The organism is Paenibacillus pseudetheri (genome assembly GCF_924513355.1).
In the GTDB taxonomy this organism is placed as follows: Bacteria; Bacillota; Bacilli; order Paenibacillales; family Paenibacillaceae; genus Paenibacillus_AQ; species Paenibacillus_AQ pseudetheri.
This window is the reverse complement of the sequence record NZ_CAKMAB010000021.1, coordinates 57,672-98,569: the sequence shown is the minus strand read 5'-3', so window position 1 is coordinate 98,569 and position 40,898 is coordinate 57,672. Positions and strand designations below refer to the sequence as shown.

At 39.9% G+C, this 40,898-nt stretch carries 41 protein-coding genes and 2 pseudogenes (1 of these 43 only partly in view); 38 read left to right on the top strand and 5 right to left on the bottom strand.

Annotation, left to right across the window (positions count from 1 at the left end; genetic code table 11):
- Window positions 1-133 precede the first annotated feature (133 nt).
- Window positions 134-628 carry a hypothetical protein gene (locus tag L1028_RS18740; RefSeq protein WP_234537149.1) on the bottom strand — a complete coding sequence of 165 codons (495 nt, stop codon included), beginning with the start codon at window positions 626-628 and terminating at the stop codon, window positions 134-136.
- A 177-nt stretch (window positions 629-805) separates the two neighbouring features.
- Here L1028_RS18740 and L1028_RS18735 point away from each other — a divergent pair, with 177 nt between their 5' ends.
- The 15 genes and pseudogenes from L1028_RS18735 to L1028_RS18665 all read left to right on the top strand — a co-directional run bounded on the left by L1028_RS18735 (window position 806) and on the right by L1028_RS18665 (window position 11,062).
- Window positions 806-1,762, top strand: coding sequence for a phosphotransferase enzyme family protein (locus L1028_RS18735; RefSeq protein ID WP_234537145.1), 957 nt, complete (start codon window positions 806-808; stop codon window positions 1,760-1,762).
- Window positions 1,759-2,520, top strand: coding sequence for a class I SAM-dependent methyltransferase (locus L1028_RS18730; protein WP_234537127.1), 762 nt, complete (start codon window positions 1,759-1,761; stop codon window positions 2,518-2,520). The genes L1028_RS18735 and L1028_RS18730 overlap by 4 nt, the downstream gene beginning before the upstream one ends.
- 11 nt (window positions 2,521-2,531) lie before the next feature.
- Complete coding sequence (locus L1028_RS18725) at window positions 2,532-3,167, top strand: pyridoxamine 5'-phosphate oxidase family protein (protein ID WP_234537124.1); 636 nt, start codon at window positions 2,532-2,534, stop codon at window positions 3,165-3,167.
- Between the two features lie 20 nt (window positions 3,168-3,187).
- Window positions 3,188-4,045, top strand: coding sequence for a S66 family peptidase (locus L1028_RS18720; RefSeq protein WP_234537121.1), 858 nt, complete (start codon window positions 3,188-3,190; stop codon window positions 4,043-4,045).
- 27 nt (window positions 4,046-4,072) lie between these two features.
- Window positions 4,073-4,405 carry a DUF3024 domain-containing protein gene (locus L1028_RS18715; RefSeq protein WP_234537118.1) on the top strand — a complete coding sequence of 111 codons (333 nt, stop codon included), beginning with the start codon at window positions 4,073-4,075 and terminating at the stop codon, window positions 4,403-4,405.
- 25 nt (window positions 4,406-4,430) lie between these two features.
- Window positions 4,431-4,958 carry a ClbS/DfsB family four-helix bundle protein gene (locus L1028_RS18710; protein ID WP_234537117.1) on the top strand — a complete coding sequence of 176 codons (528 nt, stop codon included), beginning with the start codon at window positions 4,431-4,433 and terminating at the stop codon, window positions 4,956-4,958.
- A gap of 141 nt (window positions 4,959-5,099) precedes the next feature.
- Window positions 5,100-5,630 (top strand): TlpA family protein disulfide reductase, encoded by a 531-nt coding sequence (locus L1028_RS18705; RefSeq protein WP_234537114.1) that lies wholly within the window; start codon window positions 5,100-5,102, stop codon window positions 5,628-5,630.
- A gap of 22 nt (window positions 5,631-5,652) precedes the next feature.
- Window positions 5,653-6,369 (top strand): hypothetical protein, encoded by a 717-nt coding sequence (locus L1028_RS18700; RefSeq protein WP_234537111.1) that lies wholly within the window; start codon window positions 5,653-5,655, stop codon window positions 6,367-6,369.
- Window positions 6,370-6,380: 11 nt separating this feature from the next.
- On the top strand, window positions 6,381-6,818 hold the full coding sequence (locus L1028_RS18695; RefSeq protein WP_234537108.1) for a hypothetical protein: 438 nt from the start codon (window positions 6,381-6,383) through the stop codon (window positions 6,816-6,818).
- Between the two features lie 382 nt (window positions 6,819-7,200).
- Entirely contained in the window at window positions 7,201-7,521 is a 321-nt protein-coding gene (locus L1028_RS18690; RefSeq protein WP_234537103.1) for a hypothetical protein, read from the top strand.
- 135 nt (window positions 7,522-7,656) lie between these two features.
- On the top strand, window positions 7,657-8,700 hold the full coding sequence (locus tag L1028_RS18685) for a serine hydrolase domain-containing protein (RefSeq protein ID WP_234537100.1): 1,044 nt from the start codon (window positions 7,657-7,659) through the stop codon (window positions 8,698-8,700).
- Window positions 8,701-8,719: 19 nt separating this feature from the next.
- A complete protein-coding gene (locus L1028_RS18680; protein ID WP_234537097.1) occupies window positions 8,720-9,451 on the top strand; it encodes a DUF5071 domain-containing protein in 732 nt (243 codons plus the stop codon).
- Window positions 9,452-9,494: 43 nt separating this feature from the next.
- Window positions 9,495-10,388, top strand: a pseudogene (locus L1028_RS18675) (PhzF family phenazine biosynthesis protein).
- Window positions 10,379-10,813: an NUDIX hydrolase gene (locus L1028_RS18670; protein WP_234537078.1), complete on the top strand. Its 435-nt coding sequence runs from the start codon at window positions 10,379-10,381 to the stop codon at window positions 10,811-10,813. Before L1028_RS18675 ends, L1028_RS18670 begins: the two are co-directional and overlap by 10 nt.
- Window positions 10,814-10,846: 33 nt before the next feature.
- Window positions 10,847-11,062: a sulfurtransferase TusA family protein gene (locus tag L1028_RS18665; protein ID WP_234537075.1), complete on the top strand. Its 216-nt coding sequence runs from the start codon at window positions 10,847-10,849 to the stop codon at window positions 11,060-11,062.
- A gap of 2 nt (window positions 11,063-11,064) precedes the next feature.
- Here L1028_RS18665 and L1028_RS18660 read toward each other — a convergent pair whose 3' ends face one another.
- On the bottom strand, window positions 11,065-11,949 hold the full coding sequence (locus tag L1028_RS18660; protein WP_234537070.1) for a LysR family transcriptional regulator: 885 nt from the start codon (window positions 11,947-11,949) through the stop codon (window positions 11,065-11,067).
- Between the two features lie 174 nt (window positions 11,950-12,123).
- Between L1028_RS18660 and L1028_RS18655 the strand changes: the two genes are divergently transcribed.
- The 9 genes from L1028_RS18655 (at window position 12,124) to L1028_RS18615 (ending at window position 22,431) form a co-directional block, all read left to right on the top strand.
- The gene (locus L1028_RS18655; protein ID WP_234537068.1) at window positions 12,124-12,813 is read left to right on the top strand and encodes a YeeE/YedE thiosulfate transporter family protein; all 690 of its coding nucleotides are present in this window, start codon (window positions 12,124-12,126) and stop codon (window positions 12,811-12,813) included.
- Between the two features lie 66 nt (window positions 12,814-12,879).
- Window positions 12,880-13,107: a sulfurtransferase TusA family protein gene (locus L1028_RS18650; RefSeq protein WP_234537065.1), complete on the top strand. Its 228-nt coding sequence runs from the start codon at window positions 12,880-12,882 to the stop codon at window positions 13,105-13,107.
- A 34-nt stretch (window positions 13,108-13,141) separates the two neighbouring features.
- Window positions 13,142-13,690, top strand: coding sequence for a YeeE/YedE thiosulfate transporter family protein (locus tag L1028_RS18645; protein ID WP_234537062.1), 549 nt, complete (start codon window positions 13,142-13,144; stop codon window positions 13,688-13,690).
- An 84-nt stretch (window positions 13,691-13,774) separates the two neighbouring features.
- Window positions 13,775-14,995, top strand: a complete 1,221-nt coding sequence (locus tag L1028_RS18640) for an FAD-dependent oxidoreductase (RefSeq protein WP_234537057.1) — start codon at window positions 13,775-13,777, stop codon at window positions 14,993-14,995.
- A 264-nt stretch (window positions 14,996-15,259) separates the two neighbouring features.
- The gene (locus L1028_RS18635) at window positions 15,260-16,228 is read left to right on the top strand and encodes an ABC transporter permease (protein WP_060623997.1); all 969 of its coding nucleotides are present in this window, start codon (window positions 15,260-15,262) and stop codon (window positions 16,226-16,228) included.
- A 29-nt stretch (window positions 16,229-16,257) separates the two neighbouring features.
- Window positions 16,258-17,154 (top strand): carbohydrate ABC transporter permease, encoded by an 897-nt coding sequence (locus L1028_RS18630; RefSeq protein WP_234537053.1) that lies wholly within the window; start codon window positions 16,258-16,260, stop codon window positions 17,152-17,154.
- Between the two features lie 72 nt (window positions 17,155-17,226).
- Window positions 17,227-18,912, top strand: coding sequence for an extracellular solute-binding protein (locus tag L1028_RS18625; RefSeq protein WP_234537049.1), 1,686 nt, complete (start codon window positions 17,227-17,229; stop codon window positions 18,910-18,912).
- Window positions 18,913-19,079: 167 nt separating this feature from the next.
- Window positions 19,080-20,666 carry a response regulator gene (locus L1028_RS18620; protein ID WP_234537032.1) on the top strand — a complete coding sequence of 529 codons (1,587 nt, stop codon included), beginning with the start codon at window positions 19,080-19,082 and terminating at the stop codon, window positions 20,664-20,666.
- A gap of 16 nt (window positions 20,667-20,682) precedes the next feature.
- Window positions 20,683-22,431 (top strand): sensor histidine kinase, encoded by a 1,749-nt coding sequence (locus L1028_RS18615; protein ID WP_234537029.1) that lies wholly within the window; start codon window positions 20,683-20,685, stop codon window positions 22,429-22,431.
- A gap of 84 nt (window positions 22,432-22,515) precedes the next feature.
- Here the strand turns inward: L1028_RS18615 and L1028_RS18610 are convergent, their stop codons facing one another.
- Complete coding sequence (locus tag L1028_RS18610) at window positions 22,516-22,722, bottom strand: DUF1657 domain-containing protein (RefSeq protein ID WP_036678243.1); 207 nt, start codon at window positions 22,720-22,722, stop codon at window positions 22,516-22,518.
- A 207-nt stretch (window positions 22,723-22,929) separates the two neighbouring features.
- On the opposite strand from L1028_RS18610, the gene L1028_RS18605 reads away from it, so the two are divergent.
- From L1028_RS18605 to L1028_RS18555, 11 genes and pseudogenes are all read left to right on the top strand, one after another.
- The gene (locus L1028_RS18605) at window positions 22,930-23,790 is read left to right on the top strand and encodes a DUF421 domain-containing protein (RefSeq protein WP_234537026.1); all 861 of its coding nucleotides are present in this window, start codon (window positions 22,930-22,932) and stop codon (window positions 23,788-23,790) included.
- 160 nt (window positions 23,791-23,950) lie between these two features.
- A pseudogene (locus L1028_RS31720) lies at window positions 23,951-25,392 on the top strand (spore germination protein).
- Window positions 25,389-26,543 carry a Ger(x)C family spore germination protein gene (locus tag L1028_RS18595; RefSeq protein ID WP_234537007.1) on the top strand — a complete coding sequence of 385 codons (1,155 nt, stop codon included), beginning with the start codon at window positions 25,389-25,391 and terminating at the stop codon, window positions 26,541-26,543. Before L1028_RS31720 ends, L1028_RS18595 begins: the two are co-directional and overlap by 4 nt.
- Before the next feature lie 20 nt (window positions 26,544-26,563).
- Window positions 26,564-27,652, top strand: a complete 1,089-nt coding sequence (locus tag L1028_RS18590; RefSeq protein WP_234537004.1) for a GerAB/ArcD/ProY family transporter — start codon at window positions 26,564-26,566, stop codon at window positions 27,650-27,652.
- 139 nt (window positions 27,653-27,791) lie between these two features.
- Complete coding sequence (locus L1028_RS18585) at window positions 27,792-28,769, top strand: AAA family ATPase (RefSeq protein WP_234537001.1); 978 nt, start codon at window positions 27,792-27,794, stop codon at window positions 28,767-28,769.
- 3 nt (window positions 28,770-28,772) lie between these two features.
- Window positions 28,773-29,861 (top strand): DUF58 domain-containing protein, encoded by a 1,089-nt coding sequence (locus L1028_RS18580; RefSeq protein WP_234536998.1) that lies wholly within the window; start codon window positions 28,773-28,775, stop codon window positions 29,859-29,861.
- Window positions 29,858-31,192, top strand: a complete 1,335-nt coding sequence (locus L1028_RS18575) for a hypothetical protein (protein ID WP_234536982.1) — start codon at window positions 29,858-29,860, stop codon at window positions 31,190-31,192. The genes L1028_RS18580 and L1028_RS18575 overlap by 4 nt, the downstream gene beginning before the upstream one ends.
- A 136-nt stretch (window positions 31,193-31,328) precedes the next feature.
- Window positions 31,329-33,914 (top strand): hypothetical protein, encoded by a 2,586-nt coding sequence (locus tag L1028_RS18570; RefSeq protein ID WP_234536980.1) that lies wholly within the window; start codon window positions 31,329-31,331, stop codon window positions 33,912-33,914.
- Between the two features lie 39 nt (window positions 33,915-33,953).
- On the top strand, window positions 33,954-34,673 hold the full coding sequence (locus tag L1028_RS18565) for an ABC transporter ATP-binding protein (RefSeq protein ID WP_234536960.1): 720 nt from the start codon (window positions 33,954-33,956) through the stop codon (window positions 34,671-34,673).
- Complete coding sequence (locus L1028_RS18560; protein ID WP_234536957.1) at window positions 34,663-36,042, top strand: ABC transporter permease; 1,380 nt, start codon at window positions 34,663-34,665, stop codon at window positions 36,040-36,042. The genes L1028_RS18565 and L1028_RS18560 overlap by 11 nt, the downstream gene beginning before the upstream one ends.
- Before the next feature lie 30 nt (window positions 36,043-36,072).
- Window positions 36,073-37,161 carry an efflux RND transporter periplasmic adaptor subunit gene (locus tag L1028_RS18555; protein WP_234536954.1) on the top strand — a complete coding sequence of 363 codons (1,089 nt, stop codon included), beginning with the start codon at window positions 36,073-36,075 and terminating at the stop codon, window positions 37,159-37,161.
- 19 nt (window positions 37,162-37,180) lie between these two features.
- Here L1028_RS18555 and nagZ read toward each other — a convergent pair whose 3' ends face one another.
- Window positions 37,181-38,251, bottom strand: a complete 1,071-nt coding sequence (gene nagZ, locus L1028_RS18550) for a beta-N-acetylhexosaminidase (RefSeq protein ID WP_234536951.1) — start codon at window positions 38,249-38,251, stop codon at window positions 37,181-37,183.
- A 49-nt stretch (window positions 38,252-38,300) separates the two neighbouring features.
- On the opposite strand from nagZ, the gene L1028_RS18545 reads away from it, so the two are divergent.
- Both L1028_RS18545 and L1028_RS18540 read left to right on the top strand, forming a co-directional pair.
- Window positions 38,301-38,510: a hypothetical protein gene (locus L1028_RS18545; protein ID WP_234536948.1), complete on the top strand. Its 210-nt coding sequence runs from the start codon at window positions 38,301-38,303 to the stop codon at window positions 38,508-38,510.
- Window positions 38,511-38,606: 96 nt separating this feature from the next.
- The gene (locus L1028_RS18540) at window positions 38,607-39,110 is read left to right on the top strand and encodes a ferritin (RefSeq protein WP_042127399.1); all 504 of its coding nucleotides are present in this window, start codon (window positions 38,607-38,609) and stop codon (window positions 39,108-39,110) included.
- A gap of 43 nt (window positions 39,111-39,153) precedes the next feature.
- On the opposite strand, the gene L1028_RS18535 is transcribed toward L1028_RS18540, so the two are convergent.
- Complete coding sequence (locus L1028_RS18535; protein ID WP_234536945.1) at window positions 39,154-40,512, bottom strand: outer membrane protein assembly factor BamB; 1,359 nt, start codon at window positions 40,510-40,512, stop codon at window positions 39,154-39,156.
- Between the two features lie 307 nt (window positions 40,513-40,819).
- On the opposite strand from L1028_RS18535, the gene L1028_RS18530 reads away from it, so the two are divergent.
- Window positions 40,820-40,898, top strand: partial view of a cation diffusion facilitator family transporter gene (locus L1028_RS18530; RefSeq protein ID WP_234536941.1) — the beginning only. It continues 791 nt past the right edge of the window; only the first 79 of its 870 coding nucleotides appear in the window; the start codon lies at window positions 40,820-40,822; its stop codon lies off the right edge, out of view.

The window sequence follows — 40,898 nt, the reverse complement described above, 5'->3', positions numbered from 1 at the left end:
GGGCTGAAAAGTCTGCTTTCACGTTATCTGGAACTTTGTTAACCTTTTGGAACCGCCGTATGCGGACCCGCATGTACGGTGGTGTGAGAGGACGGGGGCTTGCCGCCCCCTCCTACTTGATAAAAAAAGATGTTTAGTCATAAATCAATTTCATAAAAGCCTCCGAGTCAAAACGATCTCCTTGCACTAACCATTGACCATCCACATCAAACATAGTCAGTATTCCCTCCAAAGGGACACGTTTACTTTCTTTGTCGTCCTTATCCAACAAAACAAGATCACAAGTATACTTTAACTCAACAATATCTTTCTTTTGTTCGGAAAGGGTGAACTTTAGGTTATCTGGTTTTAAAGAAAGCTTTTGTTTATTAGCGATTTTATAAGGGATAGTTGTGATTCGGCTCCCTATAGCTTTTTCGGTATAGTATTCAGTAAAGTACGGTTTCATTTCTTCATTTCGCGCTAGAATGGATTCCTCAGAAAATAAATCATCAGAAACCTTGATGGTATATTCAACATTTTTGTACTTCTCAGCGGATTCAGTGGCATCATCCACTTCTGAATTACAGCCCATAATTAACGTTAGGGATAATAAAATCATACTCAAGATCAACGGTGATTTACGCATTCGAACACCCCCATGTGTTTGATTCTGAATTATTATACTTATATTACCATACAATGGTTTCGCAGATTAAAGAAGAAAATGATTCAAATCCCTAAATATGGTATGGTGTAAGTATTACTATCAAAAACCTAAAGGGATGGGATACACCTGAATTTTTTTCCTGTTACATATTCACTGTTGGCAACAGACGCATTATTATTACATATTAAAGAACATTATGAGATTCCAGAACCAGTACAGCTGCAGTATTTTCTTAGAGGTATGAACGATACATACATCTTAGAAACGGCATTGGAAAAATACATCTTTCGTGTTTATCGTGCGGATAGACGGAGTAGATCGGATATTGATTTTGAATTAGAATTGTTGAACGATTTGCACGAAAAAGGTGTAAACGTCTCCATTCCTATTCCTCGAAAAGATGGGATCATGATTAATGAATTTTGGGTGCCTGAGGGTGTGAAGTATGGCGTTATGTTTAGTTTTGCTGTAGGAAATGAAAAGCCTATTCATGCGGTAGAAGACAGCTACTTATTTGGTCAGTCAGTTGCACAAATCCACAAAACTACGGACAACTTTAAGTGTGAACATATGAGAGGCAAGCTTGATTTTGAACATTTAATTGAGAAACCACTTCATACGATCAAACTACATATGAACCATCGAGAAGAGGATTATCAATTCCTGTATGACCTTATCATACAGTTAAAAGCGCAGATTGAAGAACATCTGGAAGAGGGGCTCGACTGGGGCATCTGCCATGGCGATTTGCATGGGAATACGAATGTGGCTTTTACGGACGAAGGGGAATTAACTCATTATGATTTCGATATTTGTGGTTACGGATGGAGAGCCTATGATATTGCAGAGTTTAGATTGGCAAGAGAGATTCATAGCGGGCATAATAAAGATGAAGTTGAACAGTTATGGGCAGCATTTTTAAATGGATATAAGAGTTTAAGAGATCTTAGTGACAATGATATTAGTGCTGTTCCTATGTTCGTTGCGCTTAGACAGCTTTGGTTATTTGCTTTATGTTTCAGTGAAGGTGAGCTTATTGGTGCAGCTGACTTTGACAATGGATTTATCGACAGTAAAATGGATTATTTCAGAAATTTAGAGGTGATCAAATGAATGATGAATTGGGCAGTAAAGAAGCCATAAAAAGATGGGATAAATACGCAGAACTAATCTCAACTTCGTACGGCGAAAACGGGGATATCCATCGAGAAATTTTTTTGAATCCAGCTTTATTCAGTCTCATGGGTTCTGTTAAAAATAAGAAGGTGCTAGATGCAGGCTGCGGTGAAGGGTATTTAAGCAGAATGATAGCTAAGGGAGGAGCTTCAGTAACTGGCGTTGATTACTCGCAGAACATGATAACGATAGCCAAGAGTAAATCACCAGAGGAATTAAAGATAAACTTCCATCATGGCAATTGTGAAGATCTCAGCTTTCTCCAGAATGAGAGTTATGATCTCATCGTTTCCAATATGGTGATTCATGATTTATACGATTATGAGATGGCGATTCATGAAATGAATCGGTTGTTAGTCGAAGGTGGGACGTTTATATTCTCAATTCCACATCCTTGCTTTGTAACCCCTGGTAGCGGATGGGTGAAGTCGGATACCGGAGAAAAGCTTTATTGGAAAGTGGATAATTATTTCTACGAGGGCACTTATAATCAGAACTTCCCTATAGATCAAGAGGAAAAGTTTCTGATTTTTCATAGGACGTTATCCAGTTATGTAAATACGATTGTACGGGCTGGTTTTCAAATCGAGGAAATGATTGAGCCGAAGCCCTCTGCTGAAATGATTGAGAAGTATCCGTCGTTTGAAGAGGATTTTCGCTGCAGCGATTTTTTGGTTTTTAAACTGCGAAAGTAGGAGGGAGAAAGATGAATCATAACATTTTCAAAGAAGTTATAAACTCTGAAGAAGAGTTAAGGTCAATGTATGGGTATCCCAGTGAATTGGTAAACAACAAGAGTATAACCTTCATCGATCATCATTGCCGAGATTATATATCCAAATCACCGTTACTCTTTATAGCAACAAGTGATCCAGCTGGCAATTGTGATGTATCTCCGCGTGGGGATGCTGCAGGTTTTGTATATGTGTTAGATGACAAACATTTAGTAATTCCTGAGCGACCTGGTAATCGACGGTTTGATTCTTTGCGCAACATTCTTTTAAATTCAAAAGTGGGTTTGATATTTATTATTCCCGGACTTGAAGAAACCTTAAGAATAAATGGGCATGCAAGGATTATCAAAGATCAAGAAATAATGGTTCATATGGAGGCTCAAGGTAAACTACCGAAATTGGGCATTGCCGTTGAAGTGGAAGAGTGTTATATGCATTGTGCTAAAGCTTTTAAAAGATCACATCTATGGGATGATACCTATTGGCCGTTGAAAACAGAGCTGCCTAAACCTTCGGTTATCATAGCAGAACATGCAAAAAAGCTGGGGCTATCTCAAGAGGATGTATCCAAATCTTTAAAGGATAGCTATGAGAATCGGCTATATTAGAAATGAAAGGATTAACTAAGATGAGCAATGCTTTAAAACTCACGCCAGGGGATAAAGTAGGATTTATCGCTTGTTCTGATGGTGTGAGAGTGGAGAACCTGCCTAAAGTAGAAGAATTAATTAAAATTATGAACTCGTGTGGTCTTGAGATAGTGAAGTCTAACACCTTGTTTAGAAGAGATAGTTATTTCAGTGGGAATCATAAGGAAAGAGCAACGGAGTTGAATCGTCTATTTAAGAATGATGAAATTCGTGCGATTTTTGATATTTCAGGTGGGGATTCCGCGAACCAGATCTTGGAGTATATCAACTACGATCATATTCGATTGCATCCGAAGCCTTTTTTCGGAATGAGTGACTTATCCGTTATTTTGAACGCTTTACATACGCAAAGTAATTCAAAATCCTATCATTATCAGTTGATGAATCTCGTTTCTTCTGATGGGGCGGAGCAGCAATCTGCTTTTTATCGAACATTTTTCGAGGTACACAACGATCTTTACGATTTCGGCTTTCATTGGGTCCGTGGGAACCAGATGAGCGGGATTATAATTGGCGGCAATATTCGATGTTTTATGAAGTTAGCAGGAACAAGTTATTTTCCAGACCCTTCGAACAAGATTTTATTCTTAGAAAGTTTAAGTGGCAGAGCTAACAAAATCGTCTCCTTATTTGCCCAGCTACAGCAAGTTAAGTATTTTGATAAACTCGCTGGAGTGATTCTTGGGTCGTTTACTGAACTGGAGAGCTATAATGAATTTTCAATCGTAGAAGAGTATGTGAAGGAGATCAGCCGGATTCCTATCGTGAAAACAAACGAGATCGGGCATGGTAGTAACAGTAAGTGTCTTGTTGTGGGTGAGAAAATTACATTATAAGATCAAATTAATTAAAGAGGTGTGCATATGCTGGATTCATTTACTAAAAAGAGAATTGAGAAGATATTGTCGACTTACATTGAAGCGAAGGTACCAAAGCACATTAGTAATCAAATTAAACTTAATTTTAAGTTCAGAGGAAATAGCGTTACATTAAATGAAGAAAGACCGGCGTTTATGAGTGATAAATGGGTAGAATTACCCATCGCGCAATTTCGATTTGAAGAACATAAGTGGAAAATATATTGGAGAGACAGCAAGAAAAAATGGCATTTTGTAGATGATTTTGCCCCCCAAGATGATTTTGAAAAACAGTTGGAAATCGTTGATAAAGATAGTAGAGGGATGTTCTGGGGGTAACAAAGATTCATAAAGGAGAGTTATTATGTCTACACACGACTACCTATCCAAAGAAGGATTGAAAACTGCTATACATACTGCCTATTTGTCTCTTGATCATGAATTTGAGGGCATTGAGAATGCTCAAAAAGACATTCGTATGGAAGGCGTCGATCGTACTCCAGTAGAGATCCTTGCCTATCAATTGGGATGGTTGAACCTTGTGATGAAATGGGATAGGGATGAAAAAGCAGGGTTAACTGTCATTACACCTTCACCGGATTATAAATGGAATCAACTTGGCGGATTATATCAATCGTTTTATCATACCTATGCTACCCACTCATTAGACGAATTAAGATCTTTATTGAAAGAGACAGAACAACAATGGCAGAACTGGATTGATTCTTTAAGCGATGAAGAGCTGTTTATGCAAGGCGTTCGGAAATGGACAGGGAATAATCCAAAATGGCCTATGGTCAAATGGATTCATATCAATTCCGTTGCACCGTTCAAGACTTTTCGTTCGAAGATTCGTAAATGGAAAAAGCTCAATTGTATTAGCTCAATATAATAACTACAGACCAAGCCATTGCCTAAGAGAAGAAATCTCTGAAGCAGAGGCTTTTTTCATATACATAGAAGGAATTTAGATTGGCTTTATGTGGAGGAGATGGGATTAGTGGAAGAGAATGTATACTAGTCGCGAAAAAAGATGAAAAGGGTGGATCTTTTGAGAAAAAACATCACAATAATCAGTTCATTTATATTATGTATTGCATTAAGCACTATCATTTATATCGTGGTAAACAATAATACTAAACCCACAGTTAGTCCAGAGAACATTGAATTAAAGGTGCTAATAAATTCGGATGTAACACAAATCAAATTTTCGGAAAAACCAACGGTATTAGTATTTTTCACCTCTTGGTGTCCGTATTGTAATGAAGATGCTCCAAAGATTGTTTCTTTGTATGAAAAATATAAGGATAAAGTGAACATCTACGGCATCAATCCAATTTATCGTGATGATGTTTCAGAAGTTGAACAGTATGTTAAGAAATACAACATTGATTATCCTGTACTTCTAGACGAAACAGGAGCTTTCTATAAACATTATGGGGAACCAGGTTTTCCTACATTGTACTTTATAGATTCTGAAGGGGAAGTGCTTGATCAAATTATAGGCTCAACTGATCTTGAGGTTATTGAGAGTTCGTTTAATATTCTTATAGAGTATTTTTGATAATCTAAAAGGAGCTACTGGTATGATCAAAAAAAGGAAAAATACATTTATCATCGGCGCATTCCTATCCATCTTTTTAATGTTACTAATAGCTAGTTATCTGTTAAATCCTCAACCTGTTCATGCGATGATGGTAGACTTTTCTAGTATGGAGGAACATGATGAACGTGTCTATGTAGAACCTGATATCCCTGAGATTATTGAGTATTTGATTATAAATGATCTCGAACAATCGAAAGAAAGAATTTCAGAGATTTTTGACGGATTACATTCTACTCCAACCATGCTATTTATTCAATCTCCTCAAGCCCTAAAGAAGTATGCTCAAAAGAATCGAACGGGACAGACTTATTATACATATTGGGGGCATTACATCGTTATTGGTCCTGATGGATTTAATGAGGATGTAATAGCTCATGAACTGCTGCATAGTGAATTAAGAACGAGATTAAAGAATAAGGACAAGGTACCTGTATGGTTTGATGAAGGGTTAGCAACCGTAGTTGATCATAGATATATAAGAAATGAAAATTTAAGTTTAGATCATGTTAATGACTTAAGTAGTAGAGATGCTTTTTATGAACCCTCACAAGTAAAAGAAAATTATGAGATCGCCCATTCAGAAGTAGCTAGATGGTTTGAAATTGTAGGAAAATCAGGCTTAGCGGAACTAATTGAGGGATTAAATAAAGGCGGAGTGTTTAATGAACTGTATAAAGCAATCGAATCCCGTAGATAGAGGAGGTTGTAATGAAGAAGTTCATTATTGTAATTCTAGCCATTGTTGCTTTAATGCCAATGCGCTCTATGAACGCGGACTGGGCGTATTCTTTTGTTGTTTACTCAGGTGATATTTATGAAATATCAGACAACGAACTCATCCTTTCGGATGAAATTGATACAAAGATAGGACAGGTAACAAGATATTCAGACCACGAGGGAACATATAGCGGCAACTTTTCAAACACTTACCCTAAGGGCACTATATATTATTCGATTAAGAATACCAATCCCAAAGAAATCATTGCCATTAAGACTGATGAAGCTATATTTGTCAAAGCCATAAATAAAGGTCATTATGCCAATGGTCAATTGGAAAGTAAAACGATCTGGATTTCTATACTAGGGTCTTTAGTTATTGTGTTATTAATAATATGGATAATGAAACGAAAGAAATCAATGGTGTAGAAGAAGGGATTGTTGAGATGGGACTAAAAGAAGATTACGATACTATTTTATACGGGAATCATCGGAACCATATATTTTGCATTCCAGTTTGGAAAGTATATAGCCATATCCAATGCTGTTATGAAGACGATAATGTTTGATCAGGGGTATAACCAAGTTGTAACCAATAAGTGTTTATGTAAATCGTAAAGGATAACTGATGTCTTCAACTAAATAGTGGATGTGAATTTATGGATAGACAAATCATCAGGTGTAGAGATATTGGTGCCTATGCACATGCTTTAACACGCGGAAAAGAATATGTAGTCGAAAATACAGATGAAAATAAATTCAGGATTGTTGGAGATCACGGAAGAAAAGTTTGGATTTCAAAAGACTATTTTTGTCAAAAAATGAAAATATCTTACTCCTGCAGAAATGGAACTTTGATCAAGATATTGAAAGTGAACTATTTGTAGAAGTGACGCTAACTTTTAATGATGGATCTGAACGATGGTGTACTCTTACAACGCCGGAAAATTTAGTCCAATATTTTAGTAATAACTGCATGGAGCCCCCAGGATTATATATGAAGCATTTGATCATCATGAAGGCCATGAATAAAGAAGACGTTGAAGCAACCTTCAGATATTTAGATAGCCAAAATGAACTTGTAGGATTGACCATCCCTCTAAATGAAATCTTATTCAAAAATGACGTTTGACTTATTGTAAATCATTCACTCCGATCTCAAATCCATGTTTATTGCTGTAATATCCTTTAAACTGTTCATTGGAAAAGACAACTTTAACTGATTTTTAATATGCTAGTAAACAGAGATCGGATGAAAGGATAACTCATGACAACCAAAAGAATGCAAACCATTGAAAAGATCTTTAATAAAACCACAAGTTCTAAACAAATTCATGAAGGCGTCCTATTTGTTGAGAATACTATTGGTAACTTCTCTTACAGTAAGGGATATGGGGGGAAAGATATGGACTCCCCTATGCTTATGGCCAGTATTACAAAGCTATTTACCACCACTTGTATTTTAGCTTTATTAGAGAAGGGCGAACTTTCCTTGGATGATAGGCTTACTAATTATTTTGATAATGAGCTTTTAAGTGGTATTCATGTATATGGAAGTAGGGAATATTCTTTTGATCTGACCCTGTCTGATTTGTTGTTTCAGATCAGCGGGTTACCGGATGTGTTTGAAGAAGGAACAAATAGTGCTAAGAGTCGTGCCATTGAGGAGGATTATTATACAACCTTCAGTGAGCAGGTGGCGCTGGTAAAGAAGCTGAGACCACATTTTGCACCTCGAACTAAGGGAAAAGCATACTATGCCGATATTAACTTTGATATGCTCGGTGAAATTATTGAGAAAGTAACAAATACAACATTAGCAGAAGCATATAAGAAATACATATTTGAACCACTAACACTCGAGAGTACATATCTCCCTGAACATGAAAATGATTTTATACCGAATATCTATTATAAGGATAAATCTATTTATCGACCCAAAGTAATTAGAAGTAGCCGTGCGAGTGGAGGCTGTATCACCACTGCTCGTGAATTAATGATATTTATGAAGGCTTTCTTTGGAGGCAAGCTGTTTAATAAGGAATTGTTTGAACAATTAACGGCATCTAATAAACTTCAAGCAACAATGGGACCTATCTTCTATGGCAGTGGTTACATGAGAATTCCTTTGGATGGGTTGATTACACTTTTTATGGGCAAGGGTGAATTAATGGGGCATTCTGGATCAACAGGGTCATTTGCTTTTTATTACCCGATTAAAGATTTATTTATGGTGGGCGATTTGAACCAGATGGGGAATGCTGCGCTACCTATAAGGCTATCTATGAGACTTGCAATGACGACTAAATGATCATAAGAAGGTGGATGTAATGGAAAACATATTGAGTTTAATCGAAAAATTATCATGGAGTGTATCCGAAGAGGAAAAGGAAGATGTAATTCATAAGCTGCAAAATATTAAGGAAGAGGATCTTCATTTATTATTGCAGCCCATTTCAAAAGGTTACTGGGATGGAGCAGCTGAAACAGTAGTACGTTTGGGATATCCACGTGTGAAAAGTATATTGCCGGGTTTACTTGAATGGATACAAGATACAAATTGGCCAGGTGCGGGGCAAATAGCTGATTTTTTACTTGAAATAGGAGATCCGATGATTCCATATGTTAAAGATGTACTAAATCATCAAAGCGATGATCAAGAATGGGTGTACTGGATTTTTGAAGTATTAATTAATCATTGGAATACGGTACAAGTCCTACAGATACAAGCAGAATTAATTAAGATTTCACAGGAAAAAGCCAATGACCTTTCGGCATTAAGAATCATATTAACTCACGGTATATACGCAAAAGATGTGGTCTGTGAAATAATCCAGCGCAAAAAAGATGTCCTTGTATTTGAACTCAAGGAACTTCATGATACTCATCCTGAAATGGATTGTGAAGCTCTTCATAAAGAATTCTTCAATCAGCAGCCTAATGTAATTAAACAGTTTCATGAGCACAATAAAGACCGTTTTTATATATGTAATGCGATATCTAACCGCCAAGAAGTTTTAAGAGAAATAGAAATTTTTACAGCTGAGTTTCTCACTTCATGAAGTTATCAAGCTTTACTGAAATAAATTTAAAGGAGACTTACCGGTGAACAACATCAAAGTGCTTCATTATGATGCTTTTTCTCCTTATCCGAACAAAGGAAATCCAGCTGGTGTAGTATTAGATGCGGCTCATTTGAGCGAAAGTGACATGCAATCGATAGCTCATAAGGTCGGTTTTAACGAAACAGTTTTTGTAGTCTCATCAGATGTAGCTGATATAAGGCTTAAGTATTTTACGCCAGGCCATGAGATTAATCTTTGTGGACATGCTACTATGGCATCTTTATTTGCTTTGAAAACAAAGGGTCTTCTAGGAGAGGCTAGCTCGGTAAAGATCGAAACAAACGTGGGTGTGCTACCCATTCAATTTAGTATGGACAAAAATAATCACATACTAATAAAAATGAAGCAAGATCAACCGAAGTTTATTGAATTCAACGGCGATAGAGCGAAGCTTGCGCACTCCATAGGCTTATCCCTTGACGAGTTGGAAGATGATCTGCCTATAGTTTATGGTTGTACAGGTGCATGGACTCTATTAGTCCCAATTAAGAGTATAGATAGCTTTAGTAGAATGAAACCGATAAATTCGTTGTTTCCAGAGATTTTAACGTTGCTTCCAAAAGCATCTGTACACCCATTTTCACTCCACACTCTTGATCCGCACGCTTTAATGCACGCTAGACATTTCTAATCGCCTTTTTCGGGAACCGTTGAAGATCCAGTAACAGGTACAGCATCGGGAGTAATGGGGGCTTATTATTTAAAATATATTGATCCGCATAGGGACTCGATACATTTTGATGTGGAACAGGGATTGGAAATGGGTAGGGACGGCAAGGTGAACGTAGAAGTATATCGAAATGAATCCGGTGAAATGGATGTCTTTATTTCTGGAACTGCGGTGTTTGTGGGGGAGGTAGATTTATGGAGATGATAAAATATACTCAGCTTGGCGTGTATGGAGTCTTAGTAAAGAACGATAAAGTATTACTAATTAAGAAAGCAAGAGGGCCTCATAAGGGAAAGTGGGACTTTCCAGGTGGATCTATAGAGTTTGGAGAGGAGCCTTATGAGACCCTTAAGAGGGAGTTTTGGGAAGAGACCGGAATTACAAGTTTAAAAGGGATGCTTCATGATTCCATTTCCTATACGTTAATTTATCCATACAGTGATACCCAGTTAGAAGAGTTACACCATATAGGGATCATATATAATGTTTCATTGTTAGATATGAACTTTGAGCTTAAGATCGAAGGGGACGGACAAGACTCTGAGGGGTCACAGTGGATAGAAATTAAACAATTAAACAGCCTCGAATTAACACCTTTTGTGAAGAAGATAATGCTGGGTCATTATTAGAACTCTAATGATTTATAGAATGGAGACAGCTTGATGATTGAAATTGATTGTTTGGGAGAAATCTGCCCAGTACCAGTAATGCTGTTAAAAAAACATAAAAAAGCCATTCAAAATGGTGAAAAGGTGATGCTAGTTACTGATCATAGCTGCGCAAAAGTTTCTATCACGGATTACTGTCGTGGTTCAAATTTAAAATGTTCCATTCAAGAAGTGATTAATGGAGTATGGGAAATTACGATTGAGGTTTAGGCTCAACACAAAGTATCTATTAAAGTCTTTTCAATATATCGAACTAATTGTTTCGTATCGTTATCGCAGCGCTGATTTTGTTTCTTTATCATGTAGACATCGTTATTGACCTGGAACTGATCAATAGGAATGATCTTGAGTTGTTTACTATACAACTCTTTTTTTATGGACATATAAGGGAGAAAGGCGAGACCATGCCCTCTAATGGCAGCAAGCTTTACCGCCTCAAGAGAGTCTAGATTAAAGAGTATATTTAATTTAAGCTCGCCCACTGACACGGCATTCAAAGCCCTTTGCACACAATGTAGTTGTGAGGACCAGATTAAAGGATAATTGGGGAGCTCATTCAGTGTAATTTTATTAGGACAAACGGTCGTATTGCTTGCCACCAACATAACTTGATCTGAAAATACCATATGTGAGCTTAATTCGGATTTTGGAGAGGGACCGGAAATAAACCCGATATCACCTTCTTCAAGAAGTAAACGTTCTTCTACTAAGGACGATGCCCCTTCGTTTAGAGTGATATGGCAATTGGGAAAATGTTTTTTCACCTCATACAAGGTACAAGGGAGGGCATAATTACAGACTTCTGGAATCGCATAAATAGACAGCTCTTGTTGTGTTGGCTGTAAATGATTGATTTCTGTGATCATATCATCATACAATTTGATGATTTGCCCCGCATATTTCTCCGCGATAATCCCTGCTTCTGTTAGGCTGGCCCCTTTATTACTTCTCACAAAAAGCTCAGAACCCAGGGTATTCTCCCAGGATTTCAACTGCTGACTAAGTGCGGATTGGGTAATATGAGATTTCTGAGCTGCTTTAGAAATGCTCTTTAACGTTGCAATATCTAAAAATAATTTAAGCGTTTCCATATTCATACTTATTCCTCCTGCTGCCCGCTGTTAGTGCAAACTATAGCATACTTGATTGCGCTCCATCTGTGCCATTAGTAACACTTATACAGCATAAAGAAAGCCGATAACCACAGCACAAATAAGTATGTTACTATTTTCACATAGTCAATTACATAAAAACGATGGAGGTGTTAGACTATGGGGCAAACCGTAAGTCCCGAAACGAGATCAACCCGAATCAGAGCTCCTAGAAAACCCAAAAAGAGTCAGTTGCCCATCGCGTTGCTGGTCACAGTTCTCATTATTGGATTTGGTTTTTTCCTAAACCAAGCCCACGATAAGATGGTTGTCTACCTGCTTTTCGGTATTTCGTTTGGCGTTATTTTGCAAAGATCACGTTTCTGCTTTACTGCATCACTTAGAGATCCATGTATTACAGGCAGCACATCGGTAACAAGAGCTGTATTGATTGCATTTTCTCTCGCTACGATTGGATTTACAGCCATTAAGTATCCAGCGTTTCTGGAAGGTAAACCGATTCCTGGGATGGACAATGTGGGTCAAATCAGTCTCGCTTTGATCATTGGTGCTGTATTATTCGGAATTGGCATGGTTATCGCAGGTGGCTGCGCTTCGGGTACATTGATGCGTGTAGGTGAAGGTTTTACCATGCAGATGCTGTCACTACTATTCTTTGTCATCGGTTCACTATGGGGATCACATGATATGGGTTGGTGGAGAGCTAATGTTATAAAGGATGCACCAACTGTATTTTTACCAGATGTATTTGGTTGGCTTGGGGCACTGGTTGTTCAGTTCCTGATTATTCTTCTGTTGTACATCGCTGCAGTTAAATGGCAAGAGAAAAAGATGGGAAGCGCAGATTAGTTTGAGTTATTACGTGAATTATTTCACTAAAATACATCCAAATAAAAGTTAAAGGTGGTTTTCAAGATGGCTGAATTTACACTTGATTGCATGGGAGAAGCTTGTCCGGTTCCGTTAATGAGAACAGAGAAGAAAATGACTGAACTCAATGTAGGTGATGTACTAGTAGTGGCTATAGATCATAGCTGCGCAATGAAGAACGTTCCAGAATGGGCGAGAAAACAGGGACATAATGTGGAAATTGAAGAGGTTGATGATGGTGAGTGGGAAGTTATCATTGAGAAGGTAAAATAGGATCGCTGAGTAGGAAAGGACGGTGAATGAAACGGTGAACGAATTCTGGCTGAAGATATCGTCTAACCGCTTTTACAAGCAATTGCTCAAAGAACCGTTTACTTATGTAACTGGAGCTGTACTTCTCGCTGTGTTCGCTACAGCACATCTGGCTGTTTTCTCTAAAGGATGGGGAGTAACTAGTGCTTTTGCAGATTGGGGAGCTTGGTTGTATCGATTAGCAGGTGGGAATGTAGATCAATGGGCTTATTTTAGTTCGGAAAAAGCACAAAAAACATTATCTTCCGGATTTTTGAATGATGGTGGATCCATTCGAAATGTAGGGATTATCTTAGGTGCATTAGCAGCGACTTTGTTTGCATCCGAATTCAAACTGAAGAAAATCAAGTCCAAAAAGCAGGTAGTGGCGGCGGTACTTGGCGGGTTGCTCATGGGGTACGGCGCTAGACTGGCTAATGGATGTAATATCGGTGCATTGTTTACGGCTATAGCTTCTTTATCGCTTTCAGGATGGGTTTTTGGATTGTTCCTGCTGGTTGGCGCATTTATAGGCAGTAAATTATTAGCTAAATTCTTTATGTAAAAAGTGGAATAGGCTGAACTTGAGTGCTGACGAGAGTCAGCCTATTTTATTGAAATCATAGTCGACACAGGAGGGACAAAAGGAATGGAAAAGAAAACAGAACAGTATGATGTCGTTATTATCGGTGGCGGGGCTGCTGGATTAACAGCGGGGATCTATTGTGGGCGAGCCAAATTGAAGACACTCCTTTTGGAGAAATCGCTGGTAGGTGGTCTTGCGACTTATACAAATGAAATAGAGAATTATCCTGGTTTTCCTGAAGGTACGACCGGAACTGACCTTATGGGATTATTCCACAAACAAGCCAAAAAATTTGGCGTTGATTTCAAAATGACGGATGTAAAATCTGTCTCGGTGTCGGAAGATATTAAGGTAGTGGAGACTTTTCGGGTTCGTTATGAGTGCAAGGTCATAATTATTGCTAGTGGTGGCAAGCCAAGAATTACTGGAGCAGCAAATGAAGATAAGTTCTTATATGATAAAGGGATTTCTTTCTGTGCAACCTGTGACGCAGCAGCGAATACGGGGAAGACGGTTATGGTCGTTGGAAGTGGTGATGCGGCTATTGAAGAAGGAATGTTTCTAACCAAGTTTGCAGATAAAGTGATCGTTTCTGTTATGCATGATCATGGGAAAATGGATTGTAATGAAATTGCCAAAACACAAGCCTTGGAAAACCCTAAAATGGAATTCATGTGGAATACGATGGTAAGTTCTTTCGAAGGGGAAGAACGCTTGGATTCCGTCGTTTTGAAAAATCTAAAATTGAATGAATTGCAAAACATAAAGGTCGATTCATGTTTCTTATTTATTGGCTATACACCGAACACAGAAATTTTATCAGGTATAGTTGAGATGAATCAAAATGGATATGTACTAGTCAATGAAAAAATGGAAACCAATATCCCTGGTGTTTTTGCAGCAGGGGATGTATGTGATAAGTTTCTTAAGCAAGTTGCTACTGCTGTTGGTGATGGTGCCATTGCAGGGTATGGTGCTGAGAAGTATATCTCTGAGTGTGAGACCTATGAACATCAGATTCTAAATCAAGGCAAACCTTCCATTGTCTATTTATGGAATGCAACAGATCCTTCGTGTCGAGAGTTATTACCTATGATTGAAGCATTTGAACAATCCCATCCTGATGTCAGAGTCACAAAGGTAGATGTATATAAGTCTCCTGGACTTGCTGGCAGGCTAGGAATAGATTCAGTACCTTCTATTGTCTATCTAGATGATGGGAAGGTCCAAAGAGTAATTACTGAGGCGATAAGTGATGACATATTGAATGCTCTTACGAATTGATGGAAAAGCCCTATGCAGATATCTCTGGCATAGGGCTTTTTTTAATTATGCTTTTATTAAATTGGACGAACTATTTCAAGAAAGTGTCAAAGTATCAATAATAGTTGTTTTGTCATATACCTTTGAAAGCGCTTAGATATTAAGATTAATTCATAAGATAGCAAATCAACGGAGGGAGAGTAGAGGAGAACCAAGGCTGCAAAAAGAGAGAAAGCCATGAAAGATGCTTTATTTATAAGAATCTAGGTTTAGGAGGACTTACATATGGCGAACGCAAGCGTCGCACCAGACAAGACATCAAGACCGAATCTCGGCAAGCATCGGACCAGCGGGATAAGACGCTTTTTTAAGCAAATAGATCTGCAGCTTATGGTATTGCCAGCACTTGTTTTAGTTTTCATTTTTGCCTATATCCCTATGTACGGTATTCTAATCGCTTTTCAAGATTATAAGTTAGGTAATAGCTTTATTAGCAGTGATTGGGTTGGATTAAAGCATTTTATTTACTTCTTTAATGCTCCTGAATTTGAAGTGGTTATGAAAAATACAATCATAATCAGCTTACTGAAGTTCTGTTTTGGATTTCCTGCACCGATTATTTTGGCGTTAATGCTAAACGAAGTTCGTAAGATGTTCTTTAAACGGGTTATTCAGACCGTTACATACTTGCCTCACTTTTTATCTTGGGTGGTTATCGGCTCGATGGTTACATCGATGCTATCCGTAGATAATGGCAGTATAAATATGCTGCTTGAGAAATTGAGATTTATTGATGAACCGATTAACTTCCTTTCTATGACCGAATATTTCTGGGGCATTTTAGTTACAACCAATGTATGGAAAGAAATTGGATTTGCCTCGATCGTTTACTTAGCTGCCATTGCTGGTATTGATCCGCACTTATACGAAGCTGCTTCGATGGATGGTGCGAGTCGCTTTAAACAGATATATTTAATTACGTTGCCTTCCATTATGCCAGTTGTGATCATCTTTATGATTCTGGCAATCGGTAATCTGGTGAATGCAGGATTTGAAGATATTTTGATCCTTGCTTCCAATCCGGCTTTACGAGAGGTATCAGATTCAGTTGATGTATATGTTGTACGTGTCGGTATAGATAACTTCAGGTACTCCTATGCGACTGCTATCGGATTGTTCAAGGCCGTTATCAGTGTGACATTACTTACCTTTGCAAATTTCATTGCCAGAAAAGCAGGAAACAGCTTGTGGTAATGAATTACACAATATAGGGGGACTGAATTATGAAACGTACTAACATAGGAGACCGATTATTTATTGGATTCATATATGTATTCTTAACCTTACTGGCATTCTCCGCGTTTTATCCATTTTGGAATTCACTTATGATTTCTTTTAATGAGGGGATGGATACTTCCAAAGGCGGAATTACTTTCTGGGTCCGTGAGTTCACACTTGAGAATTATAAGATTGTATTTGAAGATTCTCGTTTAATGGGTGGATTCGTCATTGCTACATTACGAACGGTAATTGGCACAGTAACAGCGATATTGGCCACTTCGATATTTGCTTATGGAATGTCGAAGCGTGAACTGATGGGTCGCAAATACTATATGATTATGTGTATCATTACAATGTATTTCGGTGGGGGACTCATTCCGTCATACATGCTTATCAGAAGTTTAGGCCTCTTCAACTCATTTTGGGTGTTTATTATTCCTGCACTCGTCAGCGTATGGAATATGATCATATTCCGGACCTTCTTTCAAGGTCTTCCGCAAGGTTTAGAGGAGTCAGCAAAGATTGACGGCTGCGGATATTGGGGGACTTTTCTCCGCATCGTACTTCCGCTGTCCGGACCTGTTATCGCAACGTTATCTTTGTTCACAGCAGTTAATCACTGGAATGAGTGGTTCGTAGCGAGTATTTACATTACGAAAGAGGAGCTAATGCCGATTCAGACCATCTTGAGACAGATATTGTTCTCTAATATTGCTTCAGAACAGCTGTCTAATGTAGATGCAAGTTCCATTGCTCATATTAACTCAGCCAAGAAAATAACGTCGAAGTCATTAACGATGGCTACGATCATGGTTGCAACCATTCCGATTGTATGTGTGTACCCATTCCTACAAAGGTTCTTCGTTAAAGGGGTCTTAGTGGGATCATTGAAAGAGTAGGATGATAGAATGAGATGGGGTTTAGAGCGTATTGCTTTGAACATAGATTACAAATTGAAAGGGGAAAATACATTGAAGACTAAGAGAAAGATGCTTCTCGGTACGTTGTCTACCTTGCTATTGTCAACTGTGGTGGCGGGTTGTAGTGGCAACAATTCAAGCGCTCCAACTGCAACTGCTGAACCAGCGAAAGAAGGAGGAACAGCGGTCAACACAGCAACTGAAGCTCCAGCGGCTGATTTATATGAGTTGGGTAAAGAACCACTTGAAGTATCATTCTATGGAAACTATGGCTGGTATCAAATGCCGAAATGGGGCAAAGATGCTGCTTCCAAATGGATTTTGGATAATCTGAAAATCAATGTCACTGGAATTAGCTCGGGTGGTAATAACGCTCAAAAGCTGCAAACGATGATCGTTGGTAACGAGCTTCCAGATATTGTTTGGACTGAGAAAGGTGCTGACGTAGAGCGTCTTCGTCAAGCTGATATGCTAGTTCCTTTGGATGAATACATTGATAAATATCCAAATTTTAAAAAGTCCTTAACAGCTGGACATTTGGAATTGCTTCGTTCTCCTGATGGAAAAATCTATCAGCTGCCGAATTATTATACAACGCAACCGAATGGTAATGCCGGTTATGCAATCAATAAGAAGATTTACAAAGAACTCGGTTCTCCGAAGCTAGAGACTACGGATGATTTGTATGCTTACTTAAATGCTGTTAAAGCGAAGTTCCCTGACGTGATTCCGTTTGAGACTGGATTAGCGAAAGATGGTAACGGTATTGATCAGTTGTTCTCCTCTTTTAAAGAGAATAACCTTTCATATACTAGAATATACGCTGTTCCTGATGGCGACAAAATGGCTTCGATTTACAAAGATGAAGGGTTCCGTGAGTCCGTTGTCTTTGGTGCTAAATTAATGCGTGAGAAGCTAATGACGCAAGATGCGAATACCCAAACGGAAGACCAGATTAGAGAGAAAGCAATGAATGGCAAGTTCGCTGTCATTGCGACATTCGATCCGATGAAGTTGCTCGCTACTGCTGATGAAGAGATGAAGAAGAAAAATCCGGATGAAGGTTATATGTTTATTAAACCAATTTACAAACCGGGCTTGGATCAAAGTAAGATTACTCCGGGAACTTATAATCAGTTAGGTTGGAACGTTGCTACGATCACTAAAAACGCTAAAAATCCAGAAGCTGTATTCGCTATGCTTGATTGGATGACAGGTGCAGAAGGTTCTATGGTACTTAACTGGGGCCCTCCAGGGCCAGACGGATACTGGGATGGATTTGAAGCAGATGGAGTTACTCCTAAATTTAATAAAGAAAAATATTTAAATGAGCCAGAAGCACTGTCTGAAATTAGCGGCAAGGCTGGTGACTTGGTTTGGGTAGGTAATACGGTGTTCTTGGATAATACGAAGAAAATGATGTTGCAAACCCTTCCAGCTGACAAGATCGACTTCAGTAACCGTTGGCAGATGGAAGTAACATGGGCTTCACAAGGCGACTTTACGGAGTTCCTAAATTGGGATCCGGCTCCAGATAGTGAAGAAGGTATTATCAGACAAAGCGTTAAAGATATCTGGTTAACCGCTAGAGCGAAATCCATGTATGCGAAGACTGATGCAGAAGCATTAGCGATTCTTGACAAAGCACATGATGATTCCATGAAGGTTGGTTATGAGAAATTCCTTGATTATGTTACAAAAGTATGGACAGAAAACAAGAAAGCTTTAGGAAAATAATAATTAGTAATGCGAAGGTTTGCTACTAGGCAAGCCTTCGTTTTTACGTTGTATTCTGATGACTCATTGTTTATAAGCTGGTAGACAAATTAATGAATGGTATACTGGAAAAGAATAGTGGTAGAATTTACAGATAGGTTTAATGCATTTCAAAGGGGGACTTGTTGATGTACAACGTATTATTAGTAGACGATGAGATGCTGGATCTAGAAGGTATGAGACAATTTATTCCTTGGAATGAGCTTGGTATGGAAGTTGTGGAGGCAGCAAATAACGCGTTTACCGCGTGCGATATTTTAGATCAGTATGTTATTGATATTATCGTAAGTGATGTGAATATGCCGAATATGTCGGGTCTTGAGCTGGCTCGAATTGCCATTGAGAAAAAAAAGGATATACGCGTGATATTTGTAAGCGGTTACCAAGATTTCAGTTATGTTAAGCAAGCACTGTCACTAAAGGCGTATAGCTACGTCCTTAAGCCAATGGATGATAGTGAACTCATTGCTGCACTTCAGAAAGTAAGGCAGGATTTAGACGATGAACGTAAACGCCGTGATGTTGAAGAAGCCTATCAGCATATGATTCCAATGGCAAAAAAAGATTTGTTGATACGCTTGTTCGAAGGGGAATGGGAAGGGGAAGAGGGTAGCCAGGCCGGAATGTTGTCGCTTGTGAAGTCATACGGTCTGGATAAGCTGAATTGGCCTGTTCGTGTAGCTGTCTTGGAGCTTGACTATTTCAACTGGCTTCAAGGACAGGATAATCTATCTAAACATCAAATGGCTAAGGACTTCCTATATGAAGTGAATAGAATAGGTCAGGAGCACGGAATGCCACATTGCTACAAGGTATCATCCTATCGGATTGCCTTATTGATTAATGAACAGGAAATGGAAAAGTTTACTGAGGATATTTACGCCTCGATTCGCGCGAAGTTTCCAGTCACAATGACTGTAGGTGTAGGCAAACCAACATTTTCTATGGAACAGATTCATATCTCCTATCGACAAGCTATGGAAGCTGTGGACGGAAAAATGTTTATTGGCAAAGGTAATCTTATAATGTATGAGACCGTTAGCAGTGAACCAGGGATGATCGATGCTCGTATGTTAGATACCCGTATGGATACGCTATTTAAAGCGGTGAAAGAGTATGAGTTAGTTCTTATTTATGATGAGATCGACAAGTTATTCCGCTCTGTTAGTAGTTTAAGATCCAAATTTACTATTCATAATCTGGCAATGTATATCATTTGGAAGCTGGATCAGCAGTTAAAGGATGTTAGTGAGGATTTATTTGAAATTTTAGGTATGGAGATACATAGTTTAGATGTTTTACACCAATTCGATACGATCAGTGATATTCGCTCGTGGCTCGTACTCAAAACGTTTGAGATCTCCGAGTACCTGCGTAGTAAATCAGATTCAGTGAACCATAAATTGATTAGAGAAATCATCCAAACGATGCAAGACAGAATGAGTGATAACTTTACGCTTAAAGATATTGCGCAGCAGTTCTCTTTCTCCCCTAACTATTTGGGCTATTTATTCAAAGAGGAAACTGGGAAAACGTTCAGTGAAGTACTTACACAGCTTCGAATGGATCAAGCAGGTAAGCTTTTAAAAGATCCCACATGCAAAATCTATGAAATCGCTAGCAAGGTAGGCTATAGGTATCTCCCTTATTTCAGCAGACAGTTCAAAGAGGCTTATGGTATGACACCTATGGAGTATCGTAAGCGCGACAAGTGATGGGGGATGATGTTATATGAAAATGCGAAGAAGACATAAGTATGTGCCAATTGGGTATAAATTAATGCTGACGTATATGTTTTTTATTATTATCCCTGTATCCCTGATCGGCTTCGTCTCTCATTCCATGTACAATAAATCATTACGCGAGCATATCGATACGAATATAAAAGGGACGTTATTGCAGATTCGCGATAATATTGATTATAAAATGAACGAAGTTACTCGAATATCGACACAACTATATAGTGATTTTGATTTCTACCGGAATCTTCGTAGTTATGAAGAGGGCTGGGAAAATTACGATCGGATGTCTAAGAAGGTACTTCCGAAGTTAGATGTAGCTATCCAATCTACAGGTATGAAGATTGGAATGTCGCTATTCTTAAAGAATGAATCGATCCCTGAAATCTATTCAAATTCACTTGAAGGCTATCTGGATAATAGCAGCTTTTATCATCTATACCATATGAAACGAATTGAAGGGAAGTCATGGTATTATGATTTTCCAACTGAAAAATACGCTGAAACTATGAAATGGTGGCAGATTGAGAGCGATGTTGAGAATAATCGTATCTCGTTGCTCCGTAGATTAATTGATACATACGAACCTCTTAAGCCAAAGGAGATTGGGTTTCTAAGGATTAATGTAGGAATTCCAGATCTGTTTGACAGTGTCAATTATACGAAGATAGGAAAGGGAAGTAATCTAATTATTAAGAACGAGTTTGGAAAAACGATGTATCAATCGGGTGAACTACCGAAGAACTATACCGATGAAACCGAACTTAATAAGGATTACTTGACGATTAGAGAAACAGTTATGGTTGCAAACCAAGCATGGCAATTAATTGCGCTTGTTCCGACTGCAATTCTTGAAAAAGATGCAATGAAGGTACGCCTGTTTATTATTTTAATGTGTCTCATATGTTGTGTGGTTTTTAGCTTTGTCGGCATATTTATCTCACGATTTTTTTCCATTCGGATTAATAAATTCGTATATGTGCTTAATGCTTATCGGGAAGGGGATCTTCACAAGCGTATTTCCTATCGCGGCAAGGATGAATTCTCTCAGATTGCAACCGCGCTGAATGATATGGGCGAGAATATCGATATGTTGATTAAAGAGGTGTATTTGACGCAGCTTCAGAGGAAAGAAGCGGAGCTTGAAATCCTACAATCGCAAATCAATCCACATTTTCTGTACAATACTTTGTCGTCTATTATTCAATTAGCCAAGTTTGGTCAAAATGAGAAGCTGCAGAAGATGGTAATGGAATTAGCGAAGTTTTACCGCTTAACGCTGAATGAAGGCCGTACGATGATTCCGGTTCCAACTGAAATTGAGCAAGCAAACGCCTATTTAGAAATTCAGAAAATTAAATACGGTGACCGCTTGGAGGTTATGTTTGATTTTGATACAGAGATATGGCCTTATGAGACCATTAAACTGATTCTACAACCCTTTATCGAGAACGTGCTGAAGCATGCTTGGTGCGGCGATCACATTCATTTACGGATTGTAGGGCGTAAGGAAGGCGATAATATTCTCTTCCGTATTATTGACGATGGTATTGGCATCAGACAGGAGCGTATTGATCAAATTTTCGATTCGAAGGGACATACAAATACAGGTTATGGCGTCCGTAATGTAGATCAACGGATTAAACTGCAATATGGACCTGAATATGGCGTAAGTATTTATAGTCGTGTGGGAATTGGAACATCGGTTCAGATCCTGATTCCTGCCAAAAAAAGAAAGTAAGCGGTATTGCAGTTAGATGTAGAGAAGGGGTCTTTAAGCTAGTTACCGCTAGCTCAAAGACCCCTTTGATGGTTCAAGTGATCGTTAGAAACCTTTGTATTGAGGTTCTTCTGACTCTAATTCGGTTACCCGATTTTCAACCTGTGTAACGATTTGTTGCGTTTGCTCAGCTGCATTTGTGAATAAAGTTTTTGCACTTTCGTTTTGTGTTTCAAGTGCAAATTGCTCCAAGCTCGCTTGAGCGCCTTTTAAAGAAGATAAACATGTTTTAACTTGTGAGGCTACTGTCATTAGGTTTCTCTCCTCTGTTTTAAGTTTCTAGCATGACGTTTCCTATTGTCCTCAACCGTCACTTTAGTTATGCAGGAAAAATATACAAGCGGTACCGTTAACCGATTTCCATAAATAAGAAGTCTAATTCAGGATTGAATGGACCTTTTTTGACAAATAATGAGTGTTAATAAACAAGGGTTGATTTAAAAAAGGAGGAAAATTGAAATGCCGGAGTGGTTGGAGGTTGTAGTACGAACACTCTTTGCTGTGGTTGTGCTTTTCTTTTTAACTAAATTACTGGGGAAGAGACAAGTATCGCAGCTCTCGTTCTTCGAGTATATTACGGGGATAACCGTCGGCAGCATAGCCGCCTATATTTCTCTGGATACGGATAAGTATTGGCATTTAGGAATCATTGCACTGATTGTATGGGTCGCTTGCTCCTTAGGAATTGAATGGCTTCAGATGAAGAGTAAAAAAGCAAGAGACTTCATTGACTTTAAGTCCACCGTTCTTATAAAGGACGGGAAAATACTTGAAGATCATATGAAAAAGGAACGTTTAACAACTGATGAATTATTGGAAGAACTACGTAAAAAGGATGTATTTAATATATCTGAAGTGGAATTTGCGATTATGGAGTCTGATGGGGCGATTAATGTTCTGCTTAAGAAGGAGTATCTCCCTCTATCTGCAAAAGACCTGGGTGTGAAGGTTGCCCCTCAGAAAGAGTCACAAGCCGTCATCATGGATGGGAAAGTATTAGATAAACCGTTAGATACCTTAAATCTAACTCGCAGCTGGCTTGATGGCGCGCTAGAGAAAATGGGGCTAACCGTCGAGAATGTATTTCTCGCTCAAGTTGATTCTTACGGTGAGCTGACGGTCGATTTGTATGCCGACAACTTTAAAGTTCCACAGCCACAAGATAAACCACAATTATATGCTTTGCTCAAAAAGTGTGAAGCGGATCTGGAAATGTTCAGTTTGTCGACAGAAAATGAAAAAGCTAAAAAAATGTACGAACAATGCTCAGAGCAATTGCAAGCATCTTTGAAAGTGCTAAAGCCATTAATCCAAAGTTGATGGGGGCTAACAAATCACATACCCAAAAACAAGAAAGAACCGGTTTTTCATATCGGTTCTTTTTTCGTATATGGCTAAATGGAATAGGGAGTATAAACCTCGTAAACAATTGGCAAACTAAGCCAGATTCGCAAGTCACAGCACAGGAGGTATAAAGCCTATGTCAGGAATTATAAAAACCATTAAAGATCAACTGGAGGGATGCAGTGATGCCGTGTATCAGTCCATTTCTGTTCATGGGCATACCTGTCTTTTGATCTATATACCTTCCATCATCGATTCTAAGACACTTCATGAAAGTATTGCTTTACCATTAAAAACAGAAGCAGAAGCAAAACTGGAATGGCCGAATTTTTTAGAACGGTTAGATCAAGGTGTCGTTTTTCCTATCCAATATCTCAAGGCATTTGACTTACAGAAGATCGTAGATATGATCGTTGCTGGAAAAGTAGTACTTTGTATTGAGGATCTTCCTTATGTTTATTATTTTGAAATTACCCAATATCAAAAAAGATCAGTGACCGAATCACAAAACGAACTTGTAGTGATTGGTCCCCAAGAAGCATTCATTGAAGACATAGAAACGAATCTCTCTCTGCTGCGACATAAAATTAAACATCCGGATCTAAAAACCATTCATTATTCGATTGGTAAATATACAAAAACCGATGTGTATGTGGTCTACATTGAAGGACTTTACAAAAAAGAAGTTCTTGCTGAGATAAAGCAGAAACTAAATGAAATAGATATTGACGGGATATTAGGGATTAGTTATATATCAGAATTTTTAAGGGATGGTAACCTCACACCATTTCCGTTATTTCAATATACAGAACGTCCTGATTCGGTGGCAGCTTCTTTAATGGAAGGCCGAATCGGAATCATACAAGATGGCACACCTACTGCAATGCTCGCTCCGACATCTTTTTTCACCATGCTGCAATCGTCTGAGGATTATTACCAAAGCTTTTATGCAGCAAGCTGGATTCGTATTGTTAGATTTCTATTCTCAATCATATCCATGATGCTTCCATCCCTTTATGTAGCGATTACAACCTTTCATCCTCAAATCATTCCGCCAAACTGTTAATTACAATTGCTTCTGCGAGAGAGAACATTCCTTTCTCAGCGCTTACCGAGGCTTTAATGATGGAGCTTACCTTTGAAGCGCTTAGAGAAGCCGGGACTAGAATTCCGAAACCTGTAGGACAGACGGTTTCAATTATTGGGGGTATCGTTATTGGTCAGGCTGCGGTCCAAGCAGGAATTGTATCTGCTCCAATGGTTATTGTTGTGTCTATTACTGGAATTGCCACCTACATCATTCCTCATTATGAGCTAGGTCTGACTTTCCGACTACTTCGTTTCCCGCTTCTCGTTATGGGTGGAACAATGGGGCTGCTCGGGGTATATATTACAGCTTTTTTGATTTACGGACATTTAGCAAACTTAAGACCGTTAGGTGCTCCATATTTGCAACCCGTTGCTCCATTCGTGTTACGGGACTGGAAGGATACATTTGCTCGTTTCCCCTCGAACTTTATGACGAAACGCAGCAACCTTTATACAGATAGGAATAAAAGGAGACAGAAAGAAAAATGAGAATCCTGAAGATAGGAGTTATTGTAATCTTGCTCCTAAATATAACAGGTTGTTGGTCGTCGAAGGTTGAGCTGGATGAACTAACATTTGTATATGGATTGTTTATCGATGAAGGCAAAGAACCAAATACTGTTGAAATTACGATTAACTCACCCTTGCCCAATCGTCTTAACGCAGCTGGACAACCTTCAAGTGGCGGTGGAGGAGACGGTAATACTTATTCTACCGTTTCTAAGACCGCAGGAACGATTGCAGATGCCATGCAGTTAATTCAAAAAGACTTAACTCGTCAGCTTAGTCTTGCTCAATTAAAAGTAATTGTCTTAGGGAAGTCCTTTACTGAACAAGGAATCCGCGAACTACTATTATGGATTGAAAGAGAACCAAGTCTTCCTCTGGGTGCTTTTGTTATGGCTAGTCCGGGAAGTGCGAAGGAAATGAATACTTTAACACCTATTTACGAGCAAATACCCTCGGATGTACTAAGGAACTTTGGATCGGAGAGATATTTATTTTCAACTACGATTAAGGATTGCCTGTTTGCAGAAGCATCCGGTGTTGGATTTGCTATTAACAATCTTTCATTTGGTAAAAAAGGAGAAATATCGAAAGATGGAAAGCCGGAATTCTGGGCAGGAATCCAAGGGGCAAAGTTGTTTCAAAAAGATAAGATGAAAGGAATTCTTAAGCTTAAAGAGGGAAGGGCATTAGCTTGGGCTGCAGGCAGTCTTAAGCTGGCAGTTTACTCCGTCGATTGGGATGAGGGAAAAAGTGCCGCAAGTGTTGTATTTGTAAGCAAAAAATCATCAAAGAAGTTAAATATAACGGATAAGGGTCCTGTGTTCACAGTGAATTTAAAGGGGAAAGCTAGTGTTATTTATTTAAGGGACCCGAAGAATAGGGATGCAGAGGAACTCGGCCAAATTATCATTGCGAAGCTTAAAGAGGAAGTTTCTAATAATCTTACCGAAGCCATTCGTAATACCCAAAAAGCAGGTGCTGATGTTCTGCAGCTAGGATTGTTATTGGAATGGAACGATCCAAAGCAATGGAAGCAGCTTAGAGAGCGGTGGGATAATTATTATGCTCAAGAGGCTGATATTAAAGTGAAGACAGATTTTAGCATTGTGGATTTTGGAACAGCAAAATAAGACGTTTAGAGGGAGAAGTTATGCGAACATCGAAATGGCAGCTGTTCCGTTTTTTCATTATTTTCTTCAGCTCCCAAACCACTATTTTTTTGATTCCGTCTCTAATTGTTACTTCATCCTATCAAGGCTGGATTGCATTAATAGTGGGGTCTTTATTAGGGTTGATATTATTGTGGTTTACTTTTCACGTCGGTATGCTACGGCCTAATCAAGCGTGGGTTAGCTTTGGAAAAGATATCATAGGTAAATGGCCACACAAGTTCATGCTTCTTTTGCTTTTATGCTGGTGTGTTTATTATGCATCCTATGATATTGAGAACTTTGTGCTATTCTTTGGTTCTAATTATTTGAGAGGAACTCCACCTCTGTTTATTCAATGTGTAATTGGGCTAGTGATTATGTATACGGCAAGTTTAGGCTTTACAACGATAGCGTATATGGCGGATGGACTTTTTCTTATTTTTTTCATAACGATGATCATTTTATTTAATTTATTTCTCCCGAATGCGGACTTCAATATGCTGCCAGCCTTCATTCATTATCATGATCCCGGGATTGCCCTGAGGGACTCTATTGTAGTCATGTCATGGTTTGGAGAATGGATTGTCCTCTTGTTTGTTGTGCCCGATCTGAAGCTTGAAGCAAAAATGCTGAAACGATTAGTATTTTCGGGGATATTTGTCTTAGTAACTGTCTTAATTGGTTGGTCACTGACGATGATGAGTTTTGGTCCACATTTGGGTCGGGAACTGCAATATCCTTTCCTTGAATTGGTGCGTAGCTCCAAACAAGATAATCTGCTAGGCAATTCGGATCCGCTCTTAATTGGAATATGGTCGTCTTCTATGTTCATTCATAGCTCATTTCTTATCTATGTAGCCTCTAGATGTGTATCCGGCTTGCTTAATACAAAAGCTAGAAAAATGTATATTCCCTTTTTAACAATAGCTTCAATAACGATAGCTTTTTTATATTCACGACACATAGGCAGTTATTATAAACACTATAATAGTTATGCTATTGTTGCCATTTGGCTAATCGTTGAAAGCATCCCGATCTATTATGCCATCACGGCTTTCTTTCGATATCGGAATAAAACTGCGAAGTAAATAAAAACAGGAGGGGAAATCTAGGTTTTACCTTTTTAATGGGCAGGGCCTTTTCGTGTGAATTATATATTGGATACACTTTCTGTTATGATGAAAGGACTTATTACAATAATTTCCTCAGATCGGATGGTGCATTTACATGAATCTTCAAGGGGTTACTGAACTCATCAAATCTATTAGAACCAATCTAGCAAAAGTCATTGTTGGAAAAGAGGATGGAGTTGACCTGCTACTAACCGCATTACTTGCCAATGGCCATGTTCTACTGGAAGATGTTCCGGGTACAGGTAAAACCTTGTTAGCCAAAGTCCTTGCAAAGTCTTTAGATTGTACATTTAAGCGTATTCAATTTACACCAGACTTGCTGCCTTCTGATTTAAGCGGGATTAATTTTTATAATCAAAAGTCAGGTGAATTTCAGTTTAGACCAGGTCCAGTATTTGCGAATATTTTGCTCGCTGATGAAATTAACCGTGCAACACCAAGAACACAATCCAGTCTGCTGGAATGTATGGAGGAGCGGCAAATCACGATCGATGGTGTGACTCATGGCTTAGAAGCACCTTTTCTCGTTATCGCTACTCAGAATCCGATTGATAACCAGGGCACTTTTCCGTTGCCCGAAGCGCAATTAGATAGATTTCTGATGCGGATTACTACGGGTTATCCTTCATTTGATGAAGGGATTCATATTTTGCAGCGTTTCCGTGAGAATAATCCACTTGAAGAGACTTTTGCTGTGGCTGCTGCTCAAGATATTCAAGCTGCGCAGCGTTTGGCCGCTTCCGTGAGTATTAGTGATGATTTGCTAGCCTATATCGTTCGGATTACGGAAGCTACTCGCAAATCTACAGCAGTAAAACTAGGGGCGAGTCCACGTGCAAGTGGGGCATTGCTCAGATCATCTCAAGGATATGCTCTAATCCAAGGTAGATCTTACGTTACACCAGATGATATTAAAGCCGTAGCTGTTCCGGTGCTTGCACATCGTCTACTTCTTCATCGTGGATTAGGTTCAAAAGAGGGACAGGCCGCGGAAATTGTATTACAAGTGCTTCGTGAGTTAGAAGTACCCACTGAACTCGTTACGTCTTTAAGAGGCGGAAAGGTGGAATGAGCTATGGCTTTGCCTTGGTTCATTTTCATTACAGTAGCTCTACTGTTCCTCCTTGCCGTTATTTATAATCGGAATGGTCTGAAAGCGCTTAGTTATACTCGGTATTTTTCAACTAAGGTTGCTTATGAAGGGGATAACCTTGAGATGATCGAGGAGATTGTTAACGCGAAACTTCTGCCATTACCATGGCTGCGGCTGGAATCTAGTATTGCCAGAGGCTTGGAATTTGGAAGTCAAGATAATCTCGGCATTAGCACGGGTGAAATCTATCAGAATCATATCAGCTTGTTCTTTCTAAAATCTTACCGTCATATTAAACGGCGTCATCAAGTAACTTGCGAGCGGCGTGGAATATACCGTTTGGAGTCGGTCACCATGACCACTGGAGATCCCTTCGGATTGATCCGGAAAAACAAAACGTATCCCCTGCAATTAGAGTTATTAGTCTATCCTAATCTGCTGAACCTAGACGATCTTCCGCTACCGATACATAGCTGGCTTGGTGAACTTCCAGTGAAAAGATGGATCGTTGAAGATCCTTTCCTGACTGCAGGTATTCGCGAGTATAGCTCAGGCGATTCTATGGGACTTATAAACTGGAAGGCTACAGCACGCACAGGAACTATGCAGGTGCATAAGAAAGACTACACTGCGGATTCCAGGCTCGTCATTTGCTTGAATATAGAGGACAGTGATTCCATGTGGAGAGCGGTAACGGATGTGGAACGTATCGAGCAAGGGATAAGGTATGCAGCCACTATCGCCGAATACGCCATGCGACATGGAATTGAAACGGGACTTATCTGTAACGGTAGATTGGATAACGGGGGCGAGAGAGATCCTGTTGAAGCAGAACCTATGGCTGAGCTGGAAGATTTGCTAGAGCTGTTAGCTAAGCTGGAGCTAGACAGAACGCTTCCTATGAGCCGATTGCTAGATCTGCAGGCCGAGAGCGGAATAAGTGATACCGATTTTCTAATCATTAGCTGTCATAGAGGAGCAGAATTACAAGAGGCTGCTGACCTCCTATTGCTGCTGGGCAATGGTGTGGAATGGCTGGATATCCCGGAACAGGGGGCAGAGAGCGCATGAAACTTCCGTTATCTGGTTACGTATGGAATACGGTCAGACTCTGGATATTCTCTATCCTAGAACTATTGTTAGTTTTACCTGTATGGATTTTGTTCCAAGTTTATGTACTACCCAAGCAAGTTGAACCAATGTGGTTGACTGCCATACCACTGCTATCATTAGTGGGCATTCTGCTACGGAAACAGTGTAGTGTCAGATGGAAGCAGTTGCTGGCTGCTCTAATCCTTGGGACGGTGGTTGGGGCTTTGTCATCAGGAAGTCTGTCTATCGAGAGTCTGCCTTTAGGTGTCGCAGGTTCTATATGCGCTTTTCTCGGAATGACTGCTGACTCTCGAGATCAGTCCAGTAAGAAGTATTGGATAGGTATTGTAATCTATTTTGTTGCGACCATTGTCTTTGGTAGAATTCCCAATTTGGAGGAAAGTGTTACACTACTGACCTGGTGCGGTAGTTTATGTCTATTGCTCACACTATTTATTTCTAATAGTAGCTATTTACAATATAGTACGCTTTCTAAAGAAGGCAAAGCTTTGCCAAAAGGATTACAAAGAAATAACCGTATGTATGTCATTGTTATAGGAATTGTTTCGGCCGTGTTAGCGGCAGGGGTCGGAAAAGCTATAGGGACACTGCTATGGAATATGGTACGTTCGTTCTTCGGATGGATTAGTAATTTATTCTCTGGGTCAAGTGAGCCGCTACCTCCGCCATTAGAACAGCCTCAAACGAGTCCGGAACTACCTTTTGTTGGAGATGAAAAGCCTGGTCTACTAGCTGCCATATTAGATGTTGCTTTATATGTTGCTGGAGCTGTGTTATTGGGCGTTGCAGCTTATTATGGACTTCGGTGGTTGTACAGAAATGCCGGAGGGAAATTAAAGAGAGCCATGGATGCCTTGCTATCCATGCTGCGCAGGGAAAATACTCCAAAGGACAATACAACTTATCTTGATGAGGAAAAAAGTGTATTTACATGGGAGCAAACGCTTCAAGGTCTAAAGGATTTCTGGAGTACTCGCCTTACGCCAAGACATCGAAAAGACCGCTGGGAGCAGATGAATAGTGAAACGGAACGTGTTCGCTGGCTATATCGGCATTGGCTTCACATGAAGCACGATCATGGTTATGAAGTTAAGAGTTATCTTACGCCGAAGGAAACCGAAGGCGATATTTTAAAATGGACTGCTCTTAACAAGGCTAAACATAAGGGCGAAGAAAGTACTGTTAATACGTCGAATTCATTGATTGAATTATATGAAAAAGTTAGATATGGAGAAGAAAATCCTTCTGCTAATGATGTGGCTGCATTGAAAGATAAATTGAAATTATAGAATAGAATATTCTTCAAATTCGTGCAAATAGGAACAAATAGGTTACAAATGGTCCAAAAGTGTTACAACATGGATACAATTGGTTTTGCACTTACCACTATAATAATTCTAGCAAAATACTCGTGGAGGGAAGTAAATGAGAAAGCATAGCAGTACATATGTTGTTTTACTATTAAGTACCTTTGTCATCAGTCAACTGACTGGCCATACCGCTTCAGCGGCATCCGCTAATGCTGTTCGTACCAATCCAGCTGTAGCTGCGGCGACAGTAACACCCCCTAGTAATCTGGGTTCTATTTCTTTAGGAGCAAATATCAAAGCTACATTAGAAGATGTCAATATTTGGTCACAACCTGGTGGGAATATTTTAACCTATACCCTGAATTATTCGAATGGGAGCAGTAAAAACGCAAATCTAATGTACTATTTTTCGAGAGTGATGACGCCAGGGGGTTCTGTTATCCCGGGTAACCCTCTGAGCGTTGATGCGACTAAGAAGAAGATTGGTACTAAAGAAAGCTTGCGGGTTACATATTACGTCAACGTAGGCAAGACCAATTCGTTAAAAGGGATTAAGATTCCCATGTATGTATGGGATTCCAAAACCAAAGGTTATTTAAAGCATGCAGGAAGTTTTACTGTGCCAGCTAATTATTCCCCAACTGCCGTAAATGGAAAAAATGTTAACACCACAATGAATGACATTCCTGTCATCGCTAAAAGTGAGTCCTTGGAGCTCTATAAATATAATGGGAAAGTTTATGCCAAGGTGGGTATGAGCCTGACCAATAAGGGCAGTAAGGTACTTAGTGATCCGGGTTATGCGGCTTATTTACTCTCTGCAGGTGGAAGTTCTTATGAATTAGCACTTGATCGTTCTCAAATTAGTTACAAGATTCAGCCGCAGGAGAAGAAGACTATCTATTATCTTGCCGAGATTCCTCCTTATATGAAGACGGATAATATGAAGCTGCAATTTACGCAGAAAGATGAAGCACTGAAGCTTGAGATTGCTAAATCCTCGTACAAGCTACCGGCAGCTACAACACCTAATTTGGTGGTAGGTAAAGGTGTGACCAAGAAAATCACCATTAATAATAATCCGATAGAAACTCAGTTAAACAACGCAAACGTATACGCTGAGAATAATAAAGGGATTTGGACCTTCCAGCTTCGAGTGAAAAATGTAGGGAAGACGGCCGTTACGTTGCCAACTTATGAGCTTGCCGTCAAATCTTCAACAGGGACAACCTTTCCGATTAATGCGAAGGGATTGAGCGGCTTAACCATAAAGCCTTTGGAAGAAAAAATCATTCCACTTACCGCACAAATTCCGCTTGAGGTTGAGCAGAGTTCGCTGCAATTGCAAATGATAGAGGCTGTTTCAGCTCCAGATAATACAGATACGGGCGGTGCAGGTGAGGGAAAAGGATCTGAAGGGAATAATGTAAGTACGGGCAATACAGCCAAGCTGACAGTACCCGTTGCCTACTACACAATTTCCTACACACTTCGGCCAGAGGTTCAAAAGGGCGTGGAGTATAGTGCATCCAATGAATATGGTTCATTCACTTATAACTTGCTGTCTTTGCAGCGCTTTCCTTGGAAAGATGATGACATCGTTGTTGCTAGAATAAATATTAAGAATTCGCAATCGGTGGCTTTAACACTTCCAGAATTAAAAGGATCTGTGCAAGTAGACAATGACGATGTGTCTTCTTCTACAGAACTGTTTATGGACAAGGAAGCCTCGACGATTGCGCCAGGAAAAAATGCGGAGATCTATGTATTTGCCAAAATCCCTTACACGCAAGAGTTCGATAAATTAAAAGTGAACCTCTTTACAACGGTAAAAGAAGAAAAGAGCTCGTTCCTGTCGCTTAGCACGAACAGTACGATGAATGCTGTAGCGACAATTGAGCGTGGGGGAAGTTATGCAATCACCGGTAAAGGCAAGAACGCTAGTGTTCAAGAGAACAAAACAATTATTTATGAAGGTCTCAATTCTAATATCGTTTATACAGAGCTACTGCTTAGCAGTGAGGAAAAAAGACAAAGCAAAATGGCTCGCCTTCAGGGTTACTTTAAAACGGGAGATGGCCAGCTATTCGAAGCTACAGTGAATCAGCCAGATACTTCAGCTACACCGGGTGGTAAGCAATTAATAACATACTGGGCAAAATTGCCAAAGTCCGTTATTCCATCAGACGTAAGTATGTATCTAGGTCCAGGAATTACCGGGAATAAGCTGTCTGAACCTGGTCAGGAACCAACGGGATTCATTAACATTGCTTCATTGAGTCTAAATCCAGTTTCTACTCCACCGGAGAATAACTTGACGAAGGTTGCGCTATATCCTTACACGATGTCTGTTCTGAGTTCGGAAGGGCGATCGCTGCAAGGCAGTAACACTATAGATATCGTAATGAATTACAACCTACTTCGTGACAGTACCTATGACATGGGAACCTTCACCCATAAGCTGGTGCTCAAAATGACAGATCCGTATGGCCTATCACAGGAACGAAGCTTGAACATCGGTACTGAACTTCTTGAAGGGAATAACAACTCGTATACTGCAACATTTTCCAATAATATGTATAAAAACTTGTCAGGTGGCGCCTACAGAATCACACTGTATGATGAGTTCCAAGGAGAACGGATCGAGCTGGCCAGCCAGGCATATAGCATAAAGATCGATAGACCAGTAACTGAGAAGTAGGAAATCATATCTATTAATGTACGAGAAGGAGCAGCTCCAATGTTGCGAGTGGAAAATGTAACGCATTCTTTTAAGAATGGTAATGAAACGACGGCAGTCCTTCATCAAATAGATTTTTCTGTAAAAAAGGGGGAGATGGTTGCATTACTGGGGAGCTCGGGTTCCGGTAAGTCAACCATGCTCAACCTGATGGCAGGTCTGATGAAGCCTACGGAAGGCCACATTTACATTGCTGACCATGATATTGTGAAGATGAGCGAAAACAAGCTATCAGAATTTCGCAGGAAGCATATCGGGTTTATCTTTCAAGCTTATGAACTGATTACTAGCTTGACTGTCCGTGAAAATGTTGAGTTGCCGCTTGTGTTCCAATCCGTTTCACCATCAATACGTAAGCAAAAAGCTCTGGCTTTGCTGGAAGGGGTCGGCATTCCGGATAAAGCCGACCTGTTCCCTTCACAGTTGTCTGGCGGACAGCAGCAGCGGGTCAGTATTGCACGTTCCTTGATCACAGAACCGTCCGTTATTTTCGCAGATGAACCAACCGGAAATCTGGACTCTAAGACAGAAGAGGAAATTATCAATATCCTGCTTAACCTGAACAAGAAGATGAAAACCACCTTCATCGTTGTAACACACGAGCTCAAAGTTGCAGAACAAATGCAACGGATTTTCACGCTTCAGGATGGATATATGATTACTGAGAAACAAACTTCTTCGGATACAGAACTCGAAGGGGGTAAACTCATTGAGGATTAGTGATATTTCACGTTTGGCTTGGGAGCAAGTCAAACGACGGAAAGTTGTCACAGGTCTCTGTATGGCTGGTATATCGATTGGCTGTGCTGCTATTATTGTTGCTTTAAGCATAGGAGATTCCGCGCAAAGCTATACGGAGCGGGAAATTAACCGGAATTTCAAAATGGATGAAATTACGGTGACTCCGAATAGCGGTATCCCTTCACAAGGGGGCGGAGAAGGAAAAGGAGCCTCTGCCTCTGATGCAAAGCTAGACCCCGGCAGGCTAACGGCTCAGAAACTGAAGATTGTCCAAGGCCTGCGGCATGTTACCGCAGCAGCACCTTTTCAAGAGCTTGGCTACATGCAAATGACTACTATCGATAATAAAATTACGGACGTACAGCTAATCGGAACGGATCTTCGACTACTAACGAAATATGACCATAAATTTAAGCAGGGTGGTCCTTCTGATTCGGTTGGTATGGCAGTACTAAACTATGGAGCAACTGTAGGATTGATTGATGTCGAGACTCGGCAACGACTTTTTGAACAACTGAATACTGATCCGTACAATAATAAAATAATGGAACAGTACAATAGTTTAAGCATGCTTCCGTCGGATATGTTCAAACAACAGGTTCAATTACAATCGTATGACCCTGCTTCTCAAACTGGACAGTCTCTAATCAGCTCACCCATTCAAATTGTTGGGATATTGGATAGTGCGGGGAACCCTGATATGGCGATGTACGACAAGAAGATCTACGTGTCGCAAGAGACTGGTGAACGTCTGGTTGAACAGCTTAAACTAATGAGCGGAACTGCTGGGCAGAAGGATGTATATAACTCAGCCATTGTAAAAGTCGACAGTACAGACAACATTGTACAAGTGGAGAAGCTTATACAGAAACTCACACTAAACACAAGTACGAATCTGTATCAAAAAGAGGCGATGGCCTCGACATTCAGCATGTTCAAGAAAGCAGCGCTTGGTATTGGTATATTTATTCTAATTATAGCCTCGATCTCCATCATCGTTGCGATGACCATGTCTACCCATCAGCGTCGTCGCCAGATCGGCATTATGAAAGTGCTAGGTGCCAATATGGGGCAGATCCGAAATATGTTCATTACAGAGGCGGCATTGCTCGGGATGCTGGGTGGATTGCTCGGCATAGGCTTTTCGTACTTGATTGTATTTGGCATAAATAAGCTCATTGGTACCACAGGAGGAATGGGGATGGGTGAGCCCTTGGTCATCACTATTCCTCTGATGACCCTTCCAGTAGGGATTGCATTTGCAATAATGACAGGCGTTCTGTCGGGAATTTATCCAGCGATAAGCGCGTCCAGAACGAATGCGCTCACTGCGATAAAACGGGATTAGCTATTTTTAAGTTGAAAGGAAGCAGAAGTGATGAAGAGGAGAATCAAGTGGATTGTATTGGTATTGATTATTATTGCAGCGGGTTATTTTGTCTACAACAAGATGTATAAACCCGAGGCACAGCTAGAACCTGTTGAACCACCACAAGCGATAACTTTTGAGGTGACACAGGAAACCATCACGAACTCCGTTCAGGTCAAAGGGAATTCACGATATGAGCATGAAACACTTGTATATGCACCATATGCTTCAAAAGTTACAAAGTGGAAGGTTGAGAACGGTGGGCAAGTAAAGAAGGGGGATTTGCTGTTTACACTTGATCAGGAAGCCTTAAAGAATGAGATTGCTACACAGGAGGCGACCATTCGAAAGGCACAGCTAGAAGCGGAATTAAATGAATTTGTTAGTCAGCAGGACCAGGAGAATGCAGCTCTTGGTGTTACAGAAGCTGAACGAATAAAAGCCCTTGCAGCCCAAGAAACAGCACGGTTAGGGGATGAGCTTAATCAAGTAAATGCTGAAATACAGGCTCGTGAATTAAAAGATAAGAAGGCTAAGATTAAAACAGCCCTCTATCATGCTCCGGCAACTGGTGTTTTTCTATTCGATAGCGCCAGTGAAATTCCGCAAACGGTGACAGACAATCAATACATCGGCAAAATTGTAGATATGAACAAGCTTGAATTCATAGCTCTTGTAGGTGAACAAGATGTCTTCCGGATTAAGACGGGAATGAAGGTTGATGTTAAAATGACAGCTTTAAAAGATTTAAAGCTGTCTGGAGAAGTGACTAAGGTATCTAAATTTGCTAAGACTGCTTCGGGTCAAAATACTACTGCTACTTCGGTTCCACAATTTGAAGTGGTAATCTCACTGCAACCTAACGAGCGCTTGATTGGTGGACTAAGCTTGAGTGGAGAAATCGAGACGGTCCGTAAGGAAAATGCCATCGTTGTATCCAGCATCGCAGTAATGCATGAAGGAGATCTTTCCTACGTGATGCTGGATAAAGGCAATGGGGAATATGAACGAAGAGATATCAAAGTGGGCATGGAGACGTCTGACAAAACAGAGGCCGTCTCCGGATTGAAAGTTGGAGATGTTGTTGTACTTCAGTAAGCATTGAACTAGGCTAAGCCTAGTTCTCAATCGTGATTCGCCAAGATTTAATATCTTTATTTAGCTCGGTAAGGTCAGGAACCGGAACTGGCTCGTCGGATAGATTATATTTAGCTTTCAGTGCTAAAATCCGATAGACGCTCTCATCAATCCGTGATTCCTGTATCTTACCTTTTTTTACATGATTCAGAAGCGATTCTATTACCCGTTTCTCATTATCATAGCCGTGAGCGATAAGTAAGATATCACTGCCTGCATTTATGGTATCTACTGCCGCTGTGGCAAGGTCGTAATTCTTCATGATTGCTCCCATAGTTAGATCATCTGTGATTACAAGTCCTTGATATTTCATGTCTCTGCGAAGTAGCTCACCTATGATTTTATTTGATAAAGATGCTGGTTTATCAGGATCAAGCTTTGGAAACAAAATATGAGCGACCATAACGGCGTCGGTTCCCTCTTTTATCGCAGCTTGAAAAGGGAGCCATTCTAATTTTGACAGTTCTTCAGCGGTCTTATTCACAATCGGCAGATCAAGGTGGGAGTCGACGGAAGTATCACCGTGACCAGGGAAATGTTTGACAACCGGAACAACACCTTCGCTCTCAATACCTTTCATTTCGGCGATCCCTAGTGTACTGACTAGTTCAGCGGAGTTGCCGAAGGAGCGATCTCCAATTACAGGATTATCTGGATTGCTATTGATATCAAGGACGGGAGCGAAGTTCATATTAAATCCTGCTGACAATACTTCTCTAGCGAGCAGCTTGCCCATCATTTCGGCAGCATTAGCATCCTTACGGGTACCGACCTTTCCATTAGAGGGGAAAGAAGCGTACTCCTTGGGCATCCGGCTGACTTTTCCACCCTCCTGATCGATACTCATAAATAAAGGGGCAGGGTTGCCGCTGTTACTCTCTTTCATGGAATTAACAAGGGTGACCATACCCTTCAGGTTTTGAATATTGTTCTTATAAAGGATAATTCCACCGACTTTGTCTTCGGCAATCATCCTTTTTGCTTGATCATCCAGAACGGTTCCATCGATACCAACAAGGAGCATTTGTCCAATTTTCTCTTCAAGGCTCATACTGGAAACCTGAACAGCAATTGGATCACTCTCTAAGGAGGGAGCTGCTGTGGAACTGGTAACAGGTGAAGATGTGGATTCGGCAGTCGGCGGATTTGTAGCGGCAGCTTGGGAGCTGTTACTGCTATTGGAGCAGCTAGTTAACAGAAGCATAGATACCATAGCAGAAGCCATTAGAAAGCTACCAGAGGATGTAGGTCTAAGGATGTTGCGTGTAAATCTGGTCATTAGAATAGTCGTCCCTTCGTTGCTTATTTAGATGTCAGAAGGATGAATCCTTGCTGACTTAGATACACGGTGATAAGATGAACTTAAATCTTTACATATTAAAATTGAATTATGAGGTGACGGTCAAATGAAAGATGGATTAGTAAACGCACTAAATGAACAGATGAATTTCGAGTTTTATTCCGCTCATGTTTATCTAGCTATGGCAGCCTATTGTTCCGGGGAAAGTCTCGATGGTTTCGCAAACTTTTTCTTAATTCAAGCAGAAGAAGAACGATTCCATGCCATGAAAATCTATAAGTTCCTTAATGATCGCGATAACCGGGCGACACTTGAAGCTCTACCAGAGCCAAAGAACGAATACTCTTCGATGCTGGATGCTTTTGAACATGCATTCGCGCATGAGCAACAAAACACGAAACGCTTCTATCATTTAGCTGACTTGGCGCTGGATGAGCGTGAACATGCAACGATCTATTTCTTGAAGTGGTTTATTGACGAGCAAGTAGAAGAGGAAGCGCTCTTTAGCAACATCATTAGTAAACTGAAACGAATTGATAAAGATAGCAACGCCTTCTACATGCTGGATGCTGAATTTGCTGCACGTACTTTTACAGCTCCTGCTGAGTAAGTTAAGTTACTGAAGACCAGAAGCCTGAGAAATCAGGCTTTTTTTATTTAATTGATGAAGGCAGTTTAATACCGAGCAACTTATTATCCGTTCGGATGATTAGCATACCTTCAGTTTTAAGTGATGGGGCAAAGTTACGAGATCCAGTCTTCACGGTAAAAATAGGCTTCAACGTCAACATGTCATAAGCATGAAATAGGCCATCTGATTGTCCGCTATAAACCACATTTCCAAAAAGATCCGTCTGAACTACAGGATTCTCACCATTATTGAGGACTACCGCCTGACCATTTCCAAGTTTAAGTGCGGATAACGTACCTGTATCATAGTTGGAATATAACATTCTTTGCTGATGGACTTGGTTTAGAGGATAATCTTTCTCTTTTGCCATAGAGGTCCAGGTTTGAACTGGCTTACCTTCCGCTGAGTAATTCCAGAAATCATATTTCACAAGCTTTTTGCCCTGAAAAATATAGAAGTCATTTCCGTCCAAGAATGCAGTCCCATTTACACCACCAAATGTGAATGCTCCATCTTTATTCTCGGTATCTGTCCATTTATATAAACGTTCTCCTTTAAGTTCACCCGTTTTTACGTTGAATACTGAAACTTTAACATTACGATTCACAGCGTCATCATCCATCATAAACGTATTGGTAATGGAGTAGAGGAGGCCGTCCTTAACTGCTAGTGGCCACCATTGACGGGTATGATCCCATAGTTTTTTTCCTGTCAGACTGTCATAAGCGGCAAGTGCGGCAGTTGTTAAGGCTCCCTGTGAGAGATAACTTCGAATAACAACCCCATCCGTTTCCATAAGTTCCGATAAGCCTGTAAAGTTATTGCTCTCCTCCACAGCCTTCCATTTGATCTTCCCGCTGACCGCATCGACAGCTGCGAATTGACTCTCTTGTGTTACATAAATGGTGGAACCTAGCCGTTGTATACTTGTAGCTTTAGGAAGTGATAATGAAGCTGACCATGCTTTTTTACCTGCTTCATTAACGGCATATAGGGAGCCATTTTGGGTCAGTCCGTAGATAAATCCATTACTGTACGTGAACAACGGGGCTAATGCACTTCCGAATTCCCACATTTTTTTACCTGTTGTAGCATTCAATGCGACTAGTTTTTCATTCCGCTGCAAGGCAAAGACCTTCCCATTCTCGGCAAGGGCTGTAACGTTCTGCCCAGTGATTCTATCTTCTTTTAAGATGGCAAGCGGTGATGACCAAACAGGTACAAGAATAGGTGCTTTGACTTCATTGTAATAGGGATTGCTTGTACTTATGACTGCTTGTTCCGCGGAAATGACGGATAACGAACCGTTGTAAGCTATTGGAGATGCAATACATGTAACAGCTAAAACTTTAATCATTGTCTTGTGCAAAGACTGAATCATCGTTTCACGCTCCTCAAAAATAGTGATTATATAATTAGACATAATAAATGGCAAAAAGTTACTATTTCAGTAGAACAAGCATTAACACCTACGGCGTTTTTATAAGTACGGTAAGCGTTTAAACGAGAAATATAAAACTTAAAGTTGAACTAAGGCAAACTATGTTACACTCCGCAAAACAGTTATGACCTTGCAACTCTATTTGACGGAGGGAACTATTACGCCTCTTAGCAACACTGTTTCTCTAGACCCACCCGAATCTCGGAGTGTAGTATAGAACAATACTATTCTTTGGGGGTTCTTTTTTTTGGAAAATTACAACGACATCAAACAAGGTGAAAAAGGAGCATGGCTAAGCATAGTTGCCTACATATTCCTATCCGCCA

Excerpts from the sequence above, each read along its gene's own strand:
- L1028_RS18740 (WP_234537149.1), bottom strand. The coding sequence starts at position 628 with ATGCGTAAATCACCGTTGATCTTGAGTATGATTTTATTATCCCTAACG.
- L1028_RS18730 (WP_234537127.1), top strand. The coding sequence starts at position 1,759 with ATGAATGATGAATTGGGCAGTAAAGAAGCCATAAAAAGATGGGATAAA.
- L1028_RS18725 (WP_234537124.1), top strand. The coding sequence starts at position 2,532 with ATGAATCATAACATTTTCAAAGAAGTTATAAACTCTGAAGAAGAGTTA.
- L1028_RS18720 (WP_234537121.1), top strand. The coding sequence starts at position 3,188 with ATGAGCAATGCTTTAAAACTCACGCCAGGGGATAAAGTAGGATTTATC.
- L1028_RS18715 (WP_234537118.1), top strand. The coding sequence starts at position 4,073 with ATGCTGGATTCATTTACTAAAAAGAGAATTGAGAAGATATTGTCGACT.
- L1028_RS18710 (WP_234537117.1), top strand. The coding sequence starts at position 4,431 with ATGTCTACACACGACTACCTATCCAAAGAAGGATTGAAAACTGCTATA.
- L1028_RS18705 (WP_234537114.1), top strand. The coding sequence starts at position 5,100 with ATGAAAAGGGTGGATCTTTTGAGAAAAAACATCACAATAATCAGTTCA.
- L1028_RS18700 (WP_234537111.1), top strand. The coding sequence starts at position 5,653 with ATGATCAAAAAAAGGAAAAATACATTTATCATCGGCGCATTCCTATCC.
- L1028_RS18695 (WP_234537108.1), top strand. The coding sequence starts at position 6,381 with ATGAAGAAGTTCATTATTGTAATTCTAGCCATTGTTGCTTTAATGCCA.
- L1028_RS18685 (WP_234537100.1), top strand. The coding sequence starts at position 7,657 with ATGACAACCAAAAGAATGCAAACCATTGAAAAGATCTTTAATAAAACC.
- L1028_RS18680 (WP_234537097.1), top strand. The coding sequence starts at position 8,720 with ATGGAAAACATATTGAGTTTAATCGAAAAATTATCATGGAGTGTATCC.
- L1028_RS18670 (WP_234537078.1), top strand. The coding sequence starts at position 10,379 with ATGGAGATGATAAAATATACTCAGCTTGGCGTGTATGGAGTCTTAGTA.
- L1028_RS18665 (WP_234537075.1), top strand. The coding sequence starts at position 10,847 with ATGATTGAAATTGATTGTTTGGGAGAAATCTGCCCAGTACCAGTAATG.
- L1028_RS18660 (WP_234537070.1), bottom strand. The coding sequence starts at position 11,949 with ATGAATATGGAAACGCTTAAATTATTTTTAGATATTGCAACGTTAAAG.
- L1028_RS18655 (WP_234537068.1), top strand. The coding sequence starts at position 12,124 with ATGGGGCAAACCGTAAGTCCCGAAACGAGATCAACCCGAATCAGAGCT.
- L1028_RS18650 (WP_234537065.1), top strand. The coding sequence starts at position 12,880 with ATGGCTGAATTTACACTTGATTGCATGGGAGAAGCTTGTCCGGTTCCG.
- L1028_RS18640 (WP_234537057.1), top strand. The coding sequence starts at position 13,775 with ATGGAAAAGAAAACAGAACAGTATGATGTCGTTATTATCGGTGGCGGG.
- L1028_RS18635 (WP_060623997.1), top strand. The coding sequence starts at position 15,260 with ATGGCGAACGCAAGCGTCGCACCAGACAAGACATCAAGACCGAATCTC.
- L1028_RS18630 (WP_234537053.1), top strand. The coding sequence starts at position 16,258 with ATGAAACGTACTAACATAGGAGACCGATTATTTATTGGATTCATATAT.
- L1028_RS18620 (WP_234537032.1), top strand. The coding sequence starts at position 19,080 with ATGTACAACGTATTATTAGTAGACGATGAGATGCTGGATCTAGAAGGT.
- L1028_RS18615 (WP_234537029.1), top strand. The coding sequence starts at position 20,683 with ATGAAAATGCGAAGAAGACATAAGTATGTGCCAATTGGGTATAAATTA.
- L1028_RS18610 (WP_036678243.1), bottom strand. The coding sequence starts at position 22,722 with ATGACAGTAGCCTCACAAGTTAAAACATGTTTATCTTCTTTAAAAGGC.
- L1028_RS18605 (WP_234537026.1), top strand. The coding sequence starts at position 22,930 with ATGCCGGAGTGGTTGGAGGTTGTAGTACGAACACTCTTTGCTGTGGTT.
- L1028_RS18595 (WP_234537007.1), top strand. The coding sequence starts at position 25,389 with ATGAGAATCCTGAAGATAGGAGTTATTGTAATCTTGCTCCTAAATATA.
- L1028_RS18590 (WP_234537004.1), top strand. The coding sequence starts at position 26,564 with ATGCGAACATCGAAATGGCAGCTGTTCCGTTTTTTCATTATTTTCTTC.
- L1028_RS18585 (WP_234537001.1), top strand. The coding sequence starts at position 27,792 with ATGAATCTTCAAGGGGTTACTGAACTCATCAAATCTATTAGAACCAAT.
- L1028_RS18580 (WP_234536998.1), top strand. The coding sequence starts at position 28,773 with ATGGCTTTGCCTTGGTTCATTTTCATTACAGTAGCTCTACTGTTCCTC.
- L1028_RS18575 (WP_234536982.1), top strand. The coding sequence starts at position 29,858 with ATGAAACTTCCGTTATCTGGTTACGTATGGAATACGGTCAGACTCTGG.
- L1028_RS18570 (WP_234536980.1), top strand. The coding sequence starts at position 31,329 with ATGAGAAAGCATAGCAGTACATATGTTGTTTTACTATTAAGTACCTTT.
- L1028_RS18565 (WP_234536960.1), top strand. The coding sequence starts at position 33,954 with ATGTTGCGAGTGGAAAATGTAACGCATTCTTTTAAGAATGGTAATGAA.
- L1028_RS18555 (WP_234536954.1), top strand. The coding sequence starts at position 36,073 with ATGAAGAGGAGAATCAAGTGGATTGTATTGGTATTGATTATTATTGCA.
- nagZ (WP_234536951.1), bottom strand. The coding sequence starts at position 38,251 with ATGAGCCTTGAAGAGAAAATTGGACAAATGCTCCTTGTTGGTATCGAT.
- L1028_RS18540 (WP_042127399.1), top strand. The coding sequence starts at position 38,607 with ATGAAAGATGGATTAGTAAACGCACTAAATGAACAGATGAATTTCGAG.
- L1028_RS18535 (WP_234536945.1), bottom strand. The coding sequence starts at position 40,512 with ATGATTCAGTCTTTGCACAAGACAATGATTAAAGTTTTAGCTGTTACA.